Annotated in this window: 57 protein-coding genes, 1 pseudogene and 2 other annotated features (2 of these 60 only partly in view); of the genes and pseudogenes, 7 read left to right on the top strand and 51 right to left on the bottom strand. The window is 38.0% G+C overall.

Annotated elements, in window-relative coordinates; genetic code table 11:
- Positions 1-73, top strand: partial view of an RsfA family transcriptional regulator gene (locus Q9306_RS02865; protein ID WP_306195075.1) — the 3' end only. Its footprint begins 578 nt before the window's first position; 73 of the gene's 651 nt are visible here — the last part of the coding sequence; its start codon lies off the left edge, out of view; the stop codon is at positions 71-73.
- Positions 74-152: 79 nt separating this feature from the next.
- Here Q9306_RS02865 and Q9306_RS02860 read toward each other — a convergent pair whose 3' ends face one another.
- From Q9306_RS02860 to Q9306_RS02790, 15 genes are all read right to left on the bottom strand, one after another.
- Positions 153-569 (bottom strand): hypothetical protein, encoded by a 417-nt coding sequence (locus Q9306_RS02860; RefSeq protein WP_306195073.1) that lies wholly within the window; start codon positions 567-569, stop codon positions 153-155.
- 110 nt (positions 570-679) lie between these two features.
- Complete coding sequence (locus tag Q9306_RS02855; protein WP_306195072.1) at positions 680-1,447, bottom strand: tRNA threonylcarbamoyladenosine dehydratase; 768 nt, start codon at positions 1,445-1,447, stop codon at positions 680-682.
- 735 nt (positions 1,448-2,182) lie between these two features.
- Positions 2,183-3,958 (bottom strand): aspartate--tRNA ligase, encoded by a 1,776-nt coding sequence (gene aspS / locus Q9306_RS02850; protein WP_306195070.1) that lies wholly within the window; start codon positions 3,956-3,958, stop codon positions 2,183-2,185.
- A gap of 12 nt (positions 3,959-3,970) precedes the next feature.
- Positions 3,971-5,242 carry a histidine--tRNA ligase gene (gene hisS, locus Q9306_RS02845; protein ID WP_306195067.1) on the bottom strand — a complete coding sequence of 424 codons (1,272 nt, stop codon included), beginning with the start codon at positions 5,240-5,242 and terminating at the stop codon, positions 3,971-3,973.
- 67 nt (positions 5,243-5,309) lie between these two features.
- Positions 5,310-5,539 (bottom strand) — a binding site (T-box leader).
- 68 nt (positions 5,540-5,607) lie between these two features.
- On the bottom strand, positions 5,608-5,784 hold the full coding sequence (locus tag Q9306_RS02840; protein ID WP_306195065.1) for a hypothetical protein: 177 nt from the start codon (positions 5,782-5,784) through the stop codon (positions 5,608-5,610).
- A 132-nt stretch (positions 5,785-5,916) separates the two neighbouring features.
- The gene (locus tag Q9306_RS02835) at positions 5,917-6,330 is read right to left on the bottom strand and encodes a hypothetical protein (protein ID WP_306195063.1); all 414 of its coding nucleotides are present in this window, start codon (positions 6,328-6,330) and stop codon (positions 5,917-5,919) included.
- A gap of 82 nt (positions 6,331-6,412) precedes the next feature.
- On the bottom strand, positions 6,413-6,955 hold the full coding sequence (locus Q9306_RS02830; protein ID WP_306195061.1) for a hypothetical protein: 543 nt from the start codon (positions 6,953-6,955) through the stop codon (positions 6,413-6,415).
- Between the two features lie 46 nt (positions 6,956-7,001).
- Positions 7,002-7,412: a hypothetical protein gene (locus tag Q9306_RS02825; protein ID WP_306195059.1), complete on the bottom strand. Its 411-nt coding sequence runs from the start codon at positions 7,410-7,412 to the stop codon at positions 7,002-7,004.
- A gap of 100 nt (positions 7,413-7,512) precedes the next feature.
- Positions 7,513-7,953 (bottom strand): D-aminoacyl-tRNA deacylase, encoded by a 441-nt coding sequence (gene dtd / locus Q9306_RS02820; RefSeq protein ID WP_306195057.1) that lies wholly within the window; start codon positions 7,951-7,953, stop codon positions 7,513-7,515.
- Between the two features lie 16 nt (positions 7,954-7,969).
- Positions 7,970-10,150, bottom strand: coding sequence for a GTP diphosphokinase (gene relA, locus Q9306_RS02815; protein ID WP_306195055.1), 2,181 nt, complete (start codon positions 10,148-10,150; stop codon positions 7,970-7,972).
- A 206-nt stretch (positions 10,151-10,356) separates the two neighbouring features.
- Positions 10,357-10,869, bottom strand: coding sequence for an adenine phosphoribosyltransferase (locus tag Q9306_RS02810; protein WP_306195053.1), 513 nt, complete (start codon positions 10,867-10,869; stop codon positions 10,357-10,359).
- Positions 10,870-10,916: 47 nt separating this feature from the next.
- Positions 10,917-13,256: a single-stranded-DNA-specific exonuclease RecJ gene (gene recJ, locus Q9306_RS02805; protein ID WP_306195051.1), complete on the bottom strand. Its 2,340-nt coding sequence runs from the start codon at positions 13,254-13,256 to the stop codon at positions 10,917-10,919.
- A 99-nt stretch (positions 13,257-13,355) separates the two neighbouring features.
- Entirely contained in the window at positions 13,356-14,249 is an 894-nt protein-coding gene (locus tag Q9306_RS02800) for a cation diffusion facilitator family transporter (RefSeq protein WP_306195048.1), read from the bottom strand.
- Positions 14,250-14,378: 129 nt separating this feature from the next.
- Positions 14,379-16,640: a protein translocase subunit SecDF gene (secDF, locus tag Q9306_RS02795; protein WP_306195046.1), complete on the bottom strand. Its 2,262-nt coding sequence runs from the start codon at positions 16,638-16,640 to the stop codon at positions 14,379-14,381.
- 281 nt (positions 16,641-16,921) lie between these two features.
- The gene (locus tag Q9306_RS02790) at positions 16,922-17,206 is read right to left on the bottom strand and encodes a post-transcriptional regulator (protein ID WP_306195044.1); all 285 of its coding nucleotides are present in this window, start codon (positions 17,204-17,206) and stop codon (positions 16,922-16,924) included.
- 121 nt (positions 17,207-17,327) lie between these two features.
- Between Q9306_RS02790 and spoVB the strand changes: the two genes are divergently transcribed.
- A complete protein-coding gene (spoVB, locus tag Q9306_RS02785) occupies positions 17,328-18,887 on the top strand; it encodes a stage V sporulation protein B (RefSeq protein ID WP_306195042.1) in 1,560 nt (519 codons plus the stop codon).
- 33 nt (positions 18,888-18,920) lie between these two features.
- Here the strand turns inward: spoVB and Q9306_RS02780 are convergent, their stop codons facing one another.
- The gene (locus tag Q9306_RS02780) at positions 18,921-19,406 is read right to left on the bottom strand and encodes a GNAT family N-acetyltransferase (RefSeq protein ID WP_306195040.1); all 486 of its coding nucleotides are present in this window, start codon (positions 19,404-19,406) and stop codon (positions 18,921-18,923) included.
- Between the two features lie 77 nt (positions 19,407-19,483).
- Complete coding sequence (locus tag Q9306_RS02775; protein WP_306195038.1) at positions 19,484-20,140, bottom strand: DUF421 domain-containing protein; 657 nt, start codon at positions 20,138-20,140, stop codon at positions 19,484-19,486.
- A gap of 114 nt (positions 20,141-20,254) precedes the next feature.
- On the opposite strand from Q9306_RS02775, the gene Q9306_RS02770 reads away from it, so the two are divergent.
- Complete coding sequence (locus Q9306_RS02770; RefSeq protein ID WP_306195036.1) at positions 20,255-20,641, top strand: TIGR04086 family membrane protein; 387 nt, start codon at positions 20,255-20,257, stop codon at positions 20,639-20,641.
- A gap of 405 nt (positions 20,642-21,046) precedes the next feature.
- The gene (locus tag Q9306_RS02765) at positions 21,047-22,099 is read left to right on the top strand and encodes a phosphatidylinositol-specific phospholipase C (RefSeq protein ID WP_306195034.1); all 1,053 of its coding nucleotides are present in this window, start codon (positions 21,047-21,049) and stop codon (positions 22,097-22,099) included.
- 149 nt (positions 22,100-22,248) lie between these two features.
- Here the strand turns inward: Q9306_RS02765 and yajC are convergent, their stop codons facing one another.
- The 12 genes and pseudogenes from yajC to nadB form a co-directional block, all read right to left on the bottom strand.
- Positions 22,249-22,509 carry a preprotein translocase subunit YajC gene (gene yajC / locus Q9306_RS02760; protein WP_020060819.1) on the bottom strand — a complete coding sequence of 87 codons (261 nt, stop codon included), beginning with the start codon at positions 22,507-22,509 and terminating at the stop codon, positions 22,249-22,251.
- A 27-nt stretch (positions 22,510-22,536) separates the two neighbouring features.
- A complete protein-coding gene (gene tgt / locus Q9306_RS02755; RefSeq protein ID WP_035434333.1) occupies positions 22,537-23,676 on the bottom strand; it encodes a tRNA guanosine(34) transglycosylase Tgt in 1,140 nt (379 codons plus the stop codon).
- A gap of 15 nt (positions 23,677-23,691) precedes the next feature.
- Entirely contained in the window at positions 23,692-24,744 is a 1,053-nt protein-coding gene (gene queA / locus Q9306_RS02750; protein ID WP_306195029.1) for a tRNA preQ1(34) S-adenosylmethionine ribosyltransferase-isomerase QueA, read from the bottom strand.
- 19 nt (positions 24,745-24,763) lie between these two features.
- Positions 24,764-24,892, bottom strand: a pseudogene (locus Q9306_RS02745) (DUF2905 domain-containing protein); the annotation flags it as partial.
- Between the two features lie 218 nt (positions 24,893-25,110).
- On the bottom strand, positions 25,111-26,112 hold the full coding sequence (gene ruvB, locus Q9306_RS02735; RefSeq protein ID WP_306195027.1) for a Holliday junction branch migration DNA helicase RuvB: 1,002 nt from the start codon (positions 26,110-26,112) through the stop codon (positions 25,111-25,113).
- 5 nt (positions 26,113-26,117) lie between these two features.
- Entirely contained in the window at positions 26,118-26,735 is a 618-nt protein-coding gene (gene ruvA / locus Q9306_RS02730) for a Holliday junction DNA helicase RuvA (RefSeq protein WP_306195024.1), read from the bottom strand.
- Between the two features lie 166 nt (positions 26,736-26,901).
- Positions 26,902-27,432, bottom strand: a complete 531-nt coding sequence (locus Q9306_RS02725; RefSeq protein ID WP_306195022.1) for a BofC C-terminal domain-containing protein — start codon at positions 27,430-27,432, stop codon at positions 26,902-26,904.
- Between the two features lie 692 nt (positions 27,433-28,124).
- Entirely contained in the window at positions 28,125-28,832 is a 708-nt protein-coding gene (locus tag Q9306_RS02720) for a YhcN/YlaJ family sporulation lipoprotein (RefSeq protein ID WP_306195020.1), read from the bottom strand.
- A 624-nt stretch (positions 28,833-29,456) separates the two neighbouring features.
- A complete protein-coding gene (gene safA / locus Q9306_RS02715) occupies positions 29,457-31,508 on the bottom strand; it encodes a SafA/ExsA family spore coat assembly protein (RefSeq protein ID WP_306195018.1) in 2,052 nt (683 codons plus the stop codon).
- A 129-nt stretch (positions 31,509-31,637) separates the two neighbouring features.
- Positions 31,638-32,744, bottom strand: coding sequence for a quinolinate synthase NadA (nadA, locus tag Q9306_RS02710; protein WP_306195017.1), 1,107 nt, complete (start codon positions 32,742-32,744; stop codon positions 31,638-31,640).
- Positions 32,745-32,769: 25 nt separating this feature from the next.
- Positions 32,770-33,603 carry a carboxylating nicotinate-nucleotide diphosphorylase gene (nadC, locus tag Q9306_RS02705; protein ID WP_306195015.1) on the bottom strand — a complete coding sequence of 278 codons (834 nt, stop codon included), beginning with the start codon at positions 33,601-33,603 and terminating at the stop codon, positions 32,770-32,772.
- Positions 33,604-33,618: 15 nt separating this feature from the next.
- Positions 33,619-35,145 carry an L-aspartate oxidase gene (gene nadB / locus Q9306_RS02700; protein ID WP_306195012.1) on the bottom strand — a complete coding sequence of 509 codons (1,527 nt, stop codon included), beginning with the start codon at positions 35,143-35,145 and terminating at the stop codon, positions 33,619-33,621.
- A gap of 124 nt (positions 35,146-35,269) precedes the next feature.
- On the opposite strand from nadB, the gene Q9306_RS02695 reads away from it, so the two are divergent.
- The 3 genes from Q9306_RS02695 (at position 35,270) to Q9306_RS02685 (ending at position 37,686) form a co-directional block, all read left to right on the top strand.
- Positions 35,270-36,412: an IscS subfamily cysteine desulfurase gene (locus tag Q9306_RS02695; RefSeq protein WP_306195010.1), complete on the top strand. Its 1,143-nt coding sequence runs from the start codon at positions 35,270-35,272 to the stop codon at positions 36,410-36,412.
- On the top strand, positions 36,409-36,951 hold the full coding sequence (locus Q9306_RS02690; RefSeq protein WP_306195008.1) for a transcription repressor NadR: 543 nt from the start codon (positions 36,409-36,411) through the stop codon (positions 36,949-36,951). The genes Q9306_RS02695 and Q9306_RS02690 overlap by 4 nt, the downstream gene beginning before the upstream one ends.
- 87 nt (positions 36,952-37,038) lie before the next feature.
- Positions 37,039-37,686: an MOSC domain-containing protein gene (locus Q9306_RS02685; RefSeq protein ID WP_306195006.1), complete on the top strand. Its 648-nt coding sequence runs from the start codon at positions 37,039-37,041 to the stop codon at positions 37,684-37,686.
- 33 nt (positions 37,687-37,719) lie between these two features.
- Here the strand turns inward: Q9306_RS02685 and pheA are convergent, their stop codons facing one another.
- The 22 genes from pheA to Q9306_RS02575 all read right to left on the bottom strand — a co-directional run.
- Positions 37,720-38,574: a prephenate dehydratase gene (gene pheA / locus Q9306_RS02680; protein WP_306195004.1), complete on the bottom strand. Its 855-nt coding sequence runs from the start codon at positions 38,572-38,574 to the stop codon at positions 37,720-37,722.
- 98 nt (positions 38,575-38,672) lie between these two features.
- Positions 38,673-40,583: an ABC transporter permease gene (locus Q9306_RS02675; protein ID WP_306195002.1), complete on the bottom strand. Its 1,911-nt coding sequence runs from the start codon at positions 40,581-40,583 to the stop codon at positions 38,673-38,675.
- A gap of 49 nt (positions 40,584-40,632) precedes the next feature.
- Positions 40,633-42,552 carry an ABC transporter permease gene (locus Q9306_RS02670; protein ID WP_306195000.1) on the bottom strand — a complete coding sequence of 640 codons (1,920 nt, stop codon included), beginning with the start codon at positions 42,550-42,552 and terminating at the stop codon, positions 40,633-40,635.
- Positions 42,527-43,303: an ABC transporter ATP-binding protein gene (locus Q9306_RS02665; protein ID WP_020059952.1), complete on the bottom strand. Its 777-nt coding sequence runs from the start codon at positions 43,301-43,303 to the stop codon at positions 42,527-42,529. Before Q9306_RS02665 ends, Q9306_RS02670 begins: the two co-directional genes overlap by 26 nt.
- A gap of 93 nt (positions 43,304-43,396) precedes the next feature.
- Complete coding sequence (locus Q9306_RS02660; protein ID WP_306194996.1) at positions 43,397-44,479, bottom strand: sensor histidine kinase; 1,083 nt, start codon at positions 44,477-44,479, stop codon at positions 43,397-43,399.
- Positions 44,469-45,176: a response regulator transcription factor gene (locus tag Q9306_RS02655; protein WP_306194994.1), complete on the bottom strand. Its 708-nt coding sequence runs from the start codon at positions 45,174-45,176 to the stop codon at positions 44,469-44,471. The genes Q9306_RS02660 and Q9306_RS02655 overlap by 11 nt, the downstream gene beginning before the upstream one ends.
- A gap of 133 nt (positions 45,177-45,309) precedes the next feature.
- Positions 45,310-46,596 carry a GTPase ObgE gene (gene obgE, locus Q9306_RS02650; protein ID WP_306194992.1) on the bottom strand — a complete coding sequence of 429 codons (1,287 nt, stop codon included), beginning with the start codon at positions 46,594-46,596 and terminating at the stop codon, positions 45,310-45,312.
- Positions 46,596-47,144 (bottom strand): sporulation initiation phosphotransferase B, encoded by a 549-nt coding sequence (locus tag Q9306_RS02645; protein WP_306194990.1) that lies wholly within the window; start codon positions 47,142-47,144, stop codon positions 46,596-46,598. Before Q9306_RS02645 ends, obgE begins: the two co-directional genes overlap by 1 nt.
- A gap of 65 nt (positions 47,145-47,209) precedes the next feature.
- Complete coding sequence (gene rpmA, locus Q9306_RS02640) at positions 47,210-47,500, bottom strand: 50S ribosomal protein L27 (protein WP_017150650.1); 291 nt, start codon at positions 47,498-47,500, stop codon at positions 47,210-47,212.
- Between the two features lie 3 nt (positions 47,501-47,503).
- Positions 47,504-47,848, bottom strand: coding sequence for a ribosomal-processing cysteine protease Prp (locus Q9306_RS02635; RefSeq protein WP_306194985.1), 345 nt, complete (start codon positions 47,846-47,848; stop codon positions 47,504-47,506).
- 11 nt (positions 47,849-47,859) lie between these two features.
- Complete coding sequence (gene rplU / locus Q9306_RS02630) at positions 47,860-48,168, bottom strand: 50S ribosomal protein L21 (protein WP_020059958.1); 309 nt, start codon at positions 48,166-48,168, stop codon at positions 47,860-47,862.
- 14 nt (positions 48,169-48,182) lie between these two features.
- Positions 48,183-48,260: a sequence feature (ribosomal protein L21 leader region), on the bottom strand.
- Between the two features lie 77 nt (positions 48,261-48,337).
- Positions 48,338-49,720, bottom strand: a complete 1,383-nt coding sequence (locus tag Q9306_RS02625; protein WP_306194983.1) for an Rne/Rng family ribonuclease — start codon at positions 49,718-49,720, stop codon at positions 48,338-48,340.
- A gap of 344 nt (positions 49,721-50,064) precedes the next feature.
- Positions 50,065-50,925 carry a M50 family metallopeptidase gene (locus Q9306_RS02620; protein ID WP_306194981.1) on the bottom strand — a complete coding sequence of 287 codons (861 nt, stop codon included), beginning with the start codon at positions 50,923-50,925 and terminating at the stop codon, positions 50,065-50,067.
- Positions 50,918-51,634: a M23 family metallopeptidase gene (locus Q9306_RS02615; RefSeq protein WP_306194979.1), complete on the bottom strand. Its 717-nt coding sequence runs from the start codon at positions 51,632-51,634 to the stop codon at positions 50,918-50,920. The genes Q9306_RS02620 and Q9306_RS02615 overlap by 8 nt, the downstream gene beginning before the upstream one ends.
- A gap of 153 nt (positions 51,635-51,787) precedes the next feature.
- Entirely contained in the window at positions 51,788-52,585 is a 798-nt protein-coding gene (gene minD / locus Q9306_RS02610) for a septum site-determining protein MinD (RefSeq protein ID WP_020059962.1), read from the bottom strand.
- A 2-nt stretch (positions 52,586-52,587) separates the two neighbouring features.
- Positions 52,588-53,274, bottom strand: a complete 687-nt coding sequence (gene minC, locus Q9306_RS02605; RefSeq protein WP_306194975.1) for a septum site-determining protein MinC — start codon at positions 53,272-53,274, stop codon at positions 52,588-52,590.
- 35 nt (positions 53,275-53,309) lie between these two features.
- Entirely contained in the window at positions 53,310-53,852 is a 543-nt protein-coding gene (gene mreD / locus Q9306_RS02600) for a rod shape-determining protein MreD (RefSeq protein WP_306194973.1), read from the bottom strand.
- A gap of 12 nt (positions 53,853-53,864) precedes the next feature.
- Positions 53,865-54,719 (bottom strand): rod shape-determining protein MreC, encoded by an 855-nt coding sequence (mreC, locus tag Q9306_RS02595; protein WP_306194971.1) that lies wholly within the window; start codon positions 54,717-54,719, stop codon positions 53,865-53,867.
- Between the two features lie 49 nt (positions 54,720-54,768).
- Complete coding sequence (mreB, locus tag Q9306_RS02590; protein WP_306194969.1) at positions 54,769-55,785, bottom strand: cell shape-determining protein MreB; 1,017 nt, start codon at positions 55,783-55,785, stop codon at positions 54,769-54,771.
- A gap of 168 nt (positions 55,786-55,953) precedes the next feature.
- On the bottom strand, positions 55,954-56,631 hold the full coding sequence (radC, locus tag Q9306_RS02585) for a RadC family protein (protein ID WP_098914049.1): 678 nt from the start codon (positions 56,629-56,631) through the stop codon (positions 55,954-55,956).
- A 13-nt stretch (positions 56,632-56,644) separates the two neighbouring features.
- Positions 56,645-57,205, bottom strand: a complete 561-nt coding sequence (locus Q9306_RS02580) for a Maf family protein (RefSeq protein ID WP_306194965.1) — start codon at positions 57,203-57,205, stop codon at positions 56,645-56,647.
- Positions 57,206-57,600: 395 nt separating this feature from the next.
- Positions 57,601-57,671, bottom strand: the end of a protein-coding gene (locus Q9306_RS02575; RefSeq protein ID WP_306194963.1) for a stage II sporulation protein B. It continues 874 nt past the right edge of the window; the window shows 71 of its 945 coding nt (coding positions 875-945); the start codon falls outside the window, past its right edge; its stop codon occupies positions 57,601-57,603.

Raw genomic sequence — 57,671 nt, 5'->3', positions numbered from 1 at the left:
AGAGCAGATGGCACCGATTTTCAAAATGGATCAGAACGGAAATTTAGATATTATGTACACAGCGGAAAATTAAAATAACAAAACGAGCACATAAAAAACGCATGGATAAAATTCATGCGTTTCATATTCTCTGTTTTACTTATTCTTCAATTTTATAAGCTTTTATATTTCTTTCCATCCGTATCTTGTATCACAATATTCTTATGTAACTTACTTACTCCAATTAAGATAACAGGATTTTCTTCATTCGATTTGCCCTTTTTGATATTCACAGTGACATATGTTGTATCGCCTTTTTCCTGAAATTTTGTTACTTCAATTTCACTACCTTTATGCTGAGACCCAACTGCTAACGCAATCATTTTTCGTCCTTCTGAGATTGTATAGGTAGAATAACCTACGAGTGAGGGATTCTCCTGTGCACGTTTCGGAAAATAGTCAATCATTTCTGGTGCCTCATTATACCTTGATTTCTCTAATACCCAATAATCTTCATATGAATTACATGCGGAAAATGAAACGAAACAAAGCAGCATAATAAAACTTAACAGAAGTTTCTTATTTCTCATTGTCTCCCTCCTTCACATAAAAACTATACACACCTAGATTTTAACATTTATCCGAATATTTAACATAAAAAAACACACATGCTTCACTAAAGAAACATGTGTGTCTTATCTTATTCTTGCCCAACACGCTTTACTTCTACATCCTTCAAACGTTCACGCACAACATGACTTGCCATAATTAAGCCAGCCACAGACGGAACGAAGGCGTTAGAGGACGGTGGTAATTTCGCTTTGCGAATTTTTGCATTTTCATCTGGAACGATTTCTTTACGAATATCTTCACGAATCACAATTGGATTTTCATCAGAGAATACAACTTTCACACCTTTTTTAATACCTTCTTTACGAAGTTTCGTACGAATCACTTTCGCAATTGGATCTGTGTTCGTTTTAGAAATATCGGCAATACGGAAACGAGTTGGATCCATTTTATTTGCTGCACCCATACTTGAAATGATTTTAATTTTACGTCGCAAGCACTGTTTAATTAAATGAATTTTGAACGTAATTGTATCAGATGCATCCACTACGAAATCCAAACCATGTTTAAAGAACTCTTCGTATGTTTCATCTGTATAAAACATTTCTAATGCGATAACTTCGCAGTCCGGATTAATATCAGCAATACGTTCTTTCATTAGTTCTACTTTCGAACGACCCACAGTAGAAAGTAACGCATGGATTTGACGGTTAACATTTGTAATATCGACAACGTCTTTATCAACTAATACAAGACGACCAACACCAGAACGCGCTAACGCTTCTGCTGCAAACGAACCAACGCCGCCAATTCCTAAAATACCAACTGTACTATTCTTTAATATTTCAATACCTTCTTTTCCGAAGGCTAATTCATTACGTGAAAATTGATGTAACATGCGTCCTACACCCCTATTACAAAAATGGTCTACCATGTATTCTAGCGTTTTTCCGACTATTTGTATATATCCACTTTGATTTTTTAGAATCTAAATCGCTGCCGTGCAGAATAAAGTGAAACTTTAATCAGTGGGAGTTTTCTTCATCCTCTACTGATTATTAGCCCTCACCAATCGGGCTTTTACGGACAGTTTATCTCCCACCTAACTTCTTCAGAAAAGCGAAAGCGGCTCGCTCAGAATCGCAGGACGCCCACGCACAGGGCGGAGAGGCACTTTTTGCCTCGTCCGAGGGGGCGAAACGGCCGGAGATTCTAGCCGCTAGAGCTGGACAACAAAGAAATGCGGAAGTGGCTCGTTCAGAATGTGAGGGGGATGGAGCTTCTGACGTAGAGGTGTTTTTTACCTCGTAGGAAGAAGCGAAGCCACCGAACATTCTAGCCACTGAAGCTGGACAATGCTTTCGCTGAATTTTGAGGTGGGAGTATTACTGCCCACGAATAGCGGGATAAAACATGACTGCTACTTGCTCCCTCTCTTTGTTTTATACCTTGCACGTGGCAGGAAAAGGCCCTGACCGCTTCTATGCATGGCCAGTCCCTCTCGCCCATTTAAAAAAATGCTTATCTGTCGTTTTTTCATAAAGTAACTGAGTAGTTACTTTGTATTTATATAAGTTACATACTCAATTAAAAAATCCTAGATGGAATTAGTATGTCCATCTAGGATTTGTTCTTACTTCTCTTCTTTTACTTTTAATTGTAAGTAAAGCTCTTCAAGCTGCGTGTCTGCAACTGGGCTTGGTGCTTCTGTTAATAAGCAGCTTGCGCTTGCTGTTTTCGGGAAGGCAATTGTATCACGAAGGTTCGTACGACCCGCAAGTAACATAACAAGGCGGTCTAAACCTAACGCAATTCCTCCGTGCGGCGGTGTACCGTATTCAAATGCTTCTAGTAAGAAGCCGAACTGCTCTTGTGCTTCTTCTTGTGAGAAACCAAGTGCTTTGAACATTTTTTCTTGTACGTCACGCTCGTAAATACGAAGTGATCCGCCGCCAAGCTCATAACCGTTCAATACAAGGTCATATGCTTGTGCACGAGCTTTTTCTGGTGCTGTTTCTAATAGCTCTACATCTTCACGGAATGGCATTGTGAATGGATGATGCGCTGCAAAGTAACGATCATCATCTTCATCATACTCAAGAAGCGGCCAATCTGTTACCCATAGGAAGTTAAACTTGCTTTCATCAATTAACTCAAGTTCTTTACCTAGACGTAAACGAAGGGCTCCTAAGCTGTCTGCAACAACGCTCTTCTTATCAGCAACAAATAATAATAAATCGCCAGCATTTGCGTATAACGTACTCATAAGCGCATTTGCATCTTCTTCGTTAAAGAATTTCGCGATTGGTCCTTTTAAGCCGTCTTCTTCAACTTTTAACCAAGCTAATCCTTTTGCTCCGTATACTTTAGCGAATTCTGTTAATGCATCGATATCCTTACGAGAATATTTGCTCGCTGCACCTTTTGCATTGATTGCTTTTACTTGTCCACCGCTCTCTACAGCGCTTGTGAACACTTTAAATCCGCAGTCTGCCGCAAACTCTGACAGGTCAATCAGTTCCATCGCAAAGCGTGTATCAGGCTTATCAGAGCCGTAGCGAGCCATTGCATCGGCATATGTCATGCGCGGGAATGGTGCGCTCACCTCTAGACCTTTCGCTTCTTTCATCACTTTTACCATCATGCGTTCCGTCATTTCGAGAATTTCTTCTTGCGTTAAGAATGATGTCTCAATGTCGACTTGTGTGAATTCCGGCTGACGGTCTGCACGTAAGTCTTCGTCACGGAAGCAACGTGCCACTTGATAATAGCGCTCAAATCCGCCGACCATAAGAAGCTGCTTAAATAGCTGCGGAGATTGCGGCAATGCATAAAATTCACCTTCATGCACACGGCTTGGTACTAAGTAATCACGAGCTCCTTCTGGTGTGCTTTTCGTTAAAATTGGTGTTTCTACTTCTAAGAAATCTTCGCTATCTAAGAAGTTACGAATTGTTTTCGTTACATCGTGACGCATTTTGAATGTGTTGTACATTACAGGGCGACGTAAATCTAAATAACGATATTTTAAGCGTACATCTTCTGATGCATCTGTATCATCTGTAATCATAATTGGCGTTGTTTTTGCTGCATTTAGTACGTTTACTTTCGCTCCGTGTACTTCAATGCGGCCTGTAGCCATATTTTCATTAATTGCACCAGCTGCGCGTTCCACAACTGTACCTTCTACATGCAGTACGTATTCACCGCGAATTGTTTCTGCTACTTCTAACGCTTCTTTAGAAGTTTCTGGGCTAAATACAACTTGTACAATACCTGTACGGTCACGTAAGTCAATGAAAATTAATCCGCCTAAATCACGGCGCTTTTGTACCCAACCTTTTAACTGAACTGTTTGTCCAACAGCTTCTACTGTTACTTTTCCACATGCATGCGTTCTTTCAGCCATTTCCTTTTCCCCCTATAGTGACTTTTCTGCTACGTAAGAAGCAAATACATCTAACGCAACTTCTTCTTGTTCGCCCGTTGTCATATCTTTTAAGTTGATAATGCCTTTTTCTAATTCATCATCACCTAATACAGCTACATATTTTGCACTTAGACGATCCGCTGATTTAAACTGTGCCTTCATTTTACGATCTAAGTAATCTTTCTCAACTGCTAATCCAGCCTTACGAAGGTCAAAGACAATTTTTGCAGCATGATCTTTTGCTTTTTCACCAAGCGCTACAACATAACAATCAATGTGATGAGCGATTGGTAATTCAATATTCTCAGCCTTCAGCGCCATAATTAAACGTTCGATACTCATCGCAAAACCAATACCAGGCATTTCTGGTCCACCAATTTCTTGTACAAGCCCGTTGTAACGACCGCCGCCGCTCAACGTTGTAATAGCACCAAAACCTTCTGCCTCGCTCATAATTTCAAATACAGTGTGCTGATAATAATCTAAACCACGCACAAGGTTTGGATCTTTCTCAAATGGAATACCCATCATTGTTAATAATTCTTGTACTTTTTCATAGTACGCGCTTGATTCTTCGTTTAAGTATTCTGTAATAGATGGCGCTGTGCTCATTAGTTCATGATTGCGATCTTTTTTACAATCTAAAATACGAAGTGGATTTTTCTCTAAACGAGATTGGCAATCTGAACAAAACTCACCGATGCGCGGCTCAAAGTGTGCAATTAATGCATCACGGTGCGCTTTACGGCTCGCTGCATCACCTAAGCTATTTAACACAACTTTAATATTTTTTAAGCCCATGCCGCGATAAAACTCCACTGCAAGCGCAATTACTTCTGCATCAATTGCTGGGTCATTACTGCCAATCGCTTCAATACCAAATTGAACAAATTGACGATAACGTCCTGCTTGTGGTCTTTCATAACGGAACATCTGCCCGATATAATATAATTTTGTCGGCTGCGTCGCATCACCGAACATTTTATTTTCTACATAAGAACGTACAACTGGAGCTGTTCCTTCTGGACGAAGTGTTAAGCTGCGCTCTCCGCGATCTTCGAATGTGTACATTTCTTTTTGGACGATATCTGTCGTATCTCCAACACCGCGTAAAAATAATTCAGTATGCTCAAAAATTGGTGTACGAATTTCTTTATAGTTGTAACGACGACAAATTTCACGTGCTTGCCCTTCAATATACTGCCATAGTTCCACAGTACCAGGAAGGATATCTTGCGTTCCGCGTGGGATTTGAATAGACATATTCAGTTCCTCCTCATTTTCTCAATAGTAATAAAAATAAAAAAACTCCCGCCTCTACTGATTGTACAGTAGGGACGAGAGTATAATACCCGTGGTACCACCCTAATTGAAGCACGTATGCTTCCACTTTTTTAATAACGCTTAAATTGCGTTCGACCTCTACTAAGCACTATGCTGTTCAAGACGAAACCTACAGAGTGTCATTCGATCAGTCATCATGCAGAAATGTTTTCAGCCTTAGACATTTCCTCTCTTTTCATGTGTCTCTTATCTACTCTTCTCTATCATCGGTTTATACCATATGTAACTGTAAAAAATGAATTTGTTTACTACTATACGGTTATTCACAATTATTGTCAAGATTCTCAAGAACGTCCGAGGTGCTTCTTTAAAGTTTTCACATCTTTTAAAGAAATCCCAAATTCAGAAGCAAGTTCTAGCGATGTATTTTGCTGTTCTTTTGAAACAAACTCATGAAAATTCACATTAAATAATTGGTTTGCTCCATTTGTAGCAGAGTTTCCCTTTTCATTCATACGCATACGTATATCCCTCACATTCAATAGTGGAATTCTAATGAATAGTGTTCCATATTGATGTAAGGGTTATACGTTGTTACTAAGAGGAATCATCTGAAATAGTCCTTTTCGCCTAACAATCGCACTACACACATACTACAACTTACCTTCTAGCGCATCATCTATCCATATTTCTTCAATATGTTCTGTTAGCTCTAATAAAATTTCTTCTACTGATTCCTCCATCAACTCTCCCGTAATTCTGCATCCAGGTATATTCTTAGAAACAGGTAAACCAAGCCACGTCCGTTCACATTTCCAAATTGTCACTATATATACATCAAGTAACTCATTTTCTTCCAATATTGCCATAACAACAGCAGAATTGTATCCAGGAGTAAAATGATTTTCTCCCTCTATTTCAAATCCTGCATCAAAATCTATATTTTTTTCTGCGAACACGGGTTTATATTTTTTTAACAATAATGCAATAGGTTCTTTTAAAGATTGTTCTATCTCCTTAATCTGTGCTAGTAAATTCGGCGAAAATTCCTTGTATGAATACTGCATAATATCGAGCACCTTCTATATAATTTAATCCTTAACGATAATGAATGGAAATATTACTCCTTATTTTTACTCGGACTAAAAACTAGTCTTTTTCGGTTCTCATAATAGGATATTGATCATGATACGCTATGCAAATAGGAATAAATATATTATATTTTTTTACTACGTTAAAGAATGAAACAATCGTTCTAACAATCAACAGTAATGTTATACCTATCGATTCTTGTTGATTATGAAATCCACCTTTCATTTGATACATTTGAGCAAATCTACTAAGGCTCGGTCCTTCTATATGTACATCCCAATCACAAGCCCAGTCATCATCCTCTTCTGAAAGCTCATTATAATCTTTACATAGATAAAATTCGCTAGCCCAATTATTATCCATATCATACTCAAAATAAATTGCTTTTATTTCATCATCATGTAAATATCGCAATGCCGCTTTAAAGCTATCCTCTAACCCTTCTTCATACTCATTCATATTCAATTCGTATATGTCTTGTACAAACGCTACACCTGATAGCTGCTTACAAATCTCAAAATATTTCAATTCAATGTCTTTTGGTTGTAAATTAAAAATATTATTTTGTAATTCATCAAAATAATCATAGATACTCTGCATGATATCATTACATTCCCTTCTTTTTTTCACTCCCAAACTTTATAACTTATTTCCGTAAAATATATCTTTCTGGTGGTCCAAATCCTTGTTCACTCTGAAAATACACCAATTTTTCAGGTATACATGAAACGAAACAAGGTAAACCACACCAAATTACTTCTTCTATTGCAAATTCTAATTGCATGAACGTACCATCTATTTCCTCAATGAATGAAATGACATAACAACAATCTCCTGCACCATATTCTTTCAAAAGTTTCGCAATACCTTCAACATGAATTAAATTTTTGGGGATTTTCTCAATATATGTGGGATTCAATATGGACTCATAGTGATGAGCAAAACGCCCTAAAGCTTTCTTTCGCTTTTTTACTGAAGATAATTCGTACATAATTCTCTCTTGTACTTTTGAATTAAAGAAATTTTTTACGATTAACTTTTCATATTCTCTATTCATCACATCACTCCCCCTTTTCATTATACAATAGACCAATTTTGCATATGTTTTAAACAAATCAAAAAAGAGAGGAGAACACACCCCCTCTCTTCCACCATCATTATTTACTCTCTACAATCAATGTTACTGGACCATCATTAATAAGCTGAACGTCCATCATTGCGCCGAACTGTCCTGTTTCTACGTGCAGTCCTTGTTTGCGAAGTTCTTCGTTAAAGAAATCGTACAGGCGCTCTGCATAGTCAGGTTTTGCTGCATCCATAAAGTTTGGTCTTCTTCCTTTTCGGCAATCTCCGTATAACGTGAACTGAGAAATGGAAAGAACTTGTCCACCAACTTCTAATACAGAATGATTCATTTTTTCGTTTTCGTCTTCAAAAATGCGTAAGTTTGCAATTTTTTCAGCGATATACGTTGCATCTTTTTCTGTATCTTCATGGGTGATTCCAACTAAAAGTGTTAAACCGAAAGGAATCTGCCCTACAACTTCACCTTTTACTGTTACAGATGCTTCTTTTGATCGTTGTAAGACAACTCTCATTTCTCTTCACTCCTTATTAATGCATCATGCGGCGCACCGCATAAATTTCTGGAACCCGTTTAATGCGTTCGACAACTTTTTTCAAATGCTGTAAGTTACGAATGGAAATAGACATATGAATTGTCGCCATTTTGTTGCGATCGCTTCTTCCTGAAACAGCTGAAATGTATGTTTTCGTTTCTGTTACAGCTTGCAGTACTTCATTTAGTAAACCGCGGCGATCATATCCTGAAATTTCAATATCAACATTGTATTCAATTTCTTTTTCTGGACTGCCTTCCCACTCTACTTCTAATAGTCTTTCCTGTGCTTCTTCTGTATGAACATTTACACAGTCTGTACGGTGAATCGATACACCACGGCCTTTTGTAATATAGCCAATGATATCATCGCCTGGAACCGGATTACAGCACTTTGATAAACGGATAAGTAAATTATCTGCACCGCTAACTTTCACACCAGAATCCCATTTACGAATTTTCATTGGTTTGCGAACTTCTTTTACTTCTGTTAAATCTTCTTCACGTTGCTTACGGAATTTATCTGTTAAGCGCGTCACAATTTGCGATGCAGTAATTCCGTTATATCCAACAGCCGCAAACATATCTTCTTCGTTTGCAAAATTAAATTTCTCAGCGACGCGTTTTAAGTTATCAGGTGCTAATACTTCTTTCATCTCATACTCAAGGCCTCGCACCTCTTTTTCAACAAGCTCGCGGCCTTTTTCAATATTTTCATCACGGCGCTGCTTTTTGAAAAATTGACGAATTTTATTTTTCGCATGCGATGTTTGCGCTAATTTCACCCAGTCCTGACTCGGACCGTATGAATGTTTAGATGTTAAAATTTCAATGATGTCACCTGTTTTTAACTTATAATCTAAAGTGACCATTTTACTGTTTACTTTTGCACCAATCGTTTTATTCCCGATTTCAGAGTGAACGCGGTAAGCAAAGTCTATTGGTACAGAGCCAAGCGGTAATTCCATGACATCTCCTTTTGGTGTAAAGACAAACACCATATCAGAGAATAAATCAATTTTTAATGATTCCATAAATTCTTCTGCATTCGAAGCTTCGTTTTGCCATTCTAAAATTTGACGGAACCATGTTAATTTTTTCTCAAGTGTACCTGTTGTTTCAGCCGTTTTTCCTTCTTTATATGCCCAGTGGGCCGCAATTCCATATTCGGCAATTTCATGCATTTCTTTCGTACGAATTTGCACTTCAAGCGGATCGCCTTTTGGTCCAATTACAGTCGTATGCAGTGATTGATATAAGTTCGCTTTTGGCATTGCGATGTAATCTTTAAAACGTCCTGGCATCGGCTTCCAGCACGTATGAATAATACCTAGAACGGCATAACAATCTTTGATGCTATTTACGACAACACGAACAGCTAACAAATCGTAAATTTCATTGAATTGTTTATTTTGCAACGCCATTTTTCGATAAATGCTATAAATATGCTTTGGACGACCAGAAATCTCCGTTTGAATCGCAACTTCTTTTAATTTGTCACGAATTCCCGTCATCACTTCATCTAAATATTCTTCACGTTCTGCACGCTTACGTTTCATTAAGTTGACAATACGGTAATATTGCTGTGGATTTAAATAACGAAGTGCTGTATCTTCTAATTCCCATTTAATCGTATTAATTCCAAGTCTGTGTGCTAATGGTGCAAAAATTTCTAAAGTTTCATTTGCAATGCGGCGCTGTTTCTCTTGTGGTAAATGTTTCAATGTTCGCATATTGTGGAGTCGGTCTGCAAGCTTAATTAAAATAACCCGGATATCTTGCGCCATTGCGATAAACATTTTTCGATGATTTTCCGCCTGCTGCTGTTCATGAGATTTGTATTTAATTTTCCCTAGCTTCGTTACACCATCAACAAGCATCGCAATCTCTTTTGTAAATTCACGTTCAATGTCTTCTAATGTTACATCTGTATCTTCTACTACATCATGTAAAAAACCCGCTGATACAGTAGACGGATCCATGTGTAAGTCCACTAAAATTCCTGCTACTTGAATAGGATGGATAATATATGGTTCACCTGATTTTCGGTATTGCTCACTATGTGCCGCACGTGCAAATTCATATGCGCGCGCAACAAGATCTATATCCTCATCGTGTAAATATTGCCCTGCTTTCTCCAGTACCTGCTCAGCTGTTAGTACTTGTTCATTCGCCATCTAATCACCTTTTATTAAAGATTCATAATCTCTTTCCTTGCCAATTAGAATAATTTTTATCTTACCATTATAACGTAATGATTGTGAATTGTGAAAAGGAAAAGATTTTACAGACATTTCACTTTACTTTTTTTCGATGCATATATAAAAATACCCGATCCTCTCAAAGAGATTCACGGGTACTCCGCATGTTGACCTGTTTACAATTAATATTGTTCTAACACTAATACATCATAGCCATCTAACATTTTACGGCCATCTAAGTAAGTAAGCTCTACTAAAAATGCGATACCTGCAACAACACCGCCAAGTTCTTCAACTAGCTTAATTGTTGCTTCAATCGTTCCACCTGTCGCTAATAAGTCATCTGTAATTAATACGCGTTGACCTGGTTTGATTGCATCTTTATGAATTGTTAACACATCTTTACCATACTCTTTACCGTAATCTACTTTGATTACTTCGCGTGGTAATTTACCTAATTTACGAACTGGTGCAAAGCCAACTTCTAATGCATAAGAAACTGGACACCCAATAATAAAACCACGTGCTTCTGGTCCTACTACAAGGTCAATATTTCTTTCTTTTGCATACGCAACGATTGCATCTGTTGCTGCTTTATATGCCTTTCCATCGTTCATTAAAGGTGTGATGTCTTTAAAGACAATACCTTCTTTCGGATAATCTGGTACGATTGCAATATGTTGCTTGAAATCCATATTTATGAATCCTCCTCGAATTTAAAAGAGTTGTAAATACAAGCCCTTTATCCTAACTGTTCTACTTCTTTATGATTACGAATCGTTTCAAACCATGCATATAACTGCTGATATGTGCTATAAACCAGTTCCTTTTCTAATTGTAATTGGTTTATTTTCTCACGATACGTGTTTGATTCGGTTAAATCACGCTTTTTCATTTCTTCTGCCATAAAAATGACACCGTCTTTTATTGTAACAAATTCTAACTCAAAAAACACCTGTGTCATGAAATTTACTGTATCTTTTGACCAGCCTTTATGACGGCAAAGCTGCTCTCCGTATTGACGAAGTGAAAATGGTGCTTTTTGATGCAAAAATGAAAAGTACCATTTAAAGTGTTCTCTCGTTGGAACCGTACTAAATAAATGATTGTTTTCTTGATAAAATACAGTATAAATGCGGGCCGGAAATCCTTTTTCACATATGTGCTTTAAATCTTCTGTCGCATCTGGTAAATCAAGAATAACAGCGTAGCGATCTTCTAATGTTGTCACATCTTTCGCATGCATTGCATAATCTTTATATGCTTCTAAGGAAAACTTTTGCAGTGCTTCTTCCTTGAAATACACGATTGTCAGTTTATCACGCGAAAGATCCGCTAAATTCGTTTCTACATTACGCATGCTGCGCCAATCAAATAATTGCCAAGCTTCTACAGCAATGTCTTGAACCATAATTTGTGGTTTACGGAAATTATTCCATTCATTAATGGAAGCTTCTCCGACAATCGATACTTGCGCTACAGGAGAAATTTCTTTTGCCAATGCCCCAAAACCAAAGCCAATGCTATCTAATGTTGCTTGTCCATCACGAAGTGTCATTTTCAAATGTGAGCCATCGGAACCAATGGCACGAATACTTTCTAAACTTGCATCTTTCACAGCAATGCGCGGCTTCGGATTTCCAACACCGAACGGAGCAATCTTTTGCATTTCTTCTATCGCTGCAAGTGTGACATCTTCCACTTTACACACAACATCTACCATAGTAACTGGAATAAAATCTTCATCTGATAACAATGCAGCAGCTTGCTCATTTAAGCGGCGACGCAGTTCATCGACATCCTCCATACTAAGAGTCATACCAGCCGCCATTGGATGTCCGCCAAAATGCGGTAAAATATCACGGCAATCTGATAAATTCGCGTATAAATCAAAACCTTCAATACTACGAGCTGAACCTTTTGCTGTGCCTTTTTCAGGATCAATACTTAAGACAATTGTCGGTCGATAATAACGATCTACGAGCTTCGAAGCAACAATCCCAATTACACCAGGATTCCATCCTTCTTTTGCTAAAACTAATACTGTATTCTCTTCTGGTGGATAATGCGCTTCTACTTCTGCAATCGCTTCTTCTGTAATTTGCTTTACAATGTCTTTTCGTAATTTGTTTAGTTCATCAATTTCTTGCGCGAGTTCTTTTGCCTCTTCAACGTCTTCTGATAATAGTAAATGAACAGCCGGAGCAGCATCTTCTAATCGCCCAACCGCATTAATGCGTGGTCCGATTGCAAATCCAACACTTTCTTCTGTAATTTCACCTTGCGAAATATTTGCAACTTTAAACAGCGCTTGTAAACCTATTCGCTGCGTTGTCCGCATTTTTTTCAATCCACGCTGCACAAGCAGACGGTTTTCACCATAAAGAGGCACTAAATCGGCTACTGTACCAATAACGGCAATTTCTAATAAATGTTCTGGTACGCTGCCAAGCAAAGCATGAGCAACTTTAAACGCGACACCAACACCTGCTAAATAGTGAAATGGATATATACCACCTTCTAACTTCGGATGAATGATAGCCAAAGCTTCCGGCATTTCTGGCGGCGGCTCGTGGTGATCAGTAATAATTAGATCAATGCCAAGCTCCTTCGCAACCTGCGCCTCATGAACAGCAGCAATCCCTGTATCAACCGTAATAATAAGTGAGAAACCAGCGCGATGCGCCCAGCGAAACGCCTCTTCATTCGGTCCATATCCTTCTGTAAATCGGTTCGGAATATAAAACTCTACATCCGCTCCGAGTTCTTGTAATGCTAAAAATAAAACGGTTGTACTACTAACACCGTCCGCATCATAGTCACCGAAAATTAAAATTTGTTCACCGTTTTGAATCGCTTGGCGAATGCGTTCTACAGTACGATCCATTCCTTCAAGTAAAAAAGGATCGTGAAATTCTTGCTCCTCTGTATTTAAAAAATCCACAATCTTTTCTTCTGTATCTAAACCTCTATTTACTAATAACGAAGTAACAAGAGATGACAATTGAAGTTTATTTGCCAATTGTTCTACATGCTCCTCATTATTATCCTTTTCTTTCCAACGCGTCTTCGGTTGTAACACGAAATCACCCCTTAACCTGTTTATTATACAAGACAGACTAAGGGGTGACAATGAGGTTTGATTAACCAATTTGACTCTTTCAAGTGGTACTCTCCTATATTAATTAGGAGAATATGGATTAATATGAACGAAAACATTTTGTACATGATCTTGCTGCATGAGTACCTCTTTCACGCGTTTACCAATGCGATGCCCTTCTTCTACCGTAATGTATGGATTAACGGACACTTTAATATCAACGATGACATAATGTCCATGCTCTCTTGCATATAGCGAACCTATTTTCTTAATTCCTTCCACTTGCATAACCGCTTCTCTCATCGGAATAACATCTTCCTCATGAAGTACATGATCCAGTGTTGTATGAATCGCTTCTTTTCCGATATCCCATGCCATTTTTATAACGAGTAAAGATACAAATAAACCGGCAACCGGATCGGCATATACAAGCCATTCTATCCCCAATTGATTCCCTATAATTGCTGCCCCAATACCAATTAAAGCCGCAATTGATGAAAATACATCCGAACGATGCTCGTATGCGTTTGCAATAATAGCATCACTATTTATCCTTTTACCTAACTGATATTTATAACGGAACATTCCTTCTTTCACAACAATCGAAAGAAGTACCGCAATTACAGTAATCCAGCGCGGAGGCTCGAGTACTTCTGTAAAAGCTTTAACAGAAGAAACAACAATTTCAATTCCGACAATAAACAGAAGAACAGCTACAATAATTGCAGAAATAGATTCTGCTTTCCCGTGCCCATATGGATGATCCTCATCAGGCGGTTGCTTTGCTGCACGCAGTCCAAAAAAGACTGCTAATGAGCCGATAACATCCGAACCAGAATGAACTGCATCCGCCATAAGCGCTTTACTATTTCCTATATATCCAATGACAGCTTTGACAATCGCAAGCACAATATTGCCGACAATTCCAATAATTGCTCCAAATTCCGCTTGTTTAAAACGTTCATCTTTTTCCATAATCGAAACCCTTTCTTTCATCAACGTACACTTGATCACGCACTAACCTTTACTCTATTCTATCCCAGAACAAAAAAAGAAATGCCTGCAAAGAGGCATCTCTTTTCATTTAAATTCAAGTGTTTTTTCTTATACTTGCGGTTCAGATGTCTTTACTTCTACCTTCTTCTGACCTTTTCCTTTTTTCAAACGGCGGTTTTCAAGCATCAACCAAATTTGAGATGCCACGAAAACAGAAGAGTAAGTACCAACAACTAAACCGACAAATAATGCAATTGAGAAGTTACGCAGTGACTCACTGCCGAAAATTAATAATGTAATAACAGGCAGTAATACTGTCATAACCGTATTAATAGAACGACCGATTGTTTGGCGAATACTCGCATTCACAATCTCTTCTAAATCACTTAACGTGCGAATTTTTTGTTTCTGTTTGTATAACTCACGATTTCGGTCAAACGTAACGATCGAATCGTTAATAGAATAACCGATAATTGTTAACACCGCTGCAATAAACGTTAGATCAACTTCTAGATGAAGTAAGCTGAATGCAACGACAATGAAGAATGCGTCGTGCAAAAGTGCTAATACTGCTGATAATGCATATGTAAAGCGGAAACGAATGCTCACATATAAAATGATAACAACTGACGCAATCAGCACCGCAATAAACGCATTTCGTGCAATTTCTTTCCCGATTGTCGGAGAAACTGTACTTACGTTTGGCTCTGTACCATATTTATCGTGGAAGACTGTTTTTACTTTCGAAATATCATCTTTTGATAGTACACCAATTGTACGAACAGCAAATCCTTTATTATCGTTACCTGTTGGTACGATATCTTCTGACTTCACATCTATTTTCAAATCATGCAATTCTTTTTGTACTTGTGATACGGTTACCGCTTGATTTGTTTTAATATCCATGCGCGTACCACTTGCAAAATCAATACCAAGATTCAATTTGAAAATTGGTAAAATGATTGTCCCTGCAATCATGACAACAACAGAGAACCAGAAGAATTTATGTCCGATACTAACAAAGTTAATACGGTCAAATCTTGTTGGTGCATGTTCTACACCTTTTGATAACGGAATAACTTCCTTCGGTTTTACACCAAAGTAAGCATATTTTTTATCAAAGTAACGACTCTTAACAAGTAAGCCAAGTAAGAAACGTGTACCGTATACATTTGTAATGAAGCCGACAAGAATACTTACAATTAAACTTGTCGCAAATCCTTTAACAGAGCTATTACCATATGCAAATAAGACAGCCGCTGCCGCAAGTGTTGTAATATTCGCATCTAAAATGGTTGATAACGAACGCTGATTACCTGCACGATATGCCGATAACATCGATTTTCCGATGCGCAGTTCTTCTTTCAGCCTTTCATATGTAATTACGTTTGCATCAACCGCAATTCCGACTCCGAGCACGAGCGCCGCTATACCCGGTAATGTGAGAACCGCGTGCATCCAATTAAATACAAGTAACGTTATGTAAATATATAAACCAAGCATAATTACCGCTACAAGACCAGGTAGACGATAGAACACAAGCATAAATAAGAAAATAAGCGCTATACCGATTGCACTAGCAAAAATTGTTTTTTGCAGTGCTTGCTCACCAAATTTCGCTCCAACAGAAGTAGAGTATACTTCTTTTAAATCAACAGGAAGTGCTCCGGCATTTAACAACTCTGAAAGTTGTTTTGCGCTCTCTACTGTAAAGTTCCCACCAACAATAGATACTTCCGCTTGGTTAAATACTTGACTCACAGTAGCTGCTGATAAATATTTCGGTTTTGGTTTTGCTGCTTCTGCTTTGTAAGAATCTTTTCCTTCTTCAAAGTCAAGCCAAATTACCATTAAATTGTTTGGCTTCATGCTTAATACTTTCTCCGTCACTTGACGGAATTTATCAGCACTCTTTAACTTTAAGCTAACACTTGGTCGACCTTGCTCATCGAACGTTTGCTTAGCACCGTTCGTTGCTAAGTCCGCACCGTCCATAAGGATGTTATCATTTACATCACGAAACGTTAATTTCGCTTGAGTTGATAATACATCTCGCGCTTGCTGTTGATCTTTGATGCCGGCAAGCTGCACACGAATGCGATCATTTCCTTCAATTTGGATGTTCGGTTCGCTTACACCAAGAACGTTTACACGTTTTTCAAGTGCACCAACCGTACTCACAAGTGTATCCTTGGTGACTTTATCTCCTTTTTTCGCTGGCTTTACTTCATATAAAATTTCAAAGCCGCCTCGAAGATCAAGTCCGAGGTTAATTCCTTTTGTAATGTTTTTTGTCGTTGCCCCAATAATTCCTCCAATTAATAACACAATAAGGAAAAAGGCAACGATTCTGCTGCTTCGCTTTGCCATATGTTTCTTGTTCCTCCTTTGAACAAAAGCGCTTGTTCCAAAATTACCTCTTTATCCCGCTATTTGTAGGCAGTAATACTCCCACCTCAAAATTCGGCGAAAGCATTGTCTAGCTTCAGTGGCTAGAATGTTCGGTGGGAGATAAACTGCCCGTAAAAGCCCGATTGGTGAGGGCTGATAATCAGTGGGGGGATGAAGAAAAACCCCCACTGATTAAAGTCTCACTTTATCAATACTCATTATTATACTGCAAGAGGAAGAACAAACCAATTACAACCTTATTATTTATTTTCATATTCTTCAAACGACCAAAGTGGTGCTTGATACGCCTTCAGCGTTAAATATGTCATATAATCGCTAGCTGTTAACGTTAACACATCATTTACAAGCTCATACAATCTGACATTTGGCCCTACTTTTTTCCACTTTTTGTCCTTTAAACATTTCCATACATCTTCTAGTGTAACACGATCATAGCCGAGCATTTGAAACTCTTCTACCTTACTGTCCAAAACGATTTGTAATTGTTCTCGATACGCTTCTACTAATGCCTCTTTCTCAGCCATTTCTAGCTCATCTCCCTCTGCCCTCACGTTTCTCATTTCAAAAGCTTGTCATGCTTATCTTATTCATGCATATAAATTATTGTAAATCATTCCATTGATTTTGAGAAGGTAGGAGAAAACGATGACGAAACAAACCTTTTTACGAGGTGCTTTTATTTTAATGTTCGCTGGGTTTATTACAAAAATATTAGGCTTTATTAACCGCATTGTGATGGCGCGCATTTTAGGCGAAGAAGGTGTTGGACTATATATGATGGCTGTTCCAACATTTATATTAGCTATTACCATTACTCAAATCGGCCTTCCAGTTGCCATCGCCAAACTGATTGCTGAAGCAGAAGCTACACACGATAAACAACAAGTGAAAAAAATATTAACCGTTTCATTAGCCATTACCTCAGTCATTAGTATTCTATTAACAATCGGAATTATGCTTCTTGCTCCTTTACTAGCAGAAACATTATTAACCGATAAACGAACTTACTATCCATTAATCGCGATTTTACCAGTTGTACCTGTCATTGCCGTTTCCTCTGTGCTTCGCGGTTACTTCCAAGGAAGACAAAACATGAAACCGAGTGCCTATGCCCAAGTGCTAGAGCAAGCCGTTCGCATTACGATTATTGCTGTATGCATTCGTTTTTTCTTACCATATGGAGTGGAATACGCCGCAGCCGGTGCGATGCTCTCAGCTGTACTTGGCGAAATCGCTTCTCTATTATTTCTATTAACGTTATTTCAAAGAGAAAAACACCTGTCCATTCGTTCCCATTTTATAAGTACAGTAAAAGATAGTAAAAATACCTTTTATTCTTTAATGGATATTGCCCTTCCTACAACAGGAAGTCGCTTAATTGGATCTATTTCTTATTTTTTCGAACCAATCGTTGTTATGCAAAGTTTAGCAATCGCCGGAGTTGCAGCTTCTATCGCAACGCAACAATACGGCATATTAAATGGATATGCCTTTCCACTTTTGTCTCTACCAGCGTTTATTACATATGCTCTTTCCACGGCACTTGTCCCCTCTATTAGTGAGGCAAATGCAAAAAAACAGCGCCGTTTAGTAGAGCATAGATTACAGCAAGCACTGCGCATCTCTCTTATTACAGGCGGCTGGTCTGTCGTCATCTTATATGTATTTGCTTCGCCTATTTTAACGCTTATGTACGGTTCTGATAGTGCGACTCTTTTCATTCAAGTGCTTGCACCTTGCTTTTTATTTCACTATTTTCAAGGACCACTTACGTCCGTATTACAAGCTCTAAATTTAGCACGAGCTGCCATGATGAATACATTTATCGGAGCAATCGTGAAATTACTTGTTATTTTCGTCTTGGCCTCGCAACCACAGTTTCAAATGATGGGCGTTGCTCTTGCAATTGCAGCCAATATTGTTACGGTTACTTTACTTCACTATGCAACTGTCTTAAAAAGAATTACATTTACTATTTACATAAAAGATTATATATACGGTTTACTTGCCATTGTCATCGCTGGAGGCGTAGGTTATTACATACATAAACACATGATCTTCTCTCCTTCACTTGGCATGCAAACATTATGGGAAGTCCTATCCACTTCAATACTATATGTATTTCTATTAATCCTTTTTCGCATTATTCGAAAAGAAGAATTACTAAGAATCCCTATTCTTCGTAAATTTTCTTTTTTAAAATAAAAATAGCTATCGAAATGATTTCGATAGCTATTTTTATTTCATAAGCTGCAATGGCTTTTTGTAATAGACAAGCGTTGTACAATCATTCAATCGTTTCGTAACACCAGTCTGTACAAAACCCATTTTTTCATACAGATAACAATTCCGTTTTTCCTCTAAAATTGTGGCTAATTCCCAACTTGTTGCTTGCGGATACATCCCTTCTAATAACAATATTACTTTCTGAGCAATTCCCCTTCCTTGATACTTCGGAAGAATGAACATTGGACTAATCCAAAATTCAGTTGTCTTTTCTTTCCAAACTACACTTATAGCACCAATAACACTCTTATTGGACATGATTTTATAAAATCCACCGTTCGGATTTTGAATTCTCGTAATGACTCTATCAAGATTCTCATTTGCCGGATTCGTATTATAATCTTGATATGTTTCCAATAACGGCAGAAATGTCTCTACTTGCATCGCATAAATCAAGTCCGCGTCAGAAATCGTAGCTTTTTCTAGTGTGACTCCCATACCATTCACTCCAAATTAGACTTCTTTGCCCCTTTATATTCGACATAGTTTCATGAAGTCCTGTTTGGAGTATGTCTTTACTCATCTTTTAAATCCACAAAAAACTGACCGTTTTGAAAACTGCAATATGAAATATTTTCAACATCCTTATATCCTAATTTCTTCAGCTTATCCTCCAGCCAAATATCGGTATGCTCCATCATGTATAAATGTTTTTTCTGAATTTCTCCATCAATAATAAGCGGAATTGAAAATAACGGTGTGTCATTTTTACTTTTCTTACTTTTTTGTTTTTCAAATACTGATAATCTTCCCGATGGCTCTAAAATTGCATACTCGACATCGCGTATATCACCGATACTTTGTTCACGTAATTGCATAAGTAAATCATCCATGTTGTAACGTTGTTTACGCATTTGCTTTTCATCAATTTTCCCCTCACGTACGATAATAGCCGGCTCTCCTTCTAATATGTGACGAATGCGCTGATTTTTTAGGGAGACAAAGGATAACACAATTTGAATGACCATAATAAGCACCATCGGAACGAGTTGATGCCAAATTGCCTTATCCATATTTTCAATTGCAATTACCGCCATTTCACCAAGCATAATAAACACAACTAAGTCTAAAACACTTAATTCACCAATTTCGCGTTTTCCCATCAGCCGAAAAATAATTAGCATCACGCTGTATAAAAGAATTGTTCGAAAGACAATTTGAAGTAGTTCCATCTTCCCTTTCCTTTCTCATTGCAATTTCTATACATTAGTTTCCCCGCACAAAAAGAAACTAGTCTAACTTAGCAAAAGAGGAAATATGCTTGTATTAGAAAGGAGAGATGCTCTATGGATGGAACGAAAAAGTTATCAATTGCAGTTGGATTCGGCATCGTTACCTTACTTATTTTCGCTTGCCTAGCAAGTATCATCATTGCTTTATTATTAAAATTTACAAACATAAATGAAGGGACTTTATCTATCGCACTTCTTGTCCTTGCCATTGTGTCGACAGTAATTGCTGGATTTGTTGCTGGAGTAAAAGCACAAGGTAAAGGGTGGTTTGTCGGCGGATCCACTGGAGTCGTATTTGCTATTCTCGTATTTCTTGTCAATTATTTAGGTTTTTCATCGGCGTTATCAAACGTACAGCTTCTCTATCAACTTGTCATTATTGCGGCCAGTACAATCGGGGGCATACTTGGGGTCAATATCGGTAAGCGAACAACATATTAAACAGGGAAGCTGTCCAAAAAGATTACGAAATAATGATCTTTTAGGGACAGCTTTTCAATTTTTATTTATCTGCACATAAATAAAAATTGAAAAACTTATCAAGAACATTACATAACCTCTCTTCAATATGCATAATTGCATATTGAATTATTTTATTTATATATTGAGATTAATTCTTTTAACTATACAATTAAGAGTGTGAAAAATGTAACAAAATTCAGCAGCAGCAGATTCGGTAGAAAAATTAAAAATCGTTTATTCCCAGAAATCAATTCCACAAGTCTTTATGCATCCTAAATAAGCAGGGAATTAAAACTGAACGATACTTCTATCCTTCTTCAGCACTCTGAATCAACTAGACATTCTATCACAAAACTTTTACTACTATACAAGGAGGAAAGCAACTTGAAAAAAATCTTTAGTTGCATGATCGTTTTACTGTTTATGTTCACTTTTTCTTCGTCAGCATTTGCTCATGAACACCCTGGTTATTCTCATGATTCTACAATAGGATATGAAAATCCAAATTGGATGAAGAGCATTAACGGTAATACAAAATTAAGTCAATTATCAATTCCAGGTACACATGATTCCATGGCTTATAGTACTTCATGGAGCGCTCCAGCCGATATAGTCCATACACAATCTATGTCATTAAAAACGCAATTAAATTCTGGAATTCGTTTTTTAGACATTCGTTGTAAATATACGGATGAAGCTTTTGCAATTCATCATGGTCCTTATTATTTGAATGCAATGTTTGATGACGTCCTAAACGAGGTTACTACATTCTTAAAAGAAAACCCAAGTGAAACGATTTTAATGCGAGTGAAACAAGAATATAGTTCCGAATCGAATGATGTATTTAATAACACACTTCGCAGATATATGGATCAATACCCTGGATTCTTTTGGGATAGTCAAGACGGCACAATAACTAATCCAAAACTCAAAGAAATGAGAGGTAAAATTGTCATTCTTCGCGATGTTGGTGGATCGAATATTGGTATTAGTTATGCTTACGAATTTTATAAACAAGATAAATATTCTCTGTCTACAAACTGGGATCTATATGCGAAATGGGAATCTGTAAAAGAACACTTGAAAGATGCAAGTCAGCATTATCAATGGAGGGATGAATATAAATCTATAAATTATTTAAGCGGTAGCGGTGGTTCATTCCCATACTTTGTAGCAAGTGGACATAGCAGCCCTGGAACATCTGCACCTCGCCTTGCTACCGGCCTTACTACTCCTGGTTGGAATAGTTCATATCCAGACTTTCCTAGAACAGGTTGTTTTTTAGGAATTTGTACCATTTCGTTTGAAGGAACAAACGTTTTAACGACTGATTATATAGCGAATAACAAACCAGCATATACAGGAATTATTGCTGCTGATTTTCCTGGTAAAGGTTTAATTGAGAATGTAATTAATTGTAATAAGAAGATAAACTAAAAAACATCTCAACTGCATTTCACAAGTTAGAATCCACCAGAGAAATCAAATCAAATTATATTTTCTCGTTATTATTTATTGATTTAACAATACTTCATTTTATTAAAAAAAGGCGCCCTAAAAGTAATACTTTTAGGGCGTCTTTTGCATTAGTTTTTCACAACTTCACGAATCGCACTGCGATCAAATGTAAGGTGTGAACCACCAGATTTAATCACGATTGTTGTATCAGTTACAGATTCAATTGTACCGTGTAAGCCGCCAATTGTTACGATTGCATCGCCTTTTGTCAGTTCGCTTTGCATTTGCGCTACAGCCTTTTGACGTTTTTGTTGCGGACGAATTAGTAAGAAGTAGAAAATCGCAAACATCGCAACGATCATGACAATATTCATCATACCTGGATTCATCTTTTATTCCTCCTTAATTATTATGTATTAGAAGTTTTTAGCATTCGGTTTATTAAAGCCATATTGTTCAAAGAACTCCTCACGGAAATCTCCAAGACGGTCTTCACGAATGGCTTGTCTCACCTGCTCCATTAATTTTAACAGAAAATGCAGGTTGTGGTAAGACGTTAAACGAATTCCGAATGTTTCATCACATTTCATTAAGTGACGAATGTACGCACGTGAATAGTTTTTACATGTATAACAATCACAATTCGGATCAAGCGGACCAAAGTCTTTCGCAAACTTTGCATTTTTAACAACTAAACGGCCTTCACTTGTCATACACGTACCGTTTCGTGCAATACGAGTTGGAAGTACACAGTCAAACATATCAATACCGCGGATTGCACCGTCAATTAACGAATCTGGTGATCCAACGCCCATTAAATAACGCGGCTTGTTATCAGGAAGAAGCGGTGTTGTAAATTCAAGCACACGGTTCATAATATCCTTCGGTTCTCCAACAGATAATCCACCCACTGCATAACCTGGGAAGTCCATTGAAACAAGGTCGCGTGCACTTTGACGACGAAGTTCTTCAAACTCTCCGCCTTGTACAATACCAAATAAACCTTGATCTTCTGGACGCTGGTGCGCTTTTAAGCAACGCTCAGCCCAACGGCTCGTACGCTCTACGGATTTTTTCATATACTCAAATGTTGCTGGAAACGGTGGACACTCATCAAACGCCATCATAATATCAGAACCAAGTGCATTTTGAATTTCCATTGCCTTTTCTGGTGATAAGAATAATTTATCCCCGTTTAAGTGATTACGGAAATGAACGCCTTCCTCTTCAATGCGGCGGAAGTCACTTAAACTAAACACTTGGAAACCGCCAGAATCTGTTAAAATCGAACGATCCCAGTTCATAAATTTATGTAAGCCGCCTGCCTCGCGTACAATTTCATGACCAGGACGAAGCCATAAATGATACGTATTACTTAAAATAATACCTGCATCCATTGCTTTTAGCTCTTCAGGTGACATTGTTTTTACCGTCGCAAGAGTTCCAACTGGCATAAAGATTGGCGTTTCAAATGAGCCGTGCGGTGTATGAACACGCCCTAAACGTGCGCCCGTTTGTTTACATGTTTTAATTAATTCATAACGTATTGCTGTCATATCTTTACTCCTTTTTTATTTCTTCTCTACTTGAGAGTGAGATGCAACAAACATCGCATCACCGAAGCTAAAGAAACGATATTTTTCTTTCACCGCTTCATTGTACGCATGAAGAACATTTTCTCTTCCTGCAAATGCACTCACAAGCATAATTAATGTTGATTTTGGCAAATGGAAATTTGTAATTAAACCATCAATCGCTTTAAATTCATATCCTGGATACATAAAAATATCAGTCCAGCCAGAAGCAGCGCAAATCTTGCCATTATTGTCTGTTGCAATCGTTTCAAGTGTACGCGTTGATGTTGTTCCAACAGTAATAATACGACCACCTTCTTGCTTCACACGATTAAGAAGGTCTGCCGTTTCCGTTGACATATGGTAATATTCCGCATGCATATGGTGTTCTTCAATTGTATCTGCAGAAACCGGTCTAAATGTACCAAGACCAACATGAAGCGTAATAAACGCTAAATGGATGCCTTTCTTCTTCAGTTCTGCTAACAGTTCTTCTGTAAAATGAAGCCCTGCTGTTGGCGCTGCCGCTGAACCAACTTCACGCGCAAATACCGTCTGATAACGATCGCGGTCTTCAAGCGTTTCTTTAATATACGGAGGAAGTGGCATTTCTCCAAGCTCATCTAAAATCTCATAGAAAATGCCGTCATAAGAAAATTCTAAATGACGTCCGCCTTGATCACCAGTTCCGACACATGTTGCTTTTAGTTTTCCCTCACCAAAAGAAATTACCGTTCCTTCTTTCACACGTTTCGCCGGTTTAACAAGTGTCTCCCAAGTATCCCCATCTTCTTGCTTTAATAAAAGCACTTCAATATGAGCCCCTGTATCTTCTTTTACACCGTGCAAACGAGCGGGCATTACTTTCGTTTCATTTAAAACTAAGCAATCGCCCTCATGTAAATAAGAAAGAATATCAGTAAAATGCTTATGCTGAATCTTACCCGTTTCACGATCGAGCACCATTAATCTTGATGTTTCACGATCTTCAAGCGGTACTTGCGCAATGAGTTCTTCTGGTAAATGAAAATCAAACAGATTAATATCCATAACTTATGTTCACCTATTTCTATTTAAATCGATTTATAACGTACATAATAAAAGATAATACAATACTTATCACAATACACGTAATGATGGGAAAATAAAAGGTAACGTTTCCTTTTTTCACAAAAATATCGCCCGGAAGTCTACCTATACAGTGAAACTTCCCTCAGTGGTGGTTTTCTTCTTTCCCACTGAGGGTTAGTTGAACCAATCGGGCTTTTACGGGCAGTTATCCCCCACCTATCTTCTTCACTTCTCTCCAAATCTTGATGTGGGGGATTATTGCCCGTTAATGAGGGACAAACTTCCATGCTAATCCAACAACAATGAAAAGAATACCCGCTGTAATGAGCAGCCTCGGCATATCCGTCATGCTTGCGGCAGCTCCAATCCGAAATGTTCATATACGAGCGGTGTAACAATGCGACCCCTTGGCGTTCTTTGCAGGAAGCCAATTTGCAATAAATACGGCTCATACACATCTTCAATTGTGTGTGATTCTTCTCCTATTGTCGCGGAAACCGTCTCTAATCCAACTGGACCGCCGCGGAATTTTTCAATAATACCTAGTAACAACTTATGGTCAATATGATCGAGTCCGAGCTTATCTACTTGTAGTAGTTCGAGAGCCATTTGCGTAATCTCTATCGCAATTGTTCCATCGCCTCGAACTTGCGCAAAATCACGTACACGACGCAATAAACGATTCGCAATACGAGGCGTACCGCGGGCACGCCTTGCAATTTCTAAAGCAGCTAAGGAGTCAATTTCAACCTCAAACACTTCTGCAGTACGTTCTACAATAGCTGATAACTGGTCAACTGTGTAATATTCTAAACGAGACAATACACCGAAGCGATCTCGAAGTGGTGCAGATAACGCTCCCGCACGCGTTGTTGCCCCGATTAGCGTAAACGGAGGTAGATCAAGCCGAACTGAACGTGCTGACGGGCCCTTTCCGATAACTATATCAAGACAAAAATCTTCCATCGCCGGATATAATACTTCTTCAATTGAACGATGTAAACGGTGAATTTCATCAATGAATAAAACATCACCTGGCTGAAGCGCCGTTAAAACGGCTGCTAAATCACCTGGTCGTTCAATTGCTGGCCCTGACGTCGTACGAATATTTACGCCCATTTCATTCGCAATAATGTTTGCTAATGTCGTTTTCCCAAGTCCTGGTGGTCCGTATAATAATACGTGATCTAACGTTTCCTCACGCATTTTCGCCGCTTCAATAAATACTTCTAAATTATGCTTTGCTTTATCTTGGCCAATATATTGACGGAGCGTTTGTGGTCTTAACGAATATTCTAAATCCGCATCTTCATACGCGGATTCTCCTGAAACGAGACGTTCATCCATTCTACTCACCTCTTACCGTTTAGTAAAAGACTAAGTGCCTTTTTAATATATTGATCCGTCGTAAGCGATTCTTTTAAAAGTTCTGGCACGACGCGAGATACTTCTCGCTCTGCATATCCAAGTGCTCTAAGTGCTTCCAACGCTTCATCAAGCTCGGCAGATGTTCCTTTCTTCTCATCGAAGCGATCTGCACCTGAAAATAAGTCAACAAAAGCATCTGGCACAACATCTGCCAATTTCCCTTTTAAGTCCAAAATCATTTGACGTGCTGTTTTCTTTCCGACACCTGGGAACTTCACTAAGAATTTTTCATCCTCATGTTCAATCGCTTGTACAACCTGCCCCGTTTGACCTGAAGCTAAAATCGCAAGCGCTCCCTTTGGCCCAATCCCCGATACACCTAAAAGTTTTGTAAATAGTAAACGCTCTTCACGCGTTTTAAATCCGTAAAGGGCCATAATATCTTCTCTTACATAATGATATGTATATACACGAAGTTCTTGTTTACTTCTTTGGAATACATACGGATTTGGCGTGAAAATTTGATAACCAATTCCGTTATGATCAAGTACGATATACTCCGGTCCTACATATTCCACATAACCTGTAATATATTCAAACAAAATTGTATCTCTCCCTCTCAAATCATGTATTCCATTTTAACATAAATAATGATAGAAATGCGAGATTCACCCAACAAATGTTCTCTATCCTATTTTTCATTTTCATATTGACAGGATGCTCCCGAAAAATGATTTTAACAAAACAAAAATAGGAAACAAGCCGCAGCTATCGTACGCTACGGCTGTTTCCATTTCTCATAGAATATTGCTCCATATCTTTCATCACTTTCACAAACCGCTCTTTTGACTTTACCCGAATTCCTCGCTTCAGCTCTTCACGCTGATAACTTTCCATCTTTTTCATATCAATTTGAAAGAAAGAATGAATGGCATTGTCATCTTTTGGCACACCGTTAAAAATTTGGAGAATTCCCTCTTTCGAAACGCCGAAATACCCACTCGTTTTTAATAACGGTGAAATATCATCAATATGCTGTTGCAATACAATTTGCACATCATCTCGGTCAACGAGTTGCCAATCTTTATATTGCTCGAAAAGCTTTTCTAAATTCACAACTTCTTCTCTAAAAATTTCCTGACTCGCTTCCCCATCTAAATATATACGCTGCAACATGATTGTAATTTGAGGTTCCTGCTGGGCTTCATTACCCGAACTTTCTGCCGATACCGCGCTCGATTCATGATACAAACAAAACGCAGCTAGCACAATCTGCATGGCAACGATCATGAACTTCATATGCTGTCACCTCTTTTAGGGAAAATAAAAGTTTCTATTTACAGTTTGACCGAAAAAAGAAGTTTTATGCCCCTTAGAAGATTCGAAGTTAGATATCTCGAAAAGTAACATTAACTGACTATATAAATTAAAAAAACAACCTAAAAACCCCTTGCTTTTTAGGTGGGCGAGAGCATCTGGCTGGGCACAGTAGCGGTCAGGGCCTTTTTCTGCCACGTGCCAGGTTTAAAACAAAAGGAGAAAGTAAGTAGCGGGCATGTTTTATTCTGCATAGCAGCAATTTATATAAAAATAAAGAATTAGGTGTACAAGATTAAGAATACAAAAAAGCGAAATAAGCTCTTTAGCCTACTCCGCTACAATTTTCTATATAATAATAAGAAAGACGCCTGTCATGCAGGCGTCTTGATGCGTTTACGGCGAGAGACCAGGCGGCCACATCCGCGTGTTTAGCACTTAAGCATATCTCTCGTCTTACGTAAATTAGCTCATCGCTTTGTTAATATAACATTAACAGGATGAGAAAGCAAGAAGAAAATATATAAATTCAAATTTTAAAAACGACATAAAACCATTCTTTTTAAGTGGGCAAGAGCATCAGGCCATGCATAGAAGATATTCATTTATTAACAGAAAAAGCGATACACTATATAAGTAAAAAGAAGGGGAAATAACATCTCCCCTTCTTTCCATTATCGCACTACGTTAGTTACATTCGTACGAAGGTCTCGGAACATATTTGTTACATCACGATTTAAATCGTTTGTAATTGTTCCATTGCGTAGCTGTGTACTCATTGTATCAACGCGAGTAAACATATCTGCTTTCGCTGTTACATAGACATTACGATTGTTCACAAGAGGTGCAACAGCTTTGCGAATATCATTTTCTAGCGCTTTTTCGTCTGGGTTGTTGCGAGTTTTGACCGCAATGACAACATCGTTACCACGTACAACAGTAGAAACACGATCTACATTATCCATACCTTTTACTCGGTTGGTAACTGCTTCAGCTACTTTACCATCATTGTTCATATAGGTATTGTTCATCGTAACATTACGAGTTGGGTATGGATTCGTCATTTGTCCATGATAGTTTACATCACGATAATAATTGTATCCAACGTTATCGCGACGATTGTGAATGTCTTGATTAATTTTTGTATACTTTACATTCCCATACTGGTCAGTTCGCGTACCATTACGGTATGTGACATAATCTGTGTAACGATCTGTTTGCGCTACATTATCTCTATACGGATAAGCATTCTCATACGATGTGTGCTCATAATTATAAGTAGCATTACGGTCCATCGCGCTTTTATTTTTAGGTGTACCACATGCAGCTAACGCACTGGTAACTAACAAAGAAGCAGCAATAATTTTAATTTTTTTGTTCAATGCAAAAACCCCCTCTGTTAGAATGAACTTTTCATTCGAAAAGCTCCCTCTTATCATGAGTCACAAAGAGGGTTTTTACACTGTAAGTATTTTACTTAAATGTTCGGAGGTGCTGCTGCTAAATGATACTTAGGCTCTGAACAGACACGAAAACGCTCAATACTAGGACAATCTTTTTTCAGGAACTCCCTCCATTTTTAAACATTTGGCAATTGTGTTATATATTGTACCCATTTCATTTTCGTCTGCTTGATCTTCCAAAAGCCTGCGCTTGATGCTTTATGTATAATTTCATCCGATTCACCTAATACAATACCGCTCTCAACAATAAGGCCTTTTCCCATTGCTTGTACATGTAATCACCGCTGATTTCCTAAACAAATCCTCACATAAAAAGGGGCTGACCCAAAAGGCACATAAGTTCCTTTTGAAGTCAGCCTTTTTTCCGTTATCGACTGTTTTTTGCAATATATCGGCGCTTTTCACAATATATCGACCGCTCTTTAGAATATATCGGCGATTCGACACAAGATAAAGACACTTCGACAATGTTCAACATTCTAAATGCACGAAAAGGAGCTGACATTAGTCCTTTTTCGAGTCAGCTCCCTTTCTTACATTTTTTTAATTTTCCTCTTCTGGATAAGGAGTTCCAAATACAGAAGGAGGATTTTGTTGATAATACATTGTGCCCGGCTGCGGTGTATACGGAATATATGGGTTTTGCTGATGAAGCTCACGTGGAAAATAAGGCATACCCGGCTGCGGACTGTACAATTCCGGCTCGCCATCACAACCACAATCCTCTAGCATTGGCTCCATTGGCGGTACATTATTATCTATTGTGACAGGCGCAACATTCAGATTTGGCATAGAAGTGTATTGCATATCATATGGCGGTCTTCCTTGCATTGGCGGCATCCCCTGCATTGGCGGCATTCCTTGCATTGGCGGCATCCCTTGCATTGGTGGCATTCCTTGCATTGGCGGCATTCCTTGCATTGGTGGCATCCCTTGCATTGGTGGCATTCCTTGCATTGGTGGCATTCCTTGCATTGGCGGCATTCCTTGCATTGGCGGCATTCCATAGTATGGACTTTGCTGGTAAGGCATTTGATAATATGGTTCTGGCATAGACTGCGAATATGGTAATGGATGTGGGTACGGATTTGGTGCAATAGGTGGCATTTGATTATTTTCCATCATTGGCATCACATTTGGCATTTGATTACTTTCCATCATCGGCATCATGCTTGGCATTTGATTACTTTCCATCATTGGCATCACATTTGGCATTTGATTGCTTTCCATCATTGGCATCACATTCGGCATTTGATTGTTTTCCATCATTGGCATCACATTTGGCATTTGATTGCTTTCCATCATTGGCATCACATTTGGCATTTGATTACTTTCCATCATCGGCATCACATTTGGCATTTGATTACTTTCCATCATTGGCATTATATTTGGCATTTGATTGCCTTCCATCATCGGCATCACATTTGGCATTTGATTACTTTCCATCATTGGCATTATATTTGGCATTTGATTGCTTTCCATCATCGGCATCATGTCTGGCATTTGATTACTTTCCATCATCGGCATCATGCTTGGCATTTGATTGCTTTCCATCATTGGCATCATGCTTGGCATTTGATTATTTTCCATTATCGGCATTATATTTGGTATTTGACTATTTTCCATCATTGGCATTATATTTGGCGTTTGATTACTTTCCATCATCGACATTACATTCTCTATTTGACTGTTTTCCATGATTGGCACCGTAATATTAGGTGGGAGTACTTGCGGGATTTCTTTTGTGACATTTGGCATAACAACATTACTTACATTTTCTTTCTTCACTTCTGGAGCAACAATATTGCTTACATTCTCTTTCTTTACTTCTGAGGCTACAATTTTACTTACATTTTCTTTCTTTACTTCTGGAGCAACAATTTTACTTACATTTTCTTTCTTTACTTCTGGGGCAACAATTTTACTTACATTTTCTTTCTTCACTTCCGGGGCAACAATTTTACTTACATTTTCTTTCTTCACTTCGGGGGCAACGACATTACTTCCTTTCATTTTACTTACTTGCGGAGCAATTAAGTCGTTTCCTTTTTTAATAATATCTGCAATTTTATATCCTTTTGCGGGTTTAACCGGTGATTGCGGTGGCTGTGGCAAAATGTTTACGGAAAATTTTGTGCTCTCTTTTTGTTTCTCCGCTTTACTAACAGTCGGTTGCTTTTCAATAATAGGTTGTTTTTCCACTGGTTTCTCTTTTTGGATAGGCTGTTCTTTTTGCACTTCCTTTTGCGCTTTTACTTGCATTTCCTTCTGCACTTTTTGTACTGCTGGCTGTTCTGTAATTGGCCCAGCTTGCGGAGTCATTTCTTCCTCTTCTTCTATACCAAGCGTTTTCGGTGTTAATGGAAATTCCTTTTGCTGTACTTCTTTTACATATTCTTTTGGAGGGACTGAACCAGCACCTGGATTTTTTTTAATTGCAACACCGTTAGATGGTACTTTAATTTTCATGCCTGGCATAATTAAATCTGGATTGCTAAGCTGTGTATTCGCTTGTTTCAATACGTCAAAATCCACTCCGTACTTTTTCGCAATTTTCCAAAGGGTATCCCCTTTTTGCACGATATGAATTTTCAAATTTTCCCCCTCCTGTATAACTTATCTATAAATAAAAACGAGTATAAACACAATGATTGCTTCACCACAATGTATGCTCATAAAAGCAAAATTATGTACAAAAGAAAAAGCAACGGAAATCCGTTGCTTTTATACTCGCTCTAACATTCTGTTTAATGCAAGTACTGCTTCTTCCGTTACTTTTTTATCTACTTCAATTACATTTACATATTCGCCACGCATGATTGCTTCCAGTGCCCATAGTAAATGTGGTAAGTCGATACGATTCATCGTTAAGCATGGACACATAAATGGATTTAATGAAATAATTTCTTTATCCGGGTGCTGCTGAATAATACGATTAACTAAGTTCATTTCTGTACCGATTGCCCACTTGCTTCCAGACGGAGCTTTTTCAATCATATCAATAATATATTTTGTTGAGCCTGCATAATCAGAAGCTGCAACAACTTCATAACAACATTCCGGATGAACAATAATATTCATATCCGAATGATTTTCCCTTATACTTTCAATATTTTTCAAAGTAAAATTTTGATGAACGGAACAGTGTCCTTTCCATAAAATCACTTGAACATCTTCTATATTCCCGTCATATTCTAATGAATCTGTATGCGGATCCCAAACTGCCATGTTTTCTAACGGTACACCAAGGTCATATGCTGTATTACGTCCTAAATGCTGATCAGGTAAGAATAAAATTCGCTCTTTTTGTGTAAACGCCCATTTTACCATTTCTTTCGCATTCGAAGATGTAACTGTCGCACCGCCGTTTCGGCCACAAAATGCTTTAATCGCAGCTGTTGAATTTACATAGGTTAATGGAAGCATTGTCTCTCCAAATAATTGTTGTAATTCCTTCCAAGCTCGCTCTGTTTGTTCAATATCAGCCATATCAGCCATAGAACAGCCAGCTCGCATATCAGGAAGAATAACAATTTGTTCATCTGTTGTTAGCATATCAGCTGTTTCTGCCATAAAGTGAACACCACAAAATACAATATACTTTGCTTCTTTATTACGCGCCGCTACTTGGGCAAGCTGCAAAGAATCTCCTGCCCCGTCTGAAAACTGAACGACCTCATCTTTTTGGTAATGATGTCCTGGTATGAAAAGCTTTTCCCCCAACTTTTCTTTAATTTCACGCACACGCGCTTCCATCTCTTCGATTGACATTGTTCCGTAACGCTTTGGTAACATCGTTTCAATCGGTTGTACTGTTTCTAAAATATTCATCAGTGAAGTCCCCCTCTTCCCTCAATCACACTTCAATATTGAAACTAATATCTAACGCTTTAACAGAATGCGTTAACAACCCTAACGAAATGTAATCCACACCTGTTTGACCATACTTTGCTACATTTTCCATCGTAATCCCGCCCGAAGCTTCTGTAACAATTGCGCTTGGAACGAGCTTACAATATTCACGCACTTCTTCTGGCGTACGATTATCAAACATAATAATGTCTGCTCCTGCAGAAACCGCTTCTAATACTTGTTCTTCCGTCTCTGTTTCTACTTCTACTTTCACCATGTGTCCGAGCTGTTCTTTCACCGCTGTTACCGCTTTTGTAATCGACCCAGCAAATGTAATATGATTATCTTTAATCATGACACCATCATATAATCCGAAACGATGATTATAACCGCCGCCGCATACGACGGCATATTTATCAAACATACGAAGCCCTGGCATCGTTTTTCTCGTATCACAAATACGCGTATGATCGCTTCCGAGTGCAGTAACCGCTTTTCTTGTCATCGTCGCAGCGCCGCTCATACGCTGAATAACATTTAACACAACACGCTCAGCTGTTAATAAAGACGCAATCGGCCCCTGTACAGTAGCAAGGATTTCTCCAGTCGTTACTATGTCCCCGTCTTTTTTATGAAGTGTGACTTCAATTCGATGATCTAATAATGCAAAACCTTCCTTAATTACATCTGCTCCTGCAAACACACCTGTATCTTTGACAAGAAACGTTCCCTTTGCTTGCAGATCGTTTGGAAAAATAAGCTGCGATGTTACGTCTCGCTCTCCGATATCTTCTAGGAAAAATTGTTTCAATGCCTCTTTTACTTTTAACGCATTCATAGTACCCCTCTTTTCTTACGCGAATCGCAATACATTCTTTCTCATCACAATTTCATGTGTCTTATCACTACGATTTGGAAAGTCACTGCGATAATGACCGCCGATACTCTCTTTTCTTTGCAGTGCAGCTTTTGTTAGTAACTGACAAACCGTTAACATATTGATAATTTTTATTTCCTCATTTGTAAGATTTTCATATGGAAACAGTTTGTTATATGTTCCATACTGTTCTAACCATTGCTTCGCATACAATAAGCCTTCTTCTGTACGAACAATTCCAACGTAATTCATCATCATCTCTTGTATTTTTTCTTTTTTTGGTAATTGTATTTGTTGTAAATCACCTTTCACTATTTCATCGTTACCCACGATTCGCGGCCTACTATGTTCTAAAATGTGTTCTCCAACACGTTTTCCAAATACAAGACCTTCTAATAATGAATTACTCGCAAGGCGATTGGCACCATGTACACCATTACATGCCACTTCGCCAACTGCATATAAACGATTAATTGACGTTTCCCCGTCACAATTTGTTTTTACACCGCCCATATGAAAATGAGCACCTGGTACAACTGGAATAAAATTATCTTGAATAGCCACGCCATGTTTTTTACATAAAAAAGCGACCGTTGGAAACCGTTTTTCAAAATTTGCAATAGATGATATATCTAAGTGCACCGTTTCACCCGCTAACATTTGTTCATGAATGGCACGCGCAACTACATCACGCGGCGCAAGATCTTGTTGTTCATGAACATTCGTCATAAAACGCTCGCCTTTTCCATTTCGAAGAATAGCTCCTTCTCCGCGTACCGCTTCTGATACAAGGCCACAGCAAGCACCATTTACATGCAACATTGTTGGGTGGAACTGTACAAATTCTAAATCAACAAGCTCTCCGCCAGCCCGGTACACCATCGCTAAACCATCGCCTGTAACAGTACAATCATTAGAAGTAAATGCATACAATCCTCCAATACCGCCTGTTGCCAATACGACACTTTGTGCGTAATACTTTTGTATATTTCCTTCACGATCACGCGCTACAACACCGTGACAAGTTTGATTTTCTATTATAAAATCCAAGACCATTACGTGTTCAACAACTGTTACATATGGAAGTACTTGCTCTGCAAGATGTGCTAATAAATTTTTCCCGGTTGCATCCCCGCCCGCATGTAAAATACGGCGTTTTCGATGCGCACCTTCTTTTCCAAGATGCAGCCCTCGTTCATCACCATCAAAGTGCATCCCATTATCTAATAATGTTTGCATTTCTCGCGGTCCATGCTCTACTAGATAGTGAACCGCTTCCGGATTGTTATAATGGCAGCCTGCTGTAAGCGTATCTTCATAGTGATCGTCTGGATGATCAGTTGAAGCAACCGCAGCTGCAATCCCGCCTTGTGCTAAATTTGTATTGTTGTTTCTCCCTGTTTTCTTTGTGATAATCATCACATTCTTTTCGTGACAAATGGTTTGTGCAACGCGCAGCGCCGCAACCCCGCTTCCGATAATTAAGACATCTGCATTTGGCATTTTCATTGCCCCCTACTTTACACTTTTCAACTGTCTTGACACCTATATTTACATATATTTAAAATAATAACAAGAACTTTTTAGAAAACGACAAGAAAATCTTATACAGAAAGGGCTACACTCTATGATATATATGGACTATGCTGCAACAACACCTATGAGTAAAGAAGCGCTAGAGACATACACAAAAGCCGCTGAACATTATTTTGGAAACGAACAAAGCTTACACGATATTGGCGGAACTGCCTCCTCTTTATTACAATCTTGCCGTCAAACATTGGCGACGATGATCGGCGGGAAAGAACAAGGCGTTTTTTTTACGAGCGGCGGATCTGAATCGAACTATCTTGCCATTCAATCATTACTAAATACTCAGGGCGGCAAGCATATTATTACAACACCTATAGAACATGCATCAATCCGTAATTATTTTCGACTTCTTCAAAAGCAGGGATATGAAATTACTGAAATTCCGGTTGATTCCTTTGGCATGATTCAACTTGACGAACTCGAACGCGCGATTACAAAACAAACCGCACTTGCAAGCATTCAACATGGAAACTCTGAAATCGGCACGCTGCAACCAATTGCTGAAATTGGAGCTATTCTCAAAAAACATAACGTCTTATTTCATACAGATTGCGTACAAACATTTGGAAAAATATCAATTCATGTAGAAGAAATGAATATTGATAGCCTCTCTATTTCAGCACATAAAATTTATGGACCGAAAGGAGTCGGCGCATGTTATATCAACCCGCAAGTACGCTTTGGAGAAGTATTTCCAGGAACCTCTCATGAAAGAGGATTTCGCCCCGGCACCGTGAATGTCCCGGGCATCGCTTCGTTTATTACAGCGGCGCAGCTCATACTACAAAACAATCAAGAAAAAATGGGGCGTTTACAGGAGTACCGAACGTACTTTATCAAGCAATTACAAACTCTTTCACTCGAAATACAAATTGAAGGCCATTCTACTTCTTGTTTACCGCATATCATTGGGGTTACAATAAAAGGAATAGAAGGTCAGTATACAATGCTAGAGTGCAATCGTCGCGGCATTGCGATTTCAACAGGAAGCGCTTGTCAAATTGGAAAACAAGTGCCTTCTAAAACGATGCTTGCGATTGGCAAAGAATATGACGAGGCGAAGCAATATATCCGTTTTTCATTCGGACATCAAACAACAATAGAACACATTGATGCAACGATTCATGCAATTGCAGAAATTAGAAATCAATTCAATAGAGGGGTTAATAGAAAATGAATCAAAATGAACAAAAAAAGATTTTAGGTGAGGAAAGAAGACAGCTCATTTTAGAATGGCTCCTCGCTGCAAATAAACCATTGTCTGGCAGTGAATTAGCAAAGAAAACAAACGTAAGCCGCCAAGTTATTGTACAAGATATTTCTTTATTAAAAGCACGAAATGAACCTATTATTGCAACAGCGCAAGGATATTTATATTTGAAACCGACAGAAAAACAACACACCTTTGAGCGCATCATTGTTTGTCAGCATCAGCCAAATGAAGTTCGTAAAGAACTCACGCTGCTTGTAGATCATGGCGTTACAATTAAAGACGTAAAAGTGGAACATCCAGTATACGGAGATTTAACAGCTTCTATTATGGTAAGTAATCGCTTTGAAATTGAGCAGTATTTAAGCAAGATTGAAAAAACAAATGCAACTTACTTATCACAGCTTACAAATGGGATTCATTTGCATACAATTGAAGCAGATTCGCTCGAAAAGTTAAATGCTGCTTGTGAGGCATTGGACCGGGCTGGATTTCTTGTTCATTAAAAAACGCACAGAGAATTTTACTTTCTCTGTGCGTTTTTTATTTTCATCATGCTACAATAGAGAAAATAGTGGGAAGGGAGAAAATATATGGGAATCAAACTTATTCATTTTAGCATCGGGAAACCAAAAACAATGCAATATGCAGAAAATAAAGAAATGACAAGCGGCATATGTAAACAGCTTGTTAAGGATGCGTTTTTATCAACAGATGGATTTCAAGGAGACGGTGTTGCGGACCTACGCTTTCACGGCGGGCCTGATCGTGCCGTTTGTGTTTATCCTTATGAACATTATGATTTGTGGGAAACCGAGTTTCATACATCACTTCCTTCATCTGCATTTGGAGAGAATGTAACAGTTACAAATATGCTAGAGGAAGATGTTTGTATTGGTGACATTTATCAACTCGGAGAGGCAATTGTTCAAGTGACGCAAGGAAGAATTCCATGCAGTACCATTTCGAAACGACTGGGCATTCCTAGCATCTTACCTCGCATTGTTGAAACTGGCTACACAGGATACTTATGCCGCGTTCTACAAGAAGGAACGGTCCGTAAAGATTCACAAATTACATTGCTCGAGCGTCATCCGCTCCAAGTTTCCATTTTATTTGCGAATGATATCTATTTCCGAGGGCAAAAAGATGTAGAGGGAATGAAAAAAATTATTGCCGTTCCTGAACTCGCAGAAGATTGGCGAAAATCATTAATGACACGACTTGAAAAATTAACATAAAGAATCCCAATGCATACGCAATGGGATTCTTTTTCATACCCAATAAGAAGAATAGCTCCCAAGTAATGTAACCGAAAAACCGAGTGCTTCTAATTCCATTTTCACTCCTGGAAGCAGAACATCATCATACTCTTTCTCGACATCAATTAAGAAAAAATAATTACCAAGGCCTGTTTTCATTGGACGAGACTCAATTTTGGAAAGGTTTAATTTCCTCCATGCGAATGCGGATAATACTTGATATAATGCTCCTGCATAGTCTGAAGGTAACGTTACCATAAGCGTTGTTTTCTTCCCGCGTTGCTCTCCATTTCTCGGTAATTCCACTTGCCCCTGCTTATGCAATACGAGAAAACGTGTATGATTATTTTTATGCGTATGAATATTACGCCTAACAATCGATAATCCATACTTTTTTGCCGCAGACTCGTTAGCAATTGCCGCAATTTTTTCCTCTGGATGTTCCATCACAAACTGTGCCGCAGCACTCGTTGATGTCATATCCCGCACGGTCACACCTTTTAATTCTTGATTCAAAAACTTATGACACTGTGCAATCGCATGCGGATGAGAATGCACCGCATATACATCTTGCCAACCTTTTGCATGCTGCGGATGAACGAGGAAATGTTGCTGGACAGGTACTGTAATTTCCCCAACGATCGGCAGCGTTTGCTCATGCACAAGATAGTCAATCGTAATATTGACAGAGCCTTCAATCGCATTTTCAAGCGGGACAACTGCAAAATCAACAACCTCATTTGCTGCTGCATCTATACAATCTGGAATCGTTCGATATGGTACATGTTCAGCCTCAGGAAAGAAGCGACTCACCGCCATATTTGTAAATGTTGCTTCTGGTCCTAAATAGCCAACTCGAATCGTCATCTTTTCCCCTCTTTTTCGTTTTCTTACTGTTATATCATAAACATCTCTATTCTTCTACTTGTTTTTCGAAAATTACAACAAAAAAAGACTAGCAAGAGCTAGCCGATATGTTTCATGTATTCTTTTTGCGCAAAGAAGAAATAGCATATACATGCGATGAGATAAATAGCAATAACCTCTAAAACGAGCCAAGATGGTCTCATAAAAAAGGCCTTTTGGCACGTATGTAAAGCAACTGCACTATGTACGCTTCCAAATAAAACTGGGAAAAAGAATAGAATCCCTAATTGCCAACGTGAAATTTTATCTATTTCTTGTTTTGTCATTCCGATTTTCAAAAGAGTTCGATATTGCAGGCGGTCATATTCAATATTATGAAACCATTTAAAATAGACTGTGCTACAAGACGCTAGAAAAAAGAGGATACTAATGAACGAGCCGACAAATAATACTAGATTCCCTCCGTCTTTCGTTTCCTTATATATGTACATATTATTACGAATTACTGATTCTGCCCCTTTTAAAATGTGAGATTGTAATTCTTCACCTAATCTTTCTGTATTGTTCCAATCTCGTAAATCATATCCGTTATATACATATTTTTCGTGATTCGGAACTTGACGAGAAAGCTTCTGAAAATCTTGATTGTGCATAACGAGGAATCTTCCGCTCCGCTGACTTGTATCACTATTAAAGGCATTCCCTTCATATGCTCCGTTATATGTAAAACGATATGTTTCCCCTAGTACTTTAAAATGTATATATTTCTTAGGATACTTAGGAAGAAAATCATAATTACTATAATAAATAAATGTCACTGTTCCCTCTTTTGGATGAATTTGCTTCTTCGACTGCCTTTTTGCTTCTCTATTATATTCATCTTCTCCAATCACAGTTGCATAAGACTCTTTACCGGAATCCAATTGAAATGTTGCTGGGATTCCAATAAACGTTACGTAACGAAAATCATTGACACCATGCTTACGAAACAACTTTTCAACCGTCTCTTTTTCCATTACTTCTTTAGAACCGATCCCTTTTTCGACATATGAAAAAGCATGCGGCTGTTCATAGCGAAATAGTTCTCTCGTATTGGAAAAAAACAAATAAACAGAGCCTGTCGCCGTTACTACGATCGTTGTTAGCATAGATAAAATAAAGAAAAAGCGTCGATTATCTTTCACTGTATGCAACAACTGATTGACAACGAATAAATGCGGATAACGATACATGACACCCTTTCTATTTTTAATTCCTTGTAATACTTGAATCAGGCCATGTGTACAGACAAAATATGTACCAACTGTTGTTAAAATAGAAACAGGTATAAAATAAAGTGCAATGTTCATCATCGTCACTTTTGTTGTTAAACCATAACTGATACCTATACAGATAAAGCCGAACCAACAAAGCCAATTCCTACTTCTTGTTTCTTTTTTTCCTTCTTGCATTTCTTTTAATAGATGAATAACTTCTATTTTCCATATGCGCAGCGCACTAAAAATGGCCAAAAGAAGAAAGATAGCACCATATGTCATCATCGTTATCACAATCGCTTTTGAACTAAGCACAAACGGCAATTCAGTCGGCATATTAAGTAATAAACTAAAAATCATAGAAAATAGCTTTAAAAATAACGTCCCAATCCCAATGCCGAAAAAGCTCGCAAGGAAGCCTACCGCCATTTGCTCCATGATCATCATCCATATAAGATTTACTTTCGTAGCTCCCATTAATATAAATAGCCCAAATTCTTTCTTTCGAGATTGAATAAAGATTGAACTAGAATACAAAATAAATAAAATTGAAAAAGCAATTACAATTACATCGCATACAATCAGGCCTGCCTGTATCCCCTCATACAGATTATCCGTCCTCATATTAGGATGCATAATAATGGATGTATACATAAAAAAAGCAAAAACTGAGAAACAACTACTTAAGAAAAATATTTTGTAGTTGTGCCAATTCCCTCTAACATTTTGAAATGTAAGCCCGTAAAACTTCACCGCCCCACCTCCTCTAAAAACCGTTACATATGTAAAAAGCTAGGACTTCCTAGCTTTTTATGTGCTTTAAATATCCTCTTTGTGCAATTGCAAAATATAATGCTGATGCTAGTACGTATGCTGTAATAATAACCGCTCCTGACTTCCATAAATCTAAATACAGCATGTTTCCTAGTGTATATAATGCAAATCCACTATGCAAAATACCTATCAATATAGGAATGAAGAAAATTGCTCCCATTTGCCGAACTGCAATTTTACGAATTTCTTGATCGGTCATACCAATTCGTTTTAATGAATGAAACTGAATACGATCTTGTTCTTTATCATTAAACCACTTAAAGTATGTCATGCTGCAAGCAAAGAAGAAGAACAATATTGTTATGAAAAAGCCAATAAACATCGTAATCGCACCAGTTTCTTTTGCATTTTGATAAGCAAGAATCGAATTATCAAAATTCGCCTTTTTATCATCGGCGATATGCCCTTTCAATTCCGTCACGAGAGCCTCCGTATCTTGCCAGTTTTGAATGTAATAGCCGTAATACATTATCTTTTCAGCATCTGGAACAGCAGCTGCATACTTGGCGAAGTCTTGTTCATTTACAACAAATAAACTACCATTACCAGTATTAAATACCGCTTTTGTATACGGTTTATTTAACTTCAGCTCATACGGTTTATTTTGTATTTTAAATGTAAAAAGCTTCGTTGGATCAAATTTCATAAATTCATTCATCATATCCAACACAACCATTGTGCCAGTTCCCGGCTTATTATGAATTTCCGCTTCCTGTTGCTTTCGCGCTTCTGCATTAAATTCTTGCTCAGAGATAATTCTTAGATCAAATTCCCGGTCTTCATTCATCATTTTCATATGAAATGTTCCTGGTATTTCTGTTAAGGTTACTTTTCGTGCTTGTCCAAAATTATGTTTTTTAAGTAGTGATTGCATTGTCTCTTCTTTCACCACTTCATGAGAATTGACCCCTTTTTCCTGAATGGAAATAGCATGAGGAGAATGCTGCACTACTTTCGCACTCATATCCTCAAAGAAGACGTATAACGTCCCCATTGCCGAGGCAACAATTGCTGTGATGATTGAAACAACAAATAGAAAACGTGCGTTATCTTTCATCTTATAAACGAGATTACTAATAACAAACAAATTCGGCTGCTTATAAAAAAGCGACTTTCTTTTTTGCAATGCTTTTAATAGAACAACACTTCCTTGTGTGAATAAAAAATATGTTCCGACAATTGTTAAGCCAACAATTGGAAGGAAGTACACCGTAAGGTTCATGAATGTTACTTGAAAGCAAAGAACGTAGGCAACGATAATACTTAATAATCCAGCTATAAATAGCCATCTAAACGAAAACGGCTCAACTCTTTGTTTTCTTGCATCGCGAAGTAAATCAATAATTTGCAATCTCCATATCGTCCATAATCCAAATAATGATAAAACGAAAAAGAGAACGAAATATACACCGGCAGTAATTGCGATTGCTTTTCCATTCCAGACAAATGGCAATGCTTTTTCAATTCCAACTACAACACTTACTGCTTTAAAAAAGAGTGGTAAACCGAGCATACCGAGAGCAATTCCACCGACAATTGAAATGCAGCCAAGAATCATTTGCTCTCGTATGATCATTCTTCCTAACTGTCCTTTTGTCGCACCAATTAGAGTAAACAACCCTAGCTCTTTTTTACGAGCACGTAAAAAGATGGAGTTCGAGTATAAAATAAATAACGCAGAAAATAAAATAACAATATAATTACATGTCTCTAACCCTTTTTCAACACGCATTTTCTGACTAATGTTACCACCAACGACATCTGGATGATAAATAAACGAAGCATACATAAAGAACACAAAAATCGATAAACAGCTACTAATTAAAAACGCTTTATAATTACGCCAATTTCCTTTGACATTATTAAACGCGAGCTGGCGAAAGTTCATGGTATTCTCCCCCTAACATCGCAAGTACGTCTAATATTTCTTGGAAAAAGGCTTGCTTTGTCTCTCCTTTATGAATTTCTGAGAAAATTTCACCGTCACGAATAAATAAAATACGTTCACAATAGCTGGCCGCAACAGGATCATGCGTTACCATCGCAATCGTCACTTTCTTCTCTTCATGAAGTTCCTGCAGAGCACCCATCAATGATTTTGCTGATTTAGAGTCTAAGTTTCCCGTCGGTTCGTCAGCTAAAATTAAAGTTGGCTGATGAATGATAGCACGTGCTGCTGCCGCACGCTGCTGCTGACCACCCGATACTTCGTACACTTTTTTATGTAAAATTTCTTCTATGTTTAAAAACTTTGCAATTTCTAATACTTTCGCATCAATTTCTTTCACAGGACGATTTGCCATTACTAGTGGCAATATGATATTTTCCTTAATGGATAACGTATCAAGCAAGTTGAAATCTTGGAAAATAAATCCTAAATGTGTACGGCGAAACGCTGCAAGTTTAGCAGCACGCATTTGACTAATTTCTTCACCGTTCATATAAACGTGACCTGATGTCGGCTTATCAATGGTTGCTAATAAATTTAAAAGCGTTGTTTTTCCGCTTCCTGATGGTCCCATAATGCCGACAAATTCACCTTCTTCAATTTTAAAGTTAATATTATTTAGCGCTGTCGTTGTTACCGATCCTTTTGATTGATACACCTTTGTCAAACCTTTTACTTCAAGAACACTCATTTCGAATCCCCCTATATGTTTTCTTCTTACTCTTACTATAGAAAAAACGAGGGAAAGTAACGAGTGATTTCCCTTACAAAACGGTCTGTTATCTTACAATTTTGTCATTTTCCTCATCATTTGATGATATCCTTTATCTTTTGAGAATTGGAACGTAAACGTTGTTCCTTCTTTCTCTATTGATTGTACAGAAATACCATGACTAAGATGATCACAAATTTGCTTTGTAATATATAAACCCATCCCTGTCGCTTCTCTCGTTTTCCGTCCATTGATCCCCGTAAAAAACGGTTCAAAAATTCGTTTTATATCTTGCTTTAGAATGCCTATTCCGTTGTCACGGATATGTAATGTAAGCACACTTTCTGTTTCTTCGATTTGAAATGTAATCTCTTTTTTCTCTTTCTCTGTAATTCTTGTATACTTCAAGGCATTCATCACAATTTGATTAATGGCAATACTGAGCCATTTTTGATCCGAAGCTACCACGTACTGTTCTTTCTCAAACAAAACTTTCGGATATACAGCATATTGGATGAACGTTTTTTTATGTTGATTAATACTGTCACGCACAATATTCACGACATTGACTTCTTCTATTTTATAATCTTTCCCAAACTGTTCTAGGCGTGCCATATGAAGCGCTAAATCTAATCCATGTAAAATACGATTATTTTCTTCCCGAATACTTTCAATCGTATCTCTTGCTTCGCGGTGCGTTTGTCCAAGCTTTTGCAGCAATAGTTCAATGACAGATACAGGTGTTTTCATTTGGTGAATCCACTGATTCATAAAGATCGTTTGCTGTTCTCCTTTTGCCTGCCCTTCATGAATTTCATTCATATATTGTTGTCTTAAGAGCGAAAAAGCTTCTACAATTGCTTCTTGTTCGTATGTATAAGATGAACTGACAGATAAAGAATGATGCAACTCCTGTCCCTCTGCAATATAATGTTCTACCTTTTGTAAAAAGGCTCGTCTTTTCCGATAATCATGTATCAGAAAGAAAGCAAAAACGACGATTGATAATAAAAATCCATATAGCCATGTACTCCAATTTATAGATTGCTTCTGTAAAAAAGATTGCAGTTGCAAGACGAGACCAAATAGAAGGATACTCATCACGTAAGAAATAAGTAATGCGCTGCGGTCCATCACATATTTTTTAAGATTCATGTTTGTTCACCCAATTCGTTAAGAGCGCATATCCATAGCTCCGCTTCGTAACAATGGCATCCGTAATTCCTATCTCCTCTAACTTTTTACGGACACGCTTTACATTTACAGTTAATGTATTATCATCAACAAAAGCAACTTCATCCCATAATGCTTCTAGTAACTCTTCTCTCGTTACATATTGATCCGCTTGCTTCATTAAGCATTCTAATAAATAATACTCATTTTTGGTAAGTTCTACTTGCTTTCCTTGCCACTCTACTATGTGCTGCGCTTGATATAAAAGCAATCCATTCACGCCAAAATAATCATTTTCTGCTGATGATGCATATTCACCATACACACGGCGCAGTGCACTTTTTACTTTTGCCATAACAATATCTAAATGAAACGGCTTTGTAATATAATCGTCACCGCCATTTTCAATCGCCATTACTTGATCCATCTCTCCCGTACGTGCAGATACAAAAATAATCGGCGCGTTGGAAACGGTACGAATTTGACGGCACCAATAGAATCCATCAAAATACGGTAAATTAATATCAAGTAAAACTAAATGCGGGTTCACTTTTGCAAATTCATCTTTTATATACCGAAAATCTTGCACACGAAATGACTGATAACCATATTTATCGAGGTGCCCTTCTAAAATATCACCAATTTTCAAATCGTCTTCTATAATTAATATTTTATACATATCATTTCCACTCCCTTTTCAAAAGTACATCCAAGTACCTCACACCTCCCCTTTTTCCATTATAAGGGGAATTTTCCATTTGAGGAGATTTTTTTATATGCATATAAAAAAGACTGCCGAATTTCGGCAGTCCTTAATCGATAAATTCAAATTCATATTCAAGAATTTTTACAATATCGCCGTCTTTTGCACCGCGTTGACGCAGTTCTTCATCAATGCCCATACCGCGCATTTGACGAGCAAATCTGCGTACAGACTCATCACGAGAGAAGTCTGTCATCTTGAATGTTTTCTCAATATCATAACCAGAAATCACAAATGTACCGTCGCTTTCACGTGTAATTTCAAATTTAGAGCCTTCACCCTCAAATTTGTACATTACACTTGCATCAGATTCATCTACAACTTCGTGTATTGGGAATTCTGGTGTTGTTTCAATAAGATTTGCTACTTCAAATAGTAAATCGCGAACACCTTGACGCGTTACTGCAGAAATTGGGAAGATTTTCACTTCATCGCCCACTTTTTCTTTGAACGCTTGTAAGTTTTCTTCTGCATCTGGCATATCCATTTTGTTTGCAACCACAACTTGTGGACGCTCTGTTAGACGCAGATTGTATTCTTTTAATTCATTATTAATTGTTACGTAATCCTCATATGGATCGCGTCCTTCTAAACCAGACATATCAATCACATGAATGATAACACGTGTACGCTCAATATGGCGTAAGAATTGATGTCCAAGCCCAACACCTGCGTGCGCCCCTTCAATCAATCCTGGAAGGTCTGCCATAACAAAGCTGCGTCCATCACCTGTCTCAACTACTCCAAGGTTTGGAACAATTGTTGTGAAGTGATATTCAGCAATTTTTGGACGTGCTGATGATACAACAGATAATAATGTTGATTTACCGACACTTGGGAATCCAACAAGACCTACATCAGCTAACACTTTCAATTCTAGTACTACGTCACGTTCTTGACCTGGTTCGCCGTTCTCAGCAATTTCTGGAGCTGGATTCGTTGGCGTCGCAAAACGCGAGTTACCACGGCCACCACGGCCGCCTTTTGCGATAACTGCTGATTGCTCATGCGTTACTAAATCCGCAAGAATTTGACCAGTAGCTATATCTTTTACAACTGTTCCCGGCGGAACCTTTACAATTAAATCATCCGCTTTACGGCCGTGCTGGTTTTTACTCATTCCATGTTGACCGCGATCCGCTTTAAAATGACGCTGATAGCGGAAATCCATTAATGTACGTAATCCTTCGTCTACTACGAAAACAACATCGGCACCTTTACCACCGTCACCGCCTGCTGGGCCACCTTTTGGAACATATTTCTCACGACGATACGCAACCATTCCGTTACCACCATCGCCGCCTTTTACATATATCTTGACCTGATCTACAAACATTATCTCACCACACTTTTTTCTAGTAGTTGTAATATAACCGAGATTTCTTCATCTCGCACTGTATAAGAAATGGAGAACCATTTATTATGTTGATGAGCAAGCCAATCTTGTATTTCTTGTACATTTGTTAGCTTGCCACGAAAATCAAAAAAGAAACGAGCATCCCCACCGTCACATTCAACTGTGATACAAACATAATTTTCAACATAAACGTCTAAACTATGCTCAAGTATTTGGAAAAATTGAGCCGTCCATATAGATACTCTTTCATCTAGATGCGATAAGTTATGTATTTCTCCTAATACTTCGTACTCCAACAAGCACGGGTGCTGTTTCCAATTATATGTTAAAATCCATTCTGAAAACTTGGGCATAGACAGCCCCATCAGATTCGATTCTTGTCTCGCTTCTTGGACAAAACGGTCGATGAGTCCATGAATCTCTTCCACTCTTCCGAGCGAAAGATTTCCTTTAATCATCTGCATACGATTAAGCCAATCATGTCTTGAGTGACGCAACGCATCTATAATTGTCCATTTTTCTTTCATTCATATACCCCTTTAATATAGAAAAACTCTAACCTGCACTCAGGTTAGAGTTTTCCGTGAGTTTCTTATGCTTCTTGAGCAACAGGATATACGCTCACTTGTTTGCGGTCACGGCCAAGACGCTCAAAGCGTACTACGCCGTCAACTTTCGCGTATAATGTGTCATCGCCACCACGACCAACGTTAACACCTGGATAAATTTTTGTACCGCGTTGACGGTAAAGAATTGAACCACCTGAAACCATTTGACCATCTGCGCGTTTAGCACCAAGACGTTTTGACTGAGAGTCACGACCGTTCTTTGTACTACCTACACCTTTCTTAGATGCGAAAAACTGAAGATCTAATCTTAACATACGTTACACCTCCTGCACTTTTTCTATTAATCGGATATATTTTCCGTAATCAAGTTCGATCGTTTTTAGCGAAACAACCATGCCCTCTAACAGAAAACATGCTTTTTCTTTTGTAGGATCATCTAGATTACTAGGCAATTCATACGTCAAGAATCCACCATCTTTTCCAAGTTCAATGGTTGCTTGCACATTACAAAGTGATTCCACAGCATTTATAGATCCAAACACAACCGCTGTCGTTGCAGCACAGACAAGATCTTGTCCATGCGGAGCGAAGTTCGCATGTCCGGTCATTTTAAATGATTGGATACTTCCTAATTTCGTGCGGTTAATCGTAATTTTAATCATGACAACCCGAATTAAGCGTTGATTGCTTCAATCACTAATTTCGTGTATGGTTGACGGTGACCTTGTTTTTTACGATTGTTCTTTTTCGCTTTGTATTTGAAAACGATGATTTTCTTAGCGCGACCTTGTTTTTCAACTTTCGCAGTAACCGTTGCACCTTCTACAACTGGGCTACCAACTTTAACAGTTTCGCCACCAACGAAAAGAACTTTGTCAAAAGTAACAGTTTCACCAGCTTCTACGTCTAATTTCTCTACGTAGATTGCTTGACCAGCTTCAACTTTAATTTGTTTTCCACCTGTTTCGATAATTGCGTACATAATTGCACCTCCTCATAATTACTAAGACTCGCCAAAACGAGGTAGACATACAATGTCTTTTCGGAACCTGTCCTGCGCGGTTGTAGTATATAGCAGTTTAGGTGCTATAAACTATAACATAGAGATGTTATCACGAAACACAGCCTATTGTCAATGAATCTTATACTAACTATTTTTTCCGCGCGCGTATCTCTTCCTTCGTTCCAAAGCGTTGAATCGTGTAACGCGCTGCTTCATCATCAATAAAATAAATTTGAAAAGATATATTGCGCTGCAGTTCTTTCTCAAAAAAGATTTGCTGCACATTCGGATGAGCAGCGATTAGAACAGCTTCGTCATCTGTTCCATTATAAGCAATGAGCTCTCTCTCTAACTCATATGCTACCGTTTCATGCGATAACACATAACCGCTACCTTGACACATTCTGCAATCTGTCAACAGCATATCACGAAGCGATTGTTTTTTACGTTTTCTTGTTATTTCTAAAATACCGAGTTCTGTAAACCCTAATACTCTCGTATAAGCATGGTCTTTTTCTAAATGCGACTTTACAATTTCTCTTATTTTTTCTTTTTCCTCACGGCGCTTCATATTAATAAAATCAATTAAAATCATCCCGCCAATGTCACGAAGTCGCAACTGCCGTGCAATTTCTTTTGCCGCTATTTCATTTGTGCGCAGTACTGTATCTTGTAAATTTTGTTTCCCGGTAAATTTACCAGTGTTTACATCGATTACCGTCATTGTTTCCATTTGTTCAATGAGTAAATTTGCTCCATTTGGAAGCCACACTACTTTTTTCAATGCCTTTTCAATTTCACGATCAATTCCATAGCGAGCAAATAACGGCGTCTTTTCATGAAAAAAAGCAACTTTTTCTGCACCTATTTTTTCTTCTAATTCTTGTATCATACTGCGCTGATCTACAATCACTTGCGAAATCGTATCTACTGGTATTTCTTGAAAGATTCGATCTAAAAAACTAGATGGAGAATACACGAGAAGCGGTGCCTTTCCTCGTTGCTCTTGTTTTTTCACAAGTTCAAATTGAGATTGAAGGCGTTGCATCTCCGCTTGTACTTCTTGTATTTCTACTTTTTCACACGCAGAACGGAAAATAAATCCTCCTGTTTTTTCTAGCGTAAGAAGTTGTTCTCTCTTTTTCTCATCTTTTATTTTCCGGGAAACGGCAAAAACCGTGTCATAGGGCATATATACAACATATTTCCCGGTGAATTCTATGTTTGCTGTTACTTTTGGCCCTTTCGTATCAATTGCTTCTTTCACAACTTGTACGAGAAGCGATTGCCCTTCATGTACTCGCATAGATGATGGCACGTTTTCATATGACAAATAAGCATGCTTCTCTAGGCCAATATTGACAAAAGCAGCGTTCATCCCTGCGATTGTTCGCATGACGCGACCAATGTATATATTTCCAACAATTTGTTCTTGTTCATTTCGTTGCCATAAGAGTTCTACAACCTCGTTCTCTTCTTCAACAGCAACTCGCTTTTCCGAACCGGTGTAATTTATGTATAACGTCTTCAAAGTCTATTCCTCTCTTTTATCCTTTTTTGTAACTACTCAGCCGTACATTTCATTTAGAAATTTGGTAAGAGGTATGATTCCAGTGAAAATACGCTCCTTATTACCTATAGAAAGTTATTTTCATTTTTCAGCATATAGATTGCTGCCACGAAGATAAGAATGGACCCACCCCTTGCTGCCTTTCTTTGTTTTAAAAGTGGCAGGAAAAGGCCCTGACCGCTCCTTGTGCATTGCCAGTTCCTCTCGACCATTTAAAAAAATGTTTTTCCGCCTTTTTTTCACAGAGTGACTGAGTAGTTACCCTTTTTTTATACAATAATAAAAGGTTAGTGCTACCGTCAACACTAACCAATTAACTCTTCTACAGATGATGCTGTTCTTTTTTCTGTAAAATATGCGTAAAGCAATTCATTTTCATCTAGCGTGTATTGATTTTTATGATCTCCATTTATTATAATTGAATGCTTATATCCTCTTCGAAACTGTGTGAAAATATGATACAAACTCGTTTCCCTTTGAACTGTAATGGCTGTAACCTTAGCAATTTCTCGTTTCTTTCCGTAATACCGCTCCAATAAAAAACGCATAAATGCATAACGACGTTGTTTCCACTCTTGAAATAAAGAAAATGCTAAAAATAGAAGTAACGCCCACATCATTGCATTCTTTCCATTCCAAAAGAGCTGTAGCCCTAATATAACACTAAGACATACAATTGATATTCTCATCATAATATTATGTGCTTGTAAAAATGGAAAGCGATGCGATAATATGTTTAGTACAATTTTCCCTCCATCAAGAGGCCAAATCGGTAATAAATTAAAAAATAAAATGGTCATATTGTTCCACAGAAAAAAATTGTAAAAGTTTTCTCCCATCCAGCCTACCGTGTACAATAAATAGGCAGCCGCTACCATCCATACATGTTGAACAGGCCCTGCTATAATAACAAGCATTTCTTCATTTAACGGCTTATTCCCATGCTCATCAAGCTCAGCTACCCCGCCAAATGGCAAGAGCTGAATTTGTTTAATGCGCCATTTAAAATGAGCGGCTGCTATCGCATGACCTAATTCATGAATAAAGACAATGAAAAATAAAATAAGCACCTCTTTAAAACGAGCTGTAAAAACCGCAATTGCTATAACTCCCCAAAACAACGGATGAATGGTAATCTTTGAAAAAATCTCACTATATTTATTCAAATGAAATCACCTGAATTGGATCAATAAATTTTTCATTCTTTTTGAACGCAAAATAAAATTTTCCATTTGCAACTGTTCCAACTTTTTGCTTTTTCGCTACATAATCATATAGCTTAACTGATGTTTCTCCTAAATTTCCGTACCAAGATTCCGTACCATCTGCATGTTGGATTTCAACTGTATTTCCAAACTCCTCTTTTTGACCAATCGAGACAACAACGCCCTCATTAACTGATTCCACAACGGCATTCGCGTCTGTTTGTACAAACACACCTTGTCCGTTTGCCTGAAAACTTTGCGTTACTTTTCCTGAAGCAGGAACAGCGTAATTCTTTTCTTTCTGCGTTGTTTTCTTTTCACTAGAAGGTAAAAAAGATAGCGGTTTTCCAAACTTTGATTCATACCACTTCGATACAGATGCAAATTGAAATTCTTCTTTCATTACTTGTTTAACAACTGTACGTGGGCCTTCAAAAGAATTTGTTGTGTTTTTAAATAAGATGGCTACGACAAGAACAAGAATAGCAGATAGCAGCAGCCTAAAGAGAAATATTTCCTTTCGAAAGATAGGCTTTGTCTTTTCTCCTTCCTCAACAAGAAGCGGTGTATAGTCTTGTTCTTCATATAAAAATATTTCATCCTCTCTTTCCTGCTGCGCTTTTCTCTTCTCAATACGCTTTTTAATTTCTTCTACTCGTTTATTTCTCATCCTGACCCCTTCCTCTTTCCATCAGTTTGTACATATGTATGAGTTGTCCGGGAAAGATATTCATGGGAATGCTTTTCTCCTAGAAGGTCAGAGCGTATACGAGCAGCTATCCTTAAAACAAAAAAAAGCACTCCACATATATGCGAAGCGCTCTTAACGTATTCCGAAGAATTTTTTCATTTTCGTAAATACTGATTTTTTTTCATTTTCAAGCGGTTGCAATGGTACATTTTCTCCAAGCAAACGTCTTGCGATATTTCGATAAGCAATGGATGCCTTTCCACTCGGCTGCAATGCTACAGGCTCTCCTGTATTTGTTGCTCGAATCACCGCATCATCATCTTCAACGATCCCAAGTAATTCAATAGACAAGGTACGTACAATTTCATCTACATCCAACATATCCTGTTCATGTAACATATGACTGCGGACACGATTGATAATTAACTTAGGCGGCTCGATATCTTCTTTTTCCAATAGTCCGATAATCCGATCAGCATCACGCATTGAAGATACTTCTGGTGTTGTGACAACAATCGCTTTATCAGCACCTGCCACAGCGTTTTTAAAACCTTGTTCAATACCGGCTGGGCAATCAATTAATATGTAATCATAATCTTGACGTAATTGTTGTATTAATTCTTCCATTTGTTCGGGTGTTACTGCCGACTTGTCACTCGTTTGTGCTGCAGGTAATAAATAAAGTTCATCAAAGCGCTTATCTCTAATAAGAGCTTGAGGTAAACGACAACGTCCTTCAACAACATCAACAAGATCATATACAATACGGTTTTCCAATCCCATTACTACGTCTAAATTTCGCAAGCCGATATCTGTATCAATTAAACATATTTTTTTCCCGGATAACGCCAAGGCTGTACCAATATTTGCAGACGTTGTAGTTTTACCTACTCCGCCTTTTCCAGATGTAATAACTATTGCCTCTCCCACAGCTATACAATTCCCCTTTCTAACCTTGTTAAATTAGGTCTAAGATGAGTGAGAAGTTGAATGCGATCGACAACAATGTGATTGTTCTCATTAATGTAGGCACATTCTGCCCCTTCCGCCCCGTCTTCTTTCTCCTCAGGAGCGCGCGTTGTCACATCGCTAATCCGAAGCTGCATTGGATTCATAACAGAAGCTGCTATAACAGCTTCTGCATCCCCATAATATCCAGCATGTGCAATTCCTCGTAATGCTCCAATAATAAAAATATTTCCTCCAGCGATAACCGTACCGCCTGGATTCACATCTCCAATCAATAATAAATCGCCTTTTACATGCAATATTTGACCTGAGCGAACAATTTTTGAAACAGAAACAATTTCTGTTTCTTCTTTCCATGCCACCGCTTGTTCTTTCGTTACAACATCACTCTCAATAGAATCTACGACTAAATTCTTTTTGTTACGAATTAACGTGCGCAACTCTTCTTGTTGAACCTCTGTTACATAACGATTTCCAACTTTAACCTGCACTTCAATAAGAGAGCGTCCATCACCCTCGTAGTAATGAGTGGAAAGCTTTTCGTCAAGTTCTTGCAGCAATTCACGAAATGAACAGGAATCATCCAGATGTAATGCTAAACCATCTTTCGTTCCTTTTATAGTCACATTATGTTGCTTTTTTTCTGTCACCAATGCTCACCCCACCGATTTAATTCGACATAAAATCAGAAAATCCTTTTTTCTTTTTCTTCCATAGCGTCTGAAAGACGTAAAAGATATCGTTGCAGTGGGAAGCAAAATAGCAGTAAAAAAATTCCGTTCAACAACAGCGTCGGAAGAAGACGATCTGTGAAAAAGATATGCGCTGGCATATGAACACGACCAATTAACGTCAAAAATCCATACACATAATACTCTAGCGCAGCAATACTTGCTAATACAATAAAGAACACAATAAAAAGGTTCACTTGCAAAATTCGCATTGCCTGGTAGACAAGATACACTAAAATTGGATAAGCAAATATATACACACCAACTAATTCTGTATGTACGATATCAAACAAAAATCCAAATAATAGCCCATAGTAAATGCCATGTACAGAATTAAAGTAAATTGCAATAAAGCATAAAACAATCATTAAAAAATGCGGTGCTACAATTGTATCCTTCCAAAAAAGACTCGTTGGAACAATAGTAGAAAACATATTCTCCAATACAAATACGAAAAGAAGTAGAAGAGGAAGAATCGCTTTTTTTAAAATCTCCATCTCTTCCCCCTCCTATTTCCCTAAATCTACTGTCGACATAGTCCGTTTGGCAACCATAACATTACTAACATCACTTAAGTCTGCTGCAGGCTTGATATAAGCTGTTTGTGTCAATCCGTACTCATCCGCTGTTACCTCAACGATTTGTCCGATAACCAATCCATCTGGGAACACACCGCCAAGACCAGAAGTTACAACTGTTTGATCCTTCTCTACTTTCACACCAGATGGGATTTTTGTGAAAACAAGCTGCTGCTTCTCTTTATCGTACCCTTCAATTAATCCGAAAACATTACTATCTCCTCGGACAACAGCTGAAATACGATTTGTTCGGTTTAATGAGCTGATTAGCTCAACTGTTGAAGTAAACTGTGAAACACTTTTTACTTTTCCAATTAAACCTTTTGATGTAATAACAGCCGCATCTTTTTGAATGCCTTGTTGTGCACCTTTATCAATCCCGATTAAGTCATTCCATTTATCTGGATTACGAGCAATAACAGTTGCTTGAATCGGTTTAAAATCACTAAGTGTATCTTTTTTTCCAAGAATATCACGAAGTTCTTCATTTGTTTTTTCTAATTCTTTTACTTTTACGGACAGCTCTGCATACTTGTCCAATTTTGCTTTTAATTCTTTATTTTCTTCATACGTGCGCTTTACATCTTCTACGTTCTCAAAGAATCCGGCAACATAATTCGCTGGCTTTTGAAATACACGTTCTACAACTCCTACGGTATCCTTTACAAACTGCTCTGGCCACGTTAGATTTTTCCGTTCTTTCAATGAGATTCCGATCAATGCCACGAGAAGAATAATACTAACTAATAAAACAATTAATCTTTTGTTTAAGAAAAACTGTGGCACGTTCACACCCTCTTAAATTCACTAATTTTTTGTGTTGAAATAATGGATTTTATCGAGCATTTTTGAAAAGGTCGATGTTGTCTAACGCTTTACCTGTTCCAATTGCTACGCAATCTAATGGATTTTCTGCAACAAGAACTGGCATATTTGTTTCTTCGCTAATTACTTTATCTAAATTACGAAGCAATGCACCGCCACCTGTTAAAACAATACCGCGATCCATAATATCCGCTGCTAATTCTGGCGGAGTTTTTTCTAATGTATTTTTTACAGATTCAACAATTGCATCTACAGTATCTTTTAACGCTGATGCAATTTCTTCTGGGCGAATCGATACTGTTTTTGGTAATCCAGTCACTAAATCACGACCACGAATATCCATTGGCTCAACACCTTCTGGCTCGCCAGCAGAACCGATTTCTAATTTTAATGCTTCTGAAGTTCGTTCCCCGATCATTAAATTGTAGTTTTTCTTAATGTACTGAATAATTGCATCGTCCATTTCATCACCGGCAACACGAACAGATTGGCTTGTTACAATACCGCCAAGAGAGATAATCGCTACTTCTGTTGTACCACCGCCGATATCTACAACCATACTACCAGTTGGTTCCCAAACAGGTAAATTCGCACCAATTGCAGCTGCAAATGGTTCTTCAATTGGATATGCATCGCGTGCACCTGCTTGACGAGTTGCATCGATTACTGCACGTTTTTCAACCGCTGTAATACCAGATGGTACACATACCATTACATATGGCTTACGAGAGAAGAAGCCATTTGATTTCTGTGCTTGTTGAATATAATATTTCATCATTGTTGCTGTTGTTTCATAATCAGCGATAACACCGTCTTTCATCGGACGAAGTGCTACAACATTTCCTGGTGTACGACCAATCATTTGTTTTGCATCGTTACCAACTGCAACAATTTGCTTTGTGTCTGTTTGCAATGCCACAACAGATGGCTCGCGTACAACGACACCTTTCCCTTTTACGTATACAAGCGTATTCGCTGTTCCTAAGTCTATCCCAAGGTCACGAGTAAAACCACCAAATCCAAACATATTCTATATCTTCCTTTCTAATTTTGACAAATTGCTCATTTTTCTTTCAATATTATTATATTTATATAAAACATAACGTTTTTACATGTTCTCTGTTATAGTGTAGACGAAAGCCTACAAAAAACTCATAACTCACATTATAAAACAAAATAAAGAAAAAAAATAGTCTTAAATATGACCTTTATCTTTTAAACTAACGAATTTATGGTCACCAATAATAATATGATCGAGAATTTCAATCCCAATAATTCTCCCGCATTCTACAAGCCTTTTCGTGACTTCAATATCTTCTCGGCTTGGCGTGGGGTCGCCCGAAGGATGATTATGAAGACAGATAATAGAGGCAGCAGCGCGGCGAAAAGCTTCCTTGAACACCTCACGCGGATGCACAATCGAGGCATTCAAACTTCCAATAAATACTGTTTGTCGATGCATCACTTGATTTTTCGTATTTAAATATAAACATACAAAATGTTCCTGTTGTAAAAAGCGCATCTCCTCCATCATATAACGTGCGCAATCTTCTGGATTACGAATGCTATATCTATTTTGATACTCTAAGCGTACCATTCTTCGTCCAAGTTCAAAAGCAGCAATAAGTTGGGATGCTTTTGCCACCCCAACGCCATGAATGCTTGTCATCTCTTCAATTGTTGCATCTTTTAACATTCGTAATCCGTCAAAGTAATGCAAAATTCGGTTTGCTAATGTTAAGACCGACTCCTCTTTTGAACCTGTTCGAAGTAATATAGCGAGAAGTTCTGTGTTTGATAAGCTGCTTGCTCCTTCTAGCAATAAACGCTCCCGTGGTTGATCTTCTTTCACAACATCACGAATGCAGCTCATATTCCAGCCTCCTTTACATATTAAATTGTTTCAACTCGCGCACAACACGTGCAATCGGCAAGCCAACAATCGCATAATAATCACCTTGTATATGCTGAACAAAAATTGCACCTTTTCCCTGTATCCCATAGCTACCTGCTTTATCAAGCGGTTCTTTCGTTTGCACATATGCATGAATTTCTTCTTCAGTTAATTCCCAAAACGTTACTTCTGCACGCTCATAAAATGTCACTGTTTTTTCTTTTGAAATAAGAGCAACTCCTGTATACACCTCATGAGTTTTTCCTGATAAGAACCGTAACATTTCTTTCGCTTCACTCTCATCCTCTGGTTTTCCTAGAATACGCGACTCGAAAGTAACGATTGTATCAGCTCCAAGCACAATATAGTCTTCGTAATCCTTTGCTACAGCAGATGCTTTTTGCAGCGCAAGTGACATCACGATATCATGCGGTGATGAATACGCCCCAATCGTTTCTTCTACATCACTAACTACAACCTCAAATGGCATATCCACAAGCTCAAGTAATTCTTTACGTCTTGGTGAACCAGACGCTAAAATAAGTTTTTTCATACGTTCTCCTTTCATTTTTAAAATTAGCGGGAAGATATAGCATAACCATACTAAATGTATAGATTCTCCTCAAATTTTAAAAATATCATTTTTCTTTTTAAAAAATACAAAAGAAAGGAAAAAGCACAACCTTGCTTTCCCTTTCTTCAGTACAAATAAGTAATAGAAAAAAGCACCCACATGCTGATGTGTAATTGAAATCTCATCTATATATCCATTTTAATTTTTCGACATATAAATCACTGCTATGTAAACTACTTACTTTTTCCTTTTGTTTTAAACCTTGTATGTGGCAAAAAAGGCCCTGACCGCTTCTATGCACGGCCAGATGCTCTCGTTCGCCTAAAAAGAAAGAGGGTTTTATGTCGATTCTTTAATTTGTATTTATATCATTATTATACGTTTTTGTTTTTTTGTGAAACTATTTTTTCATAAGAAAGAAAACTATCTACTAACACTTGCTGTA

Origin of the sequence: Bacillus multifaciens, from assembly GCF_030756675.1 — a bacterium.
In the GTDB taxonomy this organism is placed as follows: Bacteria; Bacillota; Bacilli; order Bacillales; family Bacillaceae_G; genus Bacillus_A; species Bacillus_A multifaciens.
The sequence above is the reverse complement of the archived record's forward strand: the minus strand, read 5'-3'. Positions and strand labels throughout refer to the sequence as shown.

What these genes read in the sequence shown, in the direction of transcription:
- Q9306_RS02860 (WP_306195073.1), bottom strand. Translation starts at nt 569, where the DNA reads ATGAGAAATAAGAAACTTCTGTTAAGTTTTATTATGCTGCTTTGTTTC.
- Q9306_RS02855 (WP_306195072.1), bottom strand. Translation starts at nt 1,447, where the DNA reads ATGTTACATCAATTTTCACGTAATGAATTAGCCTTCGGAAAAGAAGGT.
- aspS (WP_306195070.1), bottom strand. Translation starts at nt 3,958, where the DNA reads ATGGCTGAAAGAACGCATGCATGTGGAAAAGTAACAGTAGAAGCTGTT.
- hisS (WP_306195067.1), bottom strand. Translation starts at nt 5,242, where the DNA reads ATGTCTATTCAAATCCCACGCGGAACGCAAGATATCCTTCCTGGTACT.
- Q9306_RS02840 (WP_306195065.1), bottom strand. Translation starts at nt 5,784, where the DNA reads ATGCGTATGAATGAAAAGGGAAACTCTGCTACAAATGGAGCAAACCAA.
- Q9306_RS02835 (WP_306195063.1), bottom strand. Translation starts at nt 6,330, where the DNA reads ATGCAGTATTCATACAAGGAATTTTCGCCGAATTTACTAGCACAGATT.
- Q9306_RS02830 (WP_306195061.1), bottom strand. Translation starts at nt 6,955, where the DNA reads ATGCAGAGTATCTATGATTATTTTGATGAATTACAAAATAATATTTTT.
- Q9306_RS02825 (WP_306195059.1), bottom strand. Translation starts at nt 7,412, where the DNA reads ATGAATAGAGAATATGAAAAGTTAATCGTAAAAAATTTCTTTAATTCA.
- dtd (WP_306195057.1), bottom strand. Translation starts at nt 7,953, where the DNA reads ATGAGAGTTGTCTTACAACGATCAAAAGAAGCATCTGTAACAGTAAAA.
- relA (WP_306195055.1), bottom strand. Translation starts at nt 10,150, where the DNA reads ATGGCGAATGAACAAGTACTAACAGCTGAGCAGGTACTGGAGAAAGCA.
- Q9306_RS02810 (WP_306195053.1), bottom strand. Translation starts at nt 10,869, where the DNA reads ATGGATTTCAAGCAACATATTGCAATCGTACCAGATTATCCGAAAGAA.
- Q9306_RS02800 (WP_306195048.1), bottom strand. Translation starts at nt 14,249, where the DNA reads ATGGAAAAAGATGAACGTTTTAAACAAGCGGAATTTGGAGCAATTATT.
- secDF (WP_306195046.1), bottom strand. Translation starts at nt 16,640, where the DNA reads ATGGCAAAGCGAAGCAGCAGAATCGTTGCCTTTTTCCTTATTGTGTTA.
- Q9306_RS02790 (WP_306195044.1), bottom strand. Translation starts at nt 17,206, where the DNA reads ATGGCTGAGAAAGAGGCATTAGTAGAAGCGTATCGAGAACAATTACAA.
- spoVB (WP_306195042.1), top strand. Translation starts at nt 17,328, where the DNA reads ATGACGAAACAAACCTTTTTACGAGGTGCTTTTATTTTAATGTTCGCT.
- Q9306_RS02780 (WP_306195040.1), bottom strand. Translation starts at nt 19,406, where the DNA reads ATGGGAGTCACACTAGAAAAAGCTACGATTTCTGACGCGGACTTGATT.
- Q9306_RS02775 (WP_306195038.1), bottom strand. Translation starts at nt 20,140, where the DNA reads ATGGAACTACTTCAAATTGTCTTTCGAACAATTCTTTTATACAGCGTG.
- Q9306_RS02770 (WP_306195036.1), top strand. Translation starts at nt 20,255, where the DNA reads ATGGATGGAACGAAAAAGTTATCAATTGCAGTTGGATTCGGCATCGTT.
- yajC (WP_020060819.1), bottom strand. Translation starts at nt 22,509, where the DNA reads ATGAATCCAGGTATGATGAATATTGTCATGATCGTTGCGATGTTTGCG.
- tgt (WP_035434333.1), bottom strand. Translation starts at nt 23,676, where the DNA reads ATGACAGCAATACGTTATGAATTAATTAAAACATGTAAACAAACGGGC.
- queA (WP_306195029.1), bottom strand. Translation starts at nt 24,744, where the DNA reads ATGGATATTAATCTGTTTGATTTTCATTTACCAGAAGAACTCATTGCG.
- ruvB (WP_306195027.1), bottom strand. Translation starts at nt 26,112, where the DNA reads ATGGATGAACGTCTCGTTTCAGGAGAATCCGCGTATGAAGATGCGGAT.
- Q9306_RS02725 (WP_306195022.1), bottom strand. Translation starts at nt 27,432, where the DNA reads ATGAAGTTCATGATCGTTGCCATGCAGATTGTGCTAGCTGCGTTTTGT.
- nadA (WP_306195017.1), bottom strand. Translation starts at nt 32,744, where the DNA reads ATGAATATTTTAGAAACAGTACAACCGATTGAAACGATGTTACCAAAG.
- nadC (WP_306195015.1), bottom strand. Translation starts at nt 33,603, where the DNA reads ATGAATGCGTTAAAAGTAAAAGAGGCATTGAAACAATTTTTCCTAGAA.
- nadB (WP_306195012.1), bottom strand. Translation starts at nt 35,145, where the DNA reads ATGCCAAATGCAGATGTCTTAATTATCGGAAGCGGGGTTGCGGCGCTG.
- Q9306_RS02695 (WP_306195010.1), top strand. Translation starts at nt 35,270, where the DNA reads ATGATATATATGGACTATGCTGCAACAACACCTATGAGTAAAGAAGCG.
- Q9306_RS02690 (WP_306195008.1), top strand. Translation starts at nt 36,409, where the DNA reads ATGAATCAAAATGAACAAAAAAAGATTTTAGGTGAGGAAAGAAGACAG.
- Q9306_RS02685 (WP_306195006.1), top strand. Translation starts at nt 37,039, where the DNA reads ATGGGAATCAAACTTATTCATTTTAGCATCGGGAAACCAAAAACAATG.
- pheA (WP_306195004.1), bottom strand. Translation starts at nt 38,574, where the DNA reads ATGACGATTCGAGTTGGCTATTTAGGACCAGAAGCAACATTTACAAAT.
- Q9306_RS02670 (WP_306195000.1), bottom strand. Translation starts at nt 42,552, where the DNA reads ATGAACTTTCGCCAGCTCGCGTTTAATAATGTCAAAGGAAATTGGCGT.
- Q9306_RS02665 (WP_020059952.1), bottom strand. Translation starts at nt 43,303, where the DNA reads ATGAGTGTTCTTGAAGTAAAAGGTTTGACAAAGGTGTATCAATCAAAA.
- Q9306_RS02660 (WP_306194996.1), bottom strand. Translation starts at nt 44,479, where the DNA reads ATGAATCTTAAAAAATATGTGATGGACCGCAGCGCATTACTTATTTCT.
- Q9306_RS02655 (WP_306194994.1), bottom strand. Translation starts at nt 45,176, where the DNA reads ATGTATAAAATATTAATTATAGAAGACGATTTGAAAATTGGTGATATT.
- obgE (WP_306194992.1), bottom strand. Translation starts at nt 46,596, where the DNA reads ATGTTTGTAGATCAGGTCAAGATATATGTAAAAGGCGGCGATGGTGGT.
- Q9306_RS02645 (WP_306194990.1), bottom strand. Translation starts at nt 47,144, where the DNA reads ATGAAAGAAAAATGGACAATTATAGATGCGTTGCGTCACTCAAGACAT.
- rpmA (WP_017150650.1), bottom strand. Translation starts at nt 47,500, where the DNA reads ATGTTAAGATTAGATCTTCAGTTTTTCGCATCTAAGAAAGGTGTAGGT.
- Q9306_RS02635 (WP_306194985.1), bottom strand. Translation starts at nt 47,848, where the DNA reads ATGATTAAAATTACGATTAACCGCACGAAATTAGGAAGTATCCAATCA.
- rplU (WP_020059958.1), bottom strand. Translation starts at nt 48,168, where the DNA reads ATGTACGCAATTATCGAAACAGGTGGAAAACAAATTAAAGTTGAAGCT.
- Q9306_RS02615 (WP_306194979.1), bottom strand. Translation starts at nt 51,634, where the DNA reads ATGAGAAATAAACGAGTAGAAGAAATTAAAAAGCGTATTGAGAAGAGA.
- mreD (WP_306194973.1), bottom strand. Translation starts at nt 53,852, where the DNA reads ATGGAGATTTTAAAAAAAGCGATTCTTCCTCTTCTACTTCTTTTCGTA.
- mreB (WP_306194969.1), bottom strand. Translation starts at nt 55,785, where the DNA reads ATGTTTGGATTTGGTGGTTTTACTCGTGACCTTGGGATAGACTTAGGA.
- radC (WP_098914049.1), bottom strand. Translation starts at nt 56,631, where the DNA reads ATGAGCTGCATTCGTGATGTTGTGAAAGAAGATCAACCACGGGAGCGT.
- Q9306_RS02580 (WP_306194965.1), bottom strand. Translation starts at nt 57,205, where the DNA reads ATGAAAAAACTTATTTTAGCGTCTGGTTCACCAAGACGTAAAGAATTA.